Source organism: Burkholderia sp. HI2714 (assembly GCF_002223085.1).
Lineage (GTDB): Bacteria > Pseudomonadota > Gammaproteobacteria > Burkholderiales > Burkholderiaceae > Burkholderia > Burkholderia lata_D.
The window spans coordinates 1-54,563 of record NZ_NKFM01000014.1; the positions used below are offsets into that span (position 1 = coordinate 1).

The 54,563-nt window shown below is 66.4% G+C and carries 57 protein-coding genes, 1 tRNA gene, 1 pseudogene and 1 riboswitch (1 of these 60 running past the window's edge); of the genes and pseudogenes, 29 read left to right on the forward strand and 30 right to left on the reverse strand.

Features of this window, described 5'->3' with window-relative positions; all coding sequences use genetic code 11:
- Positions 1–700 precede the first annotated feature (700 nt).
- Together CFB82_RS04125 and CFB82_RS04130 are read right to left on the reverse strand one after the other, a co-directional pair.
- A complete protein-coding gene (locus tag CFB82_RS04125) occupies positions 701–1,534 on the reverse strand; it encodes a class II glutamine amidotransferase (protein WP_089483506.1) in 834 nt (277 codons plus the stop codon).
- A 215-nt stretch (positions 1,535–1,749) separates the two neighbouring features.
- Positions 1,750–2,079 (reverse strand): carboxymuconolactone decarboxylase family protein, encoded by a 330-nt coding sequence (locus CFB82_RS04130; RefSeq protein WP_011351062.1) that lies wholly within the window; start codon positions 2,077–2,079, stop codon positions 1,750–1,752.
- Positions 2,080–2,208: 129 nt separating this feature from the next.
- Here CFB82_RS04130 and CFB82_RS04135 point away from each other — a divergent pair, with 129 nt between their 5' ends.
- The 8 genes from CFB82_RS04135 (at position 2,209) to CFB82_RS04170 (ending at position 9,447) form a co-directional block, all read left to right on the forward strand.
- Positions 2,209–3,156 (forward strand): cupin domain-containing protein, encoded by a 948-nt coding sequence (locus CFB82_RS04135; RefSeq protein WP_089483507.1) that lies wholly within the window; start codon positions 2,209–2,211, stop codon positions 3,154–3,156.
- A 103-nt stretch (positions 3,157–3,259) separates the two neighbouring features.
- Positions 3,260–3,703, forward strand: a complete 444-nt coding sequence (gene yiaA, locus CFB82_RS04140; protein ID WP_089483535.1) for an inner membrane protein YiaA — start codon at positions 3,260–3,262, stop codon at positions 3,701–3,703.
- A gap of 139 nt (positions 3,704–3,842) precedes the next feature.
- A complete protein-coding gene (locus tag CFB82_RS04145) occupies positions 3,843–4,907 on the forward strand; it encodes a glycosyltransferase (RefSeq protein ID WP_089483508.1) in 1,065 nt (354 codons plus the stop codon).
- A 65-nt stretch (positions 4,908–4,972) separates the two neighbouring features.
- Positions 4,973–5,989 (forward strand): hypothetical protein, encoded by a 1,017-nt coding sequence (locus CFB82_RS04150; protein WP_256990277.1) that lies wholly within the window; start codon positions 4,973–4,975, stop codon positions 5,987–5,989.
- A complete protein-coding gene (locus CFB82_RS04155; RefSeq protein ID WP_089483510.1) occupies positions 5,986–6,735 on the forward strand; it encodes a hypothetical protein in 750 nt (249 codons plus the stop codon). The genes CFB82_RS04150 and CFB82_RS04155 overlap by 4 nt, the downstream gene beginning before the upstream one ends.
- Complete coding sequence (locus tag CFB82_RS04160; protein WP_089483511.1) at positions 6,732–7,889, forward strand: hypothetical protein; 1,158 nt, start codon at positions 6,732–6,734, stop codon at positions 7,887–7,889. Before CFB82_RS04155 ends, CFB82_RS04160 begins: the two co-directional genes overlap by 4 nt.
- Positions 7,886–8,503 (forward strand): phosphatase PAP2 family protein, encoded by a 618-nt coding sequence (locus tag CFB82_RS04165; protein ID WP_069249224.1) that lies wholly within the window; start codon positions 7,886–7,888, stop codon positions 8,501–8,503. Before CFB82_RS04160 ends, CFB82_RS04165 begins: the two co-directional genes overlap by 4 nt.
- On the forward strand, positions 8,500–9,447 hold the full coding sequence (locus CFB82_RS04170) for a fatty acid desaturase family protein (RefSeq protein WP_089483512.1): 948 nt from the start codon (positions 8,500–8,502) through the stop codon (positions 9,445–9,447). The genes CFB82_RS04165 and CFB82_RS04170 overlap by 4 nt, the downstream gene beginning before the upstream one ends.
- Before the next feature lie 698 nt (positions 9,448–10,145).
- Here the strand turns inward: CFB82_RS04170 and CFB82_RS04175 are convergent.
- From CFB82_RS04175 to CFB82_RS04200, 6 genes are all read right to left on the reverse strand, one after another.
- Positions 10,146–11,180 carry a relaxase/mobilization nuclease domain-containing protein gene (locus CFB82_RS04175; protein ID WP_089483513.1) on the reverse strand — a complete coding sequence of 345 codons (1,035 nt, stop codon included), beginning with the start codon at positions 11,178–11,180 and terminating at the stop codon, positions 10,146–10,148.
- A 1-nt stretch (position 11,181) separates the two neighbouring features.
- Complete coding sequence (locus CFB82_RS44520) at positions 11,182–11,499, reverse strand: hypothetical protein (RefSeq protein ID WP_373558734.1); 318 nt, start codon at positions 11,497–11,499, stop codon at positions 11,182–11,184.
- A gap of 519 nt (positions 11,500–12,018) precedes the next feature.
- A complete protein-coding gene (locus CFB82_RS04185; RefSeq protein WP_069247237.1) occupies positions 12,019–12,342 on the reverse strand; it encodes a type II toxin-antitoxin system PemK/MazF family toxin in 324 nt (107 codons plus the stop codon).
- Positions 12,339–12,551 carry an antitoxin MazE family protein gene (locus tag CFB82_RS04190; protein ID WP_012327974.1) on the reverse strand — a complete coding sequence of 71 codons (213 nt, stop codon included), beginning with the start codon at positions 12,549–12,551 and terminating at the stop codon, positions 12,339–12,341. The genes CFB82_RS04185 and CFB82_RS04190 overlap by 4 nt, the downstream gene beginning before the upstream one ends.
- Before the next feature lie 110 nt (positions 12,552–12,661).
- Complete coding sequence (locus CFB82_RS04195) at positions 12,662–13,141, reverse strand: hypothetical protein (RefSeq protein ID WP_089483536.1); 480 nt, start codon at positions 13,139–13,141, stop codon at positions 12,662–12,664.
- A 67-nt stretch (positions 13,142–13,208) separates the two neighbouring features.
- Positions 13,209–13,604, reverse strand: a complete 396-nt coding sequence (locus tag CFB82_RS04200) for a hypothetical protein (RefSeq protein WP_071333987.1) — start codon at positions 13,602–13,604, stop codon at positions 13,209–13,211.
- A 137-nt stretch (positions 13,605–13,741) separates the two neighbouring features.
- Between CFB82_RS04200 and CFB82_RS04205 the strand changes: the two genes are divergently transcribed.
- Entirely contained in the window at positions 13,742–14,062 is a 321-nt protein-coding gene (locus CFB82_RS04205) for a helix-turn-helix domain-containing protein (protein ID WP_071333988.1), read from the forward strand.
- Positions 14,063–14,224: 162 nt separating this feature from the next.
- Here the strand turns inward: CFB82_RS04205 and CFB82_RS04210 are convergent.
- The 9 genes from CFB82_RS04210 to CFB82_RS04250 all read right to left on the reverse strand — a co-directional run bounded on the left by CFB82_RS04210 (position 14,225) and on the right by CFB82_RS04250 (position 20,768).
- Positions 14,225–14,301, reverse strand: a tRNA-Lys gene (locus CFB82_RS04210).
- 108 nt (positions 14,302–14,409) lie between these two features.
- Positions 14,410–15,159, reverse strand: a complete 750-nt coding sequence (gene ybgF, locus CFB82_RS04215) for a tol-pal system protein YbgF (protein WP_039361280.1) — start codon at positions 15,157–15,159, stop codon at positions 14,410–14,412.
- A 19-nt stretch (positions 15,160–15,178) separates the two neighbouring features.
- A complete protein-coding gene (pal, locus tag CFB82_RS04220) occupies positions 15,179–15,691 on the reverse strand; it encodes a peptidoglycan-associated lipoprotein Pal (RefSeq protein ID WP_011351072.1) in 513 nt (170 codons plus the stop codon).
- A 17-nt stretch (positions 15,692–15,708) separates the two neighbouring features.
- Positions 15,709–17,004: a Tol-Pal system beta propeller repeat protein TolB gene (gene tolB / locus CFB82_RS04225; RefSeq protein ID WP_069247241.1), complete on the reverse strand. Its 1,296-nt coding sequence runs from the start codon at positions 17,002–17,004 to the stop codon at positions 15,709–15,711.
- A 109-nt stretch (positions 17,005–17,113) separates the two neighbouring features.
- A complete protein-coding gene (gene tolA / locus CFB82_RS04230) occupies positions 17,114–18,169 on the reverse strand; it encodes a cell envelope integrity protein TolA (protein WP_089483515.1) in 1,056 nt (351 codons plus the stop codon).
- Entirely contained in the window at positions 18,166–18,615 is a 450-nt protein-coding gene (gene tolR, locus CFB82_RS04235; RefSeq protein ID WP_011351075.1) for a protein TolR, read from the reverse strand. The genes tolA and tolR overlap by 4 nt, the downstream gene beginning before the upstream one ends.
- 10 nt (positions 18,616–18,625) lie before the next feature.
- Positions 18,626–19,303, reverse strand: a complete 678-nt coding sequence (tolQ, locus tag CFB82_RS04240; RefSeq protein ID WP_021157170.1) for a protein TolQ — start codon at positions 19,301–19,303, stop codon at positions 18,626–18,628.
- 130 nt (positions 19,304–19,433) lie between these two features.
- Positions 19,434–19,919: a tol-pal system-associated acyl-CoA thioesterase gene (gene ybgC / locus CFB82_RS04245; RefSeq protein WP_089445008.1), complete on the reverse strand. Its 486-nt coding sequence runs from the start codon at positions 19,917–19,919 to the stop codon at positions 19,434–19,436.
- A gap of 102 nt (positions 19,920–20,021) precedes the next feature.
- On the reverse strand, positions 20,022–20,768 hold the full coding sequence (locus tag CFB82_RS04250; protein ID WP_089445009.1) for an SDR family NAD(P)-dependent oxidoreductase: 747 nt from the start codon (positions 20,766–20,768) through the stop codon (positions 20,022–20,024).
- 180 nt (positions 20,769–20,948) lie between these two features.
- Positions 20,949–21,049: riboswitch (ZMP/ZTP riboswitch) on the forward strand.
- A gap of 137 nt (positions 21,050–21,186) precedes the next feature.
- On the opposite strand from CFB82_RS04250, the gene glyA reads away from it, so the two are divergent.
- From glyA to CFB82_RS04290, 7 genes are all read left to right on the forward strand, one after another.
- Positions 21,187–22,434 (forward strand): serine hydroxymethyltransferase, encoded by a 1,248-nt coding sequence (gene glyA, locus CFB82_RS04260; protein WP_048026689.1) that lies wholly within the window; start codon positions 21,187–21,189, stop codon positions 22,432–22,434.
- Positions 22,435–22,440: 6 nt separating this feature from the next.
- Positions 22,441–22,920, forward strand: a complete 480-nt coding sequence (gene nrdR / locus CFB82_RS04265) for a transcriptional regulator NrdR (protein ID WP_050011738.1) — start codon at positions 22,441–22,443, stop codon at positions 22,918–22,920.
- A gap of 152 nt (positions 22,921–23,072) precedes the next feature.
- The gene (locus CFB82_RS04270) at positions 23,073–23,636 is read left to right on the forward strand and encodes a GspH/FimT family pseudopilin (protein ID WP_089483516.1); all 564 of its coding nucleotides are present in this window, start codon (positions 23,073–23,075) and stop codon (positions 23,634–23,636) included.
- Between the two features lie 5 nt (positions 23,637–23,641).
- Positions 23,642–24,043, forward strand: coding sequence for a type IV pilus modification PilV family protein (locus CFB82_RS04275; RefSeq protein WP_089483537.1), 402 nt, complete (start codon positions 23,642–23,644; stop codon positions 24,041–24,043).
- Positions 24,033–24,872: a PilW family protein gene (locus CFB82_RS04280; protein WP_089483517.1), complete on the forward strand. Its 840-nt coding sequence runs from the start codon at positions 24,033–24,035 to the stop codon at positions 24,870–24,872. The genes CFB82_RS04275 and CFB82_RS04280 overlap by 11 nt, the downstream gene beginning before the upstream one ends.
- A 200-nt stretch (positions 24,873–25,072) precedes the next feature.
- Positions 25,073–25,534 (forward strand): pilus assembly protein, encoded by a 462-nt coding sequence (locus CFB82_RS04285; protein ID WP_089483538.1) that lies wholly within the window; start codon positions 25,073–25,075, stop codon positions 25,532–25,534.
- Entirely contained in the window at positions 25,531–25,977 is a 447-nt protein-coding gene (locus CFB82_RS04290) for a type IV pilin protein (protein WP_089483518.1), read from the forward strand. The genes CFB82_RS04285 and CFB82_RS04290 overlap by 4 nt, the downstream gene beginning before the upstream one ends.
- Before the next feature lie 57 nt (positions 25,978–26,034).
- Here CFB82_RS04290 and CFB82_RS04295 read toward each other — a convergent pair whose 3' ends face one another.
- The 3 genes from CFB82_RS04295 to CFB82_RS04305 all read right to left on the reverse strand — a co-directional run bounded on the left by CFB82_RS04295 (position 26,035) and on the right by CFB82_RS04305 (position 27,330).
- Positions 26,035–26,478, reverse strand: coding sequence for a DUF3318 domain-containing protein (locus tag CFB82_RS04295; protein WP_089483519.1), 444 nt, complete (start codon positions 26,476–26,478; stop codon positions 26,035–26,037).
- A gap of 43 nt (positions 26,479–26,521) precedes the next feature.
- Positions 26,522–26,911 carry a phage holin family protein gene (locus CFB82_RS04300; RefSeq protein WP_089483520.1) on the reverse strand — a complete coding sequence of 130 codons (390 nt, stop codon included), beginning with the start codon at positions 26,909–26,911 and terminating at the stop codon, positions 26,522–26,524.
- A gap of 116 nt (positions 26,912–27,027) precedes the next feature.
- Positions 27,028–27,330, reverse strand: a complete 303-nt coding sequence (locus tag CFB82_RS04305; RefSeq protein ID WP_006494044.1) for a DUF883 family protein — start codon at positions 27,328–27,330, stop codon at positions 27,028–27,030.
- A gap of 318 nt (positions 27,331–27,648) precedes the next feature.
- Between CFB82_RS04305 and CFB82_RS04310 the strand changes: the two genes are divergently transcribed.
- Positions 27,649–28,287, forward strand: coding sequence for a peroxiredoxin (locus CFB82_RS04310; RefSeq protein ID WP_069247250.1), 639 nt, complete (start codon positions 27,649–27,651; stop codon positions 28,285–28,287).
- A 105-nt stretch (positions 28,288–28,392) separates the two neighbouring features.
- Here the strand turns inward: CFB82_RS04310 and CFB82_RS04315 are convergent, their stop codons facing one another.
- Positions 28,393–29,580, reverse strand: coding sequence for an acyl-CoA dehydrogenase (locus tag CFB82_RS04315; protein ID WP_046545018.1), 1,188 nt, complete (start codon positions 29,578–29,580; stop codon positions 28,393–28,395).
- A 261-nt stretch (positions 29,581–29,841) separates the two neighbouring features.
- On the opposite strand from CFB82_RS04315, the gene CFB82_RS04320 reads away from it, so the two are divergent.
- Together CFB82_RS04320 and CFB82_RS04325 are read left to right on the forward strand one after the other, a co-directional pair.
- On the forward strand, positions 29,842–30,639 hold the full coding sequence (locus tag CFB82_RS04320; RefSeq protein WP_089483521.1) for an IclR family transcriptional regulator: 798 nt from the start codon (positions 29,842–29,844) through the stop codon (positions 30,637–30,639).
- Positions 30,640–30,770: 131 nt separating this feature from the next.
- Positions 30,771–31,181, forward strand: a complete 411-nt coding sequence (locus tag CFB82_RS04325; protein ID WP_089483522.1) for a GFA family protein — start codon at positions 30,771–30,773, stop codon at positions 31,179–31,181.
- 204 nt (positions 31,182–31,385) lie between these two features.
- On the opposite strand, the gene CFB82_RS04330 is transcribed toward CFB82_RS04325, so the two are convergent.
- A complete protein-coding gene (locus tag CFB82_RS04330; protein ID WP_069247254.1) occupies positions 31,386–32,189 on the reverse strand; it encodes an EAL domain-containing protein in 804 nt (267 codons plus the stop codon).
- A 364-nt stretch (positions 32,190–32,553) separates the two neighbouring features.
- On the opposite strand from CFB82_RS04330, the gene CFB82_RS04340 reads away from it, so the two are divergent.
- The 5 genes from CFB82_RS04340 to fahA are packed head-to-tail and all read left to right on the forward strand — an operon-like array spanning position 32,554 to position 38,483.
- Complete coding sequence (locus CFB82_RS04340; protein ID WP_089483523.1) at positions 32,554–34,215, forward strand: FAD-dependent oxidoreductase; 1,662 nt, start codon at positions 32,554–32,556, stop codon at positions 34,213–34,215.
- A 28-nt stretch (positions 34,216–34,243) separates the two neighbouring features.
- A complete protein-coding gene (locus tag CFB82_RS04345) occupies positions 34,244–34,474 on the forward strand; it encodes a DUF2783 domain-containing protein (protein WP_085039566.1) in 231 nt (76 codons plus the stop codon).
- A complete protein-coding gene (locus CFB82_RS04350; protein WP_089483524.1) occupies positions 34,471–35,832 on the forward strand; it encodes an MFS transporter in 1,362 nt (453 codons plus the stop codon). Before CFB82_RS04345 ends, CFB82_RS04350 begins: the two co-directional genes overlap by 4 nt.
- Positions 35,833–35,847: 15 nt before the next feature.
- On the forward strand, positions 35,848–37,182 hold the full coding sequence (hmgA, locus tag CFB82_RS04355; protein WP_089483525.1) for a homogentisate 1,2-dioxygenase: 1,335 nt from the start codon (positions 35,848–35,850) through the stop codon (positions 37,180–37,182).
- Positions 37,179–38,483, forward strand: coding sequence for a fumarylacetoacetase (gene fahA, locus CFB82_RS04360; protein ID WP_089483526.1), 1,305 nt, complete (start codon positions 37,179–37,181; stop codon positions 38,481–38,483). The genes hmgA and fahA overlap by 4 nt, the downstream gene beginning before the upstream one ends.
- Positions 38,484–38,732: 249 nt before the next feature.
- On the opposite strand, the gene CFB82_RS04365 is transcribed toward fahA, so the two are convergent.
- From CFB82_RS04365 to CFB82_RS04390, 6 genes are all read right to left on the reverse strand, one after another.
- Entirely contained in the window at positions 38,733–39,893 is a 1,161-nt protein-coding gene (locus CFB82_RS04365) for an MFS transporter (protein WP_089483527.1), read from the reverse strand.
- A 93-nt stretch (positions 39,894–39,986) separates the two neighbouring features.
- Positions 39,987–41,156, reverse strand: a complete 1,170-nt coding sequence (locus tag CFB82_RS04370) for an MFS transporter (RefSeq protein WP_089445022.1) — start codon at positions 41,154–41,156, stop codon at positions 39,987–39,989.
- Between the two features lie 234 nt (positions 41,157–41,390).
- A complete protein-coding gene (gene bluB, locus CFB82_RS04375) occupies positions 41,391–42,155 on the reverse strand; it encodes a 5,6-dimethylbenzimidazole synthase (protein ID WP_089483528.1) in 765 nt (254 codons plus the stop codon).
- A gap of 180 nt (positions 42,156–42,335) precedes the next feature.
- Entirely contained in the window at positions 42,336–43,334 is a 999-nt protein-coding gene (locus tag CFB82_RS04380) for a 2-hydroxyacid dehydrogenase (protein ID WP_089445024.1), read from the reverse strand.
- Positions 43,335–43,364: 30 nt separating this feature from the next.
- Positions 43,365–44,348 carry a LysR family transcriptional regulator gene (locus CFB82_RS04385; RefSeq protein ID WP_089483529.1) on the reverse strand — a complete coding sequence of 328 codons (984 nt, stop codon included), beginning with the start codon at positions 44,346–44,348 and terminating at the stop codon, positions 43,365–43,367.
- Between the two features lie 289 nt (positions 44,349–44,637).
- Positions 44,638–45,090, reverse strand: a complete 453-nt coding sequence (locus CFB82_RS04390; protein ID WP_089483530.1) for a hypothetical protein — start codon at positions 45,088–45,090, stop codon at positions 44,638–44,640.
- Between the two features lie 12 nt (positions 45,091–45,102).
- On the opposite strand from CFB82_RS04390, the pseudogene CFB82_RS04395 reads away from it, so the two are divergent.
- Positions 45,103–46,313: pseudogene (locus CFB82_RS04395) on the forward strand (pyridoxal-phosphate-dependent aminotransferase family protein).
- A 27-nt stretch (positions 46,314–46,340) separates the two neighbouring features.
- On the opposite strand, the gene CFB82_RS04400 reads toward CFB82_RS04395, so the two are convergent.
- On the reverse strand, positions 46,341–47,276 hold the full coding sequence (locus CFB82_RS04400; protein WP_089483531.1) for a helix-turn-helix domain-containing protein: 936 nt from the start codon (positions 47,274–47,276) through the stop codon (positions 46,341–46,343).
- Positions 47,277–47,411: 135 nt separating this feature from the next.
- Here CFB82_RS04400 and CFB82_RS04405 point away from each other — a divergent pair, with 135 nt between their 5' ends.
- The gene (locus CFB82_RS04405) at positions 47,412–48,302 is read left to right on the forward strand and encodes a DMT family transporter (RefSeq protein WP_069247268.1); all 891 of its coding nucleotides are present in this window, start codon (positions 47,412–47,414) and stop codon (positions 48,300–48,302) included.
- A gap of 122 nt (positions 48,303–48,424) precedes the next feature.
- On the opposite strand, the gene CFB82_RS04410 is transcribed toward CFB82_RS04405, so the two are convergent.
- Positions 48,425–49,639: an MFS transporter gene (locus CFB82_RS04410; RefSeq protein WP_089483532.1), complete on the reverse strand. Its 1,215-nt coding sequence runs from the start codon at positions 49,637–49,639 to the stop codon at positions 48,425–48,427.
- Positions 49,640–49,975: 336 nt separating this feature from the next.
- Between CFB82_RS04410 and xdhA the strand changes: the two genes are divergently transcribed.
- The 3 genes from xdhA to xdhC all read left to right on the forward strand — a co-directional run.
- Positions 49,976–51,526 (forward strand): xanthine dehydrogenase small subunit, encoded by a 1,551-nt coding sequence (xdhA, locus tag CFB82_RS04415; RefSeq protein WP_089483533.1) that lies wholly within the window; start codon positions 49,976–49,978, stop codon positions 51,524–51,526.
- A gap of 18 nt (positions 51,527–51,544) precedes the next feature.
- Positions 51,545–53,908: a xanthine dehydrogenase molybdopterin binding subunit gene (gene xdhB, locus CFB82_RS04420; RefSeq protein WP_069247271.1), complete on the forward strand. Its 2,364-nt coding sequence runs from the start codon at positions 51,545–51,547 to the stop codon at positions 53,906–53,908.
- Between the two features lie 84 nt (positions 53,909–53,992).
- A protein-coding gene (xdhC, locus tag CFB82_RS04425) for a xanthine dehydrogenase accessory protein XdhC (protein ID WP_089472240.1) crosses the window boundary here: on the forward strand, positions 53,993–54,563 show its 5' portion. Its footprint extends 47 nt past the window's final position; 571 of the gene's 618 nt are visible here — the first part of the coding sequence; its start codon is at positions 53,993–53,995; the stop codon falls past the right edge of the window.

Sequence of the window (54,563 nt, forward strand, 5' to 3'; positions counted from 1 at the left end):
TACAGCCCGGAGCTCAATCGCATCGAGAAACTGTGGCACAAGATGAAATATGAGTGGCTGGCCTTCAAGGCGCGTGACATCCAAACCCTTGAAGAAGACGTCGATACGGTCCTTCAAGGATTCGGATCAAATTATAGATTTACTTTCTGTTGAGAGCTTAACGATCGTCGATTCGTCGTAATAATTGGAAATAATCACGTGTCGTCGAAGGGGGGGGATATGCGTAGAATGATCGCCCCCGTTTCGTCGCTCCACTAAATTTACGGTACATCCCGATCAGACCCGGCGCCATGCGGGCAACGGGAGCGAACGATTTGCGTCGGAATCGTTGGAGGAACGGCGACGGTTGCCTTCGAAGGGGCGCAGAAATTCCTCGCAATATGTTCTCGACCGTGGGCCGATTTTCGTCCTGGTTTCGCGGTGGAGCGAAATCGCAAGAGTATTAAATTTTTATTCGGCGAAAACCACGGTAGTGCAACGGGTCCGCTTTCGATAGATGGCTCCGTCGCTCATTATCGAATTGGGGAATTATCAGGCGCGCGTTACCCGATCGTATTTGTCGGACAATAATTGGCATCCCTTGCCGATTGCTTCGGCGGGACTGAGCACCGGCGCTTAAAAGCCGGATCTCCGCAATTGCCTTATCGCGCTGAAGTATTCGGCCCCGGAATACGCTCGATTTCGCCAGGACTGCAGTGCGCTACTTGTGCCGCGGCCCGAACGGCCGCTGCTGCACATCGGCGCCCTGCGCGACGATCGCCGTGCTCTCCGGCACTTCGTCCCACGCGCCCCGCAAGTCGACGAGCGGCTCGGACACGACCATGAACGCGTCGTCGCCGGCTTCGGCGATGCGCGGGTTGTGCGGATACAACTCGTGCAGGTGCTTGAACGACGTGCTGTGGAACAGCGAGCGCGACTGCCGTTCGCTCGAATAGCGCACCGCGATGATCCGATCACCGTCGGTCGCGCAGATCGTCATGTTGAGCGGGTCGGCCACGCGATGCCGTCCGGCGGTTTCTTCCACCACGCCGACCATCCGCTCGAGCGCCGGCAGCGGCGTCTGCTCGAGGCCGTAGGTCAGCGCGAGACGGAACATCAGTTCGGAGTCGGTCGAGCCTTCGAGCGTCGGGAACAGCGCGGGATCGACCTTCATCGTCAGGTCGCGGCGCAGCTTGTGGAAGTCGCGGATCAGCCCGTTGTGCGCGAACAGCCAGCGGCCGTGGCGGAACGGGTGGCAGTTGGTTTCCTGCACGGGGGTGTCGGTGGCCGCGCGGATGTGCGCGATGAACATCCGCGAGCGGATCGCGCGTGCGGCTTCGCGCAGGTTGCGGTCGTTCCACGCGGGATGCACGGAGCGGTAGCGGAACGGAAGTTCGTCGGGGCGCCCGTACCAGCCGATGCCGAAGCCGTCGCCGTTGGTGGTCGTCGCCCCCAGCTCCGAATGCAGGCTCTGGTCGATCAGCGAATGCTTCGCGCGGAACAGTACGGTCTCGAGATGAATCGGATTACCCGTATAGGCGAGCCAGCGGCACATGGAGCGCTCCTTCACGATGGATCGTTCGCGCATGGTAGCCGACTTCGCGGCGCGTCCGTGCCTGGGCGCACGCGGCCAGTCATTCGGGCAGGTACGCCGGCCAATCGTCATACATCGATTGCCTTGCCTGCCCGGATGCGCGATGCGCAACCGGGTGGCCTGCGGCCAATCCGACCGGACGCCGCCACGCGACGGCAGCGCCGCGGCCGTCGAGCTCACTCGCCGAGCGCGTCCATCACACGCGCCGAATAGACGAGCGCCGCACCCGCGTTCAGCGCAATCGCGACGCCGAGCGCTTCCGCCACTTCCTCCTTGGTCGCGCCATGCTTGGCCGCCTCCGCGGTGTGCACGGCGATACAGCCGTCGCAGCGCGTCGTGACGGCGACCGCGAGCGCGATCAATTCGCGCGTCTTCGCGTCGAGATGGCCCGTCTTGGCGCCGGCGCCCGACAGCGCCTTGTAGCCGGCCAGCGTATCGGGCGACAGCTTGGCGATCTCGCCGATGCGCGTCGAGAGTTCCTTCCGGTATTCGTTCCAGTTCAGCATGATGCGTCCTTTCGAGTAGGGGTGAGGAGGGCGGCGGATGCCGCGATCTCGGGCGATGCAGGGCTATTCTGATCGCTCGCGCTGAGGGTTTCGATACGCTAGAGTGTCAATTTTTAGCGCGATCGTCTCATGGATGCGTTGAGTCAACTCCTGTCGCTGGGCCGCAGTCATGTCGAGCTCGACGTTCGCTGCCTGCTCGACGGGCCGTTCGCGATGCAGCATGACCCGCTGCCGTCCGGCGAGGCGGCGTTTCACCTGGTGCTGGCCGGAACCTGCCGGCTGCGTACCGCGGACGGGCGCACGCTGCAGCTCGCCGACGGCGATTTCGTGCTGCTGCCCGCGGGTGGCGCGCACGACCTGCTCGACGCAGGAGCCGGCCGGTCGCGGCCGGCTGCGGCGCTGCGCGAGCAGGGCGCCGGCGGCGGCGCGGTGCTGCCGGTCAAGTCGAATCTCGATCCGGCCGAACCGGGCGGTGCGAGCGTGGACCTGCTGTGCGGGCGGTTCGTCTATGCGCGCGGCGCGGGCGAACTGCTGATGCGCACGCTGCCGCACGTGCTGCATGTCGGGTTGCGCGACGCGTCGGGGTTCGCGCCGCTGCAACTGCTGACGAGCGTGCTGCGCACCGAGGCGTCGAACGGGCAGCCGGGCGCCGGCGCGATCGTGAACGCGCTCGGCCAGGCGCTGCTCGCGTACGCGTTGCGCGCATACGGTCGGGGTGCGCGCGTGCCGTCCGGCTGGCTGGCGCTGGCGGCCGACGCGCGGCTTGGCCCGTCGGTCCAGGCCGTGTTGCAGGCGCCGGAGAAACCGTGGACGGTCGAGTCGCTCGGCGACGCCTCCGCGATGTCGCGCGCGACGTACGCACGGCATTTCCGCGAGCGGGCCGGGATGAGCGTCGGCGCGTTCGTCGCGCAGATCCGGATGATGCACGCGTGCGCGCTGCTGCAGGACACGCAGCGCGGGCAGGCGGAAATAGGCCAGGCGGTCGGCTACCAGTCCGAAGCCGCCTTCGGCAAGGCGTTTCGCGCTGTGCTCGGCACGACGCCGGGACGCTGGCGGCGGGCGCAGCGCGGCATGTAAGACTGCAAGCGAGGCTGTCGTGGCACGCGCCAAAGCTGCTACCATGCGCGAAACGCAGTTCAACGAAAACGATTTCGAACAAAAAGAAAGAGAGGGCAAAGCAATGAACCAGACCACCATCCAGCAGCCGTCGTTCGCGTTTGTGGCCGCGTCGTGGGCCGCGCTGCTCGCCGGTTTCGCGGCATTCCTGATCGGTCTCTGGAACGCCGGCATGCAGCTCAACGAGAAGGGCTACTACTTCACCGTGCTGGTGTTCGGTCTCTATGCGGCCATCTCGCTGCAGAAGAGCGTCCGCGATCGCGCGGAAGGCATTCCCGTCACCGGCATCTACTACGGCCTCAGCTGGATCGCGCTGCTGCTGTCGATCGCGTTGCTGGTCGTCGGCCTCTTCAACGCGACGCTGCAGTTGAGCGAAAAGGGCTTCTACGCGATGTCGTTCGTGCTCGCGCTGTTCGGCTCGGTCGCCGTGCAGAAGAACACGCGCGACCTGCAGAACGCGAAGTCGCGCTATCCCGACGCCGAATCGGCGCCGTCCGTCCAGGAGTGACGGCACGCGAAGCGGGCGCCTTCCAGGCTGCCCGTTTTGCGACGATGGTCGCGGGCGACCCGCATTCGCCGATGCGCGGTGGGCTCCCCGCCCATTCGTTTCATCCATGCCGGTGCGCATGACGATGGAGATATTCCGGATGCCAGACTTCACAGAAACCACGCGGCACACCCGCGCGGCGGCCTGCGCCGTGGCGGCGCAGGCCGCGCTCGTGCTGGAGACGAACAACCTGCGCGGCGGCGCGGGGCTCGTGCAGGCCGTCGACAGCCTGAAGCGCCTCGTCTCGGCGCTGTCGAAGCAGACCGTGCCGCCCACGGCACTCGCGCAATGGATCATCACGCACGACGGCCTGCCGGCCGATGCGTGCGCGGAGATCGCCGCGCTGGCCGGCCGCCCGATCGACTTCGTCGAGATCGGCGCGAGCACCGGCTACTACGATGCGAAGAACGACGGGTTCGACCACGTCGACACGGCCCGCTGCGACATCGTCGTGTTCGGCGATGCCGATTGCCGGCCGGCCGACGACTGGCTCGAGCACCTGCTCGCACCGTTCGCGCGCGAAGCGGGCGATGCGCCCGTCGCTGTGGCAGGGCGCACCAGCTATGCGCCGAACGTGCTCGGCATCGCGCTGACGTCGATCGATTTCATGTATTTCCCGAGCCCGCTGCGTGACGGTGCGACGCGCAATTTCTACGCGAACAACGTCGCGTTCCGGCGCGACGTGTTCGCGCGATTCCGCTACGAGCCGCTCAACGGCGTCTATCGCGCGCATTGCCAGGTGATGGGGCTGCGGATGCAGGCGGCCGGCGTGGCCGTCGAGTTCGCGCCGGCTGCACACACCGAACATCGGCTGCCGGACACGCAACGCGAATCGCTGAAGCTGCGCTGGATGCGCGGCGAGGACAGCGTCGGCCTGACGCCGTATCTCGTGAACGCGTACCTGCCGCGCGGCTGGCAGTGGCTCGGCCGCAGCGGCCCGCTCGGCCCGTTCTGCGTGATGGCGATGCGGCTCGGCTACAGCCTGCGCGCGCTCAATCGCCAGCAGTTGCCGCGACTGGGCGCTGCCCGCTATCTCGCGGCCGTCGGCGTCACGATCGCGGCGTCCGCCGTCGATACGCTCGGCGCACTCGCGCGCGGTTTTGGTCTCGCCGGGCGTGCATCGGCGCGGCGCGATCTCGAAGCGCTCTCCTATCACCGTCATTGAACCGGCGCCGCGCATCATGCGCGGCCATGACACGCCGATACCCTCCATCCATCCTGACCACGACCATGTCCTCTCTCGCCACCTGTGTTGCCTGCCTCGCCCTGTTTGCCGCCAGCGCCGGCGCCCATGCCGCGCCGGTCGACCATGCGGGGCGCGGGATCTACCACTTCGCATCGCAAAGCGGCTGCCCGTTCGCGAACGCGGCCGCCGCGGACTGCAATCGCATCGCGCTCGATGCGCCGGACGTTCACGCGAGTATCGATACCGATGCGCACGCGATCGTCTTCTCGAGCGACGAGACCCGCCGCACGAAGGACGTGCTCGGCGACATGCTGCTGCAGGGCACGGGCGTCGACGGCGACGGCCGGCGCGTGCCGCTGAGCGTGCACGTGCTGCTGCGTCGCGACGGCGCGAAATGGGACCGCGACGTGTACGTCCATGCGCCCGTGCGCGGCACGTTCACCGATGTCCGGATCGATCCGTATCGCGTGCGGGTGAAGGAGGGCGACGGCGAGCGCGACGTGCTCACGCCGAACGAAACGCTGGCACTGTTCGCGCATCCGTCGCTTGCATCGCGGCTCGCGCGGCATCTCGTGAAGGTGAGCGCGACCGATCCGAAGCAGCCGTCCGCGGATGACATCACGATTGGGCTTGGCGTCGGCGGCCTGACGAAGTCGGTCGCGCGTGCGAGCTTTACGTCGAACGCGCCGCACGATGCCGACGTCGATCGCGCACTCGCAGCCGGCACGTGGACGATTCGTTTCGATGCGCTGAGCAATCACATTCCGGTGTGGGTCGCCCAGCGCGAGCTGTTCCTGTTCGGCCTGGACGGCAGCGCGCTGGTGAAGGATATGCTCGCGCGCGGCTTCAGGAAGAACGACCGGATCGAATTCGGCGCGCGTGACGGCAGCGGCTATCTGCGCGTGAACGGCCGCAAGGAAGCATTTGCGGGGGCGACCGCATCCGCGCACGCGTTCATGCAGGAAAGCTTCATCGGCCTGATCCTCGGATGGCGTCGCGATCCTGCCGGCGCTGCGGCGGCTGCAACGAAATCTGCGGCTGCACGAGGCGAGCCGGCATGAGCGCGGCAGGCGAACTGCCGGCGTCGCCGCAGGCAGCGCACGATGCACGTTTCGATTGTCTCGATGCGCCCGTGCCGCGCGGGGCGGCGCGGGTGCGCGCATACCTCGTCGATCGCCTCAAGCGGGCGGCGATCCGGCAGTTGCATCGCAGTACACATGGCGAGCGCTGGGTGCTGCGCATGTACCTGATCGGCGAGGAAGCGACCGAGTGCGCGTTGCACGAGGACTGGACCGGACAGCCACCGGACTGGCTTGCGCCGCGGATCGAGCAGCACCTCGCGGACGAGCGTCGCCACGCCGCGGCGTTCGCCGATGCGCTGCGCGAGCGCGGTGTCGCGCCGTCGACTGCACCGCATGAGCCCGACTGGTTGAGCCGGCGCAAGATCATGCGATGGCGCCGGCTCGCGCAGCGCCATGCGCCGCATTTCTCGCAAGGCGTGCTCGTGCCGGCCTATGCGACGGGCCTGTGTGCGGAACAGATGGCGATGCGTGTGCTCGCGCGTCACTGCGCGACGATCGGCGATGCACATCCGTTGTACCCGCTGCTCTCGCGCGTGCTCGCCGACGAGACGCGGCATGTCCGGCTCTGCTCGGACACGCTGCGCCGTCTGGTTGCGCCGTCCGAGGCAGCGCATCTCGCCGCGTTGCTGGACGAGATCCGCGCGATCGAAGCCGGTTTCGGCGTGACGGGTGCGCTGGCGATGGTCGCGGCCGGCTGGTTCCAGTCGCTTCGTCCGCGCGCATGATGCCGCGAATCGTCTATCTCGCGACGGCCGACGCACGCGGCCACCTGATGCGCGCGCAACTGCTCGTGCATGCGCTGCGTGCGGCCGGCGCGCAGGTCGACGTGCTGACGACGTCCGATGCGGGGCAGGCGTTCCTGGCTGCGTTCGACATCGACGCGGCCGTGCTGTCCCGTCACTACGCGGTGCAGTTCGACGAACGGCAGAACATGCTGCGCGACGCGACCGATCGCAATGTCGCGCACTACGTGTTCAGGCCGACGCGCATGTCGCGTGACATCGCGCGGCTGGGTGCGATCGTCCGCGATGCCGATCTCGTGATCAACGACTCGTTTCATCCGGCGCTGCTGTTCATGGGCGCGATGCCGGGTTGGCGACGCCGCATCGTCCACGTGTACGGCGGCAGCCTGCGCCGCGCGTTGACCGCGAATTTCGACGCACGTCTGCCGCGCGCACTGGCGCGTGCATTTGCACGGATCGTCGACTGGCAGATCGATTCGGCGCGGTGCTGCATCGAACACGATTTTGCATACGATGCCGCCGATGACGTCCGGCGATCGCGCACGCATTGCCGGCTGCCGACGCCGGTGCCGATCGTCGCCGAGCGGCCGGCTTCGGAGCCGGCTGCAGCCGCCATCTATCTGAACCCGCACTTTCGCGATATCGCGCTCGCCGATGCGTTGTCCGCCGGCATGCGCGACGCGGGGCTCGCCACCCATCGCGTGGGCGAAGGCTATGCCGGGCACGACGGCTGGACCGGCGTCGACGCCGACTGGGTGACGCGCGCCGCCCATGCTCCGCTGATCGTGTCGGCACCCGGCATGGCCGCGCTGTCGATCGCACACGTGTATCACCGCCCGATCCTGCTCGTGCAGTCCGACCAGCCCGAGCAGGCGAGCAACGCCGCGCGCGCCGCGCAACTGCAACTCGTGCATCGCGTCGTCACGTGGCGCGGCGACGCGGCCGCGTTCCGGCGGGAAGTCGGGCAGGCTGCCGCCGAACTGATGCGCCACTCCGGTACGCGGGCAGGGACGATCGCCGGCCGCGAGCATGCACGTGCGCGTGTGGACGCTTGGACGTCACGCCTCCTCGCGTTGCTGCCGCATGCGAAGGCGGCCGGTACGGAGACGCGATGCGAGGCGCCGGCACCCCGATGAATTCGCTGTCGTTTCGTGACGATCGCCGGCCCGACATCCGGCAGATGCTGGCCGCGACGTTCGGCATGGCAGCCGGCCTCGCGATCTTCTTTCTGCTGGAGCGCAGCGTCACGCCGCGCTTCGTGTTTGCCACGTCGATCGATGCGCGGATTCCGTTCATCGCGTGGTCGTGGTTTGTCTATGTCGGCTTCTTCCCGTTCGTGATTGCGCTTGCCGCGTATGCGCGGCCGCCCGCGTTCGCCGCGTTCAAGGAGGCCGTGCTGATCGCGTTCGTGCTCGGTGTCGTGTGTTTCCTGCTGTTTCCGGAGGCGGTGCCGCGGCCCGACGTCGCGGAGATCGGCAACACGTTCGTGCGTCATCGTCTTGCGCGCATGTGGCAGCTCGATCTCGCGGCCAATGGTTTTCCGAGCCTGCATGTCGCGGTGACGTGCCTTGCCTGCCGGATGCTGGCGGACCGGCGACGGCTCGTGACCGTGGCGGTCGGCCTGCTGATCTGCACGTCGACGCTGACGCTCAAGCAGCATACCGTGGCCGATGTGCTGGGTGGCGTGGCACTCGCGATGGTCAGTGCGCTGTGGGTCGAGCGGCGATCGCTGCGCGGGAGGCTCGCGTGACGGATACCCGTGTTCACCAAGCCGGGCCGAATGCCGGGCTTGCGCGGTTCGTGCCCGATCCGGCGTTGTTTCGCGTGAGCGCATCGCGCGTCGGCGCAGCGCTGGCAGGTGACTGGCTGATGATTGCCGCCGCGTTCGCGGTTGCGATCGTGTTTGCGCATCCGCTCGTGTACGCGTTGGCAGCGATCGTGATCGCGCGCAGCCAGCTTGCGCTCGCGGTCATGATGCATGAAGGTGCGCACGGTTTGCTGGCACGGAACCGGCACGTCAACGACGCGCTGGGCCAACTGTTCGCGGCCGGCCCGCTGTGGTTGTCGCTGCGGACGTATCGTGCCGGCCATCTGAAACACCATCGCGCTCCGATGGAGCCGGACGATCCCGTCGCGCTGCTGTTCGGCGTGCACGACTATCCGGTGACGCGCGGGCGGTTGATCGGCCGCCTGCTCGCGTACGCATGCGGGATCGGCTACGTGACGAGCGTCGTGAAGCTCGCCCGCGGCGCATTTGCGCATGCAATGCCGAAGGTCGGGAAGTCGCGTGCGTACGCCGCGTGGGAAGTCGCGTCGATGCTGGCCGGCAACGGTGCGCTGTTCGGCGCGCTCGCATGGGCTGGACATCCGCTGCTGTACGTCACGTTGTGGATCGTGCCGTCCGTCACGCTGCTGCCGCTCGCCGGGCAGGTGCGCGCGATCTTCGAGCATGCGGGGCTGCCGGCCTGTGCCGACCAGAGCCGCAACGCGCGCACGATCGTCCGGCGTTCGTGGCAGACGTTCCTGTTCGGCCCGCACGCGATTCATTTTCATATCGAACATCACCTGTTCGCGCGGATGCCGTTCCATCACCTGCCGGTCGTGCATCGACAGCTTGCCGAGCGGCGGTTGTTGCCCGACGGCAATCTGTATGCGGGATATGGCGCGGTGCTGCGGGACGTGAGCGTGCGCTGACGCTTCGTTCGACGCTGTATGCCTCTCTTCCAGGAGCCAAGGAGTGACAGTCGATTTCAAGTTGCGCGTGCTGCATCGGGCCGTGTTTTCCGCGAATTGCGATGCTGGCGGCCGACGCGTGCGCGCAGACTGTGCCCGTTCCGACCGCGTCCGCGGCGACCAATGCTCCGGCCGTCATCAGGGGCCATAACGGGCCATTCGGATCGCAGTCATACCGGACGACAAGCGTGTGTACGTCACCCGCCACAGCGACACATCCGTCGCGGTGATTGCCGGGCAACTCGGTTCACGCAGCGACCGGTCGGGGAGCACGTGCGCTGAATCGTCCGGCAGGGACCGCCGGCGTGCCGAACGGCGATCTGCTCGTCGAAGTCGGCGTTCGGTTGCGTGCGCCGCGCGCGGTCGTGGCGCAGGTGCCGGTTGCGGCGGCGACGTCGGTGTCAACGAACTGACCGATCGCTACGGATAGCTGCTTGGCGCTTCATCAGTGGCTTCCATCTCTGATGCCTTGCGTGTCACGGGCTTGTTCGCAATAGGGGCAGCGCATGTTGTGAGGCTAACCGGAGTTCCCATTTTGGGGCGTCCAAGTATCGGTCGCGTATCACCGAGAATTGCGTTGGATTCCAGGAGCGGGACGCGCGGCATACAGTGGGCGCACGATACGGCATCCGGATTATGCCGCTTGTGGCGGTCAGTCATTAGCGCTCAACATCTAACGATGGCAGGAGACTTCTGTCCGGTTGCAGATTCGGTACAGCAGGCGAGCGTTCTCGCTCGGTCGACTGAGCCGGCCTCGGCAGCGAGACGGGGACTTGCAGCATGCTCGTTGGGCTCAACGAGCAAATGGGCATTTGCTGTACGAACTCGACGATGCCTATCGCCATTGCCCGATCTTCAGCGGCATTGGAGTTGGCCAATGTGTGTGCAATTTCGTGCCAGACGCTCAAGGTTTCGATATGTGCTTTCCACAAGGCATGGCGCGTCCGGTCGTCGATTACGGGCGAGCGGATTGGGATCTCTTGTGGCACCCTCCAAATGGCTGCCTGCTTTGGAAGACGCCGAGTTTGGCCGCGCACCATTCTGGGAGTCGCATTCGCGTCGACGCCGTGTGCGCGGAGTTGTTGGGCGAAGGCTTCTCGCCATTGATGCAAATCTCGTTTGCGTGGATTGAGCCGCCGGCCGTCGGGACCGCGCGTATGAACGCTCATATGTACGTGGGGATGTGGCTCGTCATCGTGTTTCGCGAAGACATACGGTCGTCCGTCGCCAAATGCATCGTGTGCAAATGCCCTTGCTGCGTCCCATACAGCCTGGCGGTCGGTACCCGGAGGCATCGACAGCAACACGTTGAGCGTCTCTCGGCGTTTGCTTTCTTGCGGGATGCCCCATCCGCCCACATGCCATTGTTCGAGCAGAGCATCCAATGCTTGCTTTCCGGCAATCAGGCATTCGTCCTGGTCTTCCAGTTCGACACAACCGTCGCGCGAAATGTACCGCAAGTGACGACGGACTACGCCCATTCCCTGCGGACCGGATGCCTTATTGCTGATCTTGACCATCACTTCGGGGGCGCCTCGAAGTGTCATCATCAGCTTCTCACGCAGATGCATTGCGTCTCGGTGGAATGCCCACTCCGAAAGACGCAGTGCCCGAACATGTCGCAGGGGATCGTGAAACAGGCGATCTCCCCAGTTGAGTAGAAGTTCATCGACGTAGACTCTCGGAAAGGACATATCACCGGCTCCAGCGATCGAGGTTTCTCCGCAGCAGCTTCGCCACGGTACGTAGATGGGCGTCGATCGCGGCACGGATTTGCTCCCCATCGAGCCCGTCTATACACCCGCTTGCGTTGACGTCTCTTGCAAGCTCGCCGAGCTGCCTCCGAATTACCGCGAGCTGTTGGTTTGATTCGGCGAGAAGCGTCAATTCTCGGTTACCCAGCTGCGGTTCGTCCGTAAGGTATGCGCGGATCAGTGCAACAATCCATCGATTTGCCGTAAAGCCGTCAAGATAGGCCGCACTCCTTACGCGCGCCAGCTCGGCGTGGGTCAACGCGATCCCAATTTGTTTGCACGGGCCTTGTCGCGGCGGTAGGGGTTGATGTGGCTGCGGTCGGTTTGTAGCATTTGCAATGACCTTCGCAACGAACTGCCGCAAACCCTCGCTGGGTGTCATGCCACGCTGTGCACAATATGCGTCCCACTCCCACTTTAGCGGGCCGAGTTCAACGCTTAGTCTGGCTCGGGCTTGTTTGCTCATGTTTGGCGCATGTTGGACGCGGTGTGGTACCCGGATAGCGACGACGGCAAGCGCGTCGCTTCCCCGACCTTGCAAGGCACGCAGATGGATCGCTGCATTGGTTCGAATCTAGGAAGGGCGTGCCAGCGTGGCAACTGGGTAGGTTTGGCGTTGACAGGCGTATACACGGCGACCATAGTGTTAAGTTGCCCCCGGTAAACAAAAAGGTCGCGATCAAGGCCGGTAAGCGCCGACTGTCACTGATGCAGCGGTCGGAGAGGGGGGGCATTGTGTCTTGTATTGAAATCCCTCCCGATGTTTTTTGCGGCTCGGTTACGCTAGTCCTAGAAAAACTAGTAGCGAACGATTGACGGCAACCATCAGTTCATCTTCGAGGTGGCCGATGGGCCGACCGATTTTCTCGCGGCGCACGGTGAACATTTTGTCTACGGCAATCTGGGTCGGCATGCGCAAGCCGTTCTGCTCGGATGGGGCAACAGTGATGCGTATCAAGGGCGCATCAACTATTGAGCTCGACATCAGCAACAACGTTACACTGGGATGTTCGGCGAACAGGTCCGACTGCACCACGAGCGCCGGCCGGGCCTTGCCGAAGTCACCTTGGAGCGCAACTGTGACAATGCTCCCCCGATTCATTGTGAGTGTCCGAGATCCGTGGCCTGTTCAATGAAATCGAGCAGATCATTCTCGTCGATGCTCTGGTGGACCATGCGCGATTGCCGAGCGCATTCATCGGCGAAACCCGGTTGGCGGACGTCGGGCACCCAGATCTGAATTGGGCGCAGGCCGGCAGCACGAAGATTCTCGCGGTGGATTCGAACACGCTCGGAAGTGGTAGCTGCCATTGTGGCCTCCTGTTACATGTAACGAAGAATACAGCGTTACATGTAACGATTCAATGAGGCGCGGCCTTTCTTGGCCGGGCCGTTCAAACAGGCGACTCTCGGAGACTGGGTTAGGGAGCGAACCTATCTGTCGAACACTGAGCGTTTTGTGCTTCGATCGCGACACGCACGAGCGGGCTACCGTTGACAGGGGAACTTGGAGGTTCGATACGCAGCAGAAAGTCGAAGTACTGTTCCGTTAGCTTCCCGAGCTGTTCCTGTGCAGCGCCGAGCCTGAGCAGACACTGTGCGTCCCAGTTCATACCGACAACGAGCTCGCTCGTCACACCATTCCACTCGCTGATGAGAATCGCGGCGACGCGGGCGTTTTCCTCCGCGAACCGCTCCACACGCTGCTCGATATAGCGCACGTCGTCACGTACTAGCGTGCCGGAGATGCGCAATGCGACAGTGTGGGCAATCTTGTCGTGCTTCGCATACACCGTGGCGATACCCCCTAGATGGCGGGAGACTCGATCGAGTTGCTCGTCTTCCAAATCGTCCTGCACCGCCAGAGCTCCGGTCAGGACATAAGGCGCTACCTCTTTCATGCTGAACCTCCGTTGGTTTGACTCCATAGCGTTGCAGTTGGCGCTCGAATGTTGGTGAGCCCGTACGCTAGCTCGCAGTAGGCCGAAACTTTTCGAGAATCCGTGTCTGACGCTGTAGAAGCGCTTCCAGTCGAGTCTGCTCATCGATGAGCTTCTTAAGCAGTTCAGCGTGCAAAGCGAATCCAACAGGCACGAACGACACCTCGCCATAGCGCACTCGCCTGAAGATTGCGCCGGTCTGCGCCCATTTCTGGGAGAATTGTTCCAATGCGCCGTCGACCGATTTCGTTTCGTCGTCTGTCAGTGCGCCACGAATGCGAATTACGAGGGATCGTGTGACGGCATCGGTCGCGAAGTAGATGTCTGCGGGCTCGGCAATGGTCCGAGTGAATTGCTGCGCATGGTAGTGCCGAAAATTGTCGCGTACAGACAGCGAGCCGCACATTTCATAGGTGAGGGACATGCAATCTCCGCATCGAGGAATCCCGGCCAGCGTCGGCCCGCGCAAACGCCCCGCTACGGGGGGGGGCTAGCAATCGGATACTTCTGGATTTCAGTTTAGAGCCGTTTGATATATTGTCAAGGAGAAAAAAATATCAAATGAATGACTTTGAAGTGCGGCTAAAAAGGGAGCGATTGCGTTTGGGGTTGAATCAGACTGAACTGGCGGTGCTGGGAGGGGTCCAGAAACACGCACAATTTCAGTACGAAAAGGGCATGAGGCGCCCGAACTCCGACTACTTGAGCGCGATTGCACTTGCTGGCGTCGATGTCTGGTACGTGCTTACGGGCGAAGAAAGCGCCCGGCTTGAAAACCCAGACGAGCGGCGGATCGTCTCTGGATTTCGAGCGCTCGACGCGCGCAAACGCGAGGTGATTTTGGCACTGATAGAGGCAATTGCTGAACAGTCGTCGCAATAGTTGCTCAGCCCGCTTTGGGGGCGCATGTGCGGGATGCGATCAAGGCGGGGGATCGCGATGGGCGTTTGGCCGTGAAGTGAAAATGAGCGGCATAGGCCGCTCGGCGACAGACGCAAAAAAGCCTCCACTTGGGAGGCTTTAATTTGCACTATCAAAGATAGTTGGTAGGGTGGGAGGGACTCGAACCCTCGACTCTCTGATTAAAAGTCAGATACTCTAACCAACTGAGTTACCACCCCACGTTCTTGAAACCTGTTCGTTCGTTGCTTCAACAACTTGGGCAACGACCCGAAGAGCAAAAAATTATAGCGACGGGTTGTCAGGCTGTCAACAACCCGCCGCGATAATTATTTGATCGTCTCGAGCTTGCCCTGAGCGGTCTGCGCTGCGTTCGACCCGGCGTACTGCGACACGACCTGCTCGAACGTCTTCTTCGCGGCCGCCTTCTGGCCTTGTTCGAGCTGGTTCGTGCCGATTGCCACGAGGGCGTCGGCCGCGCGCGGATGCTGCGGGAACTTGCTGACGATCCCTTGCCACGTTGCAGTCGAGCCGCGGTAGTCGCGCAGCGCGTATTGCGCATTGCCGTACCAGTACTGCGCGGTCGGCTGGTAGGGGCTCTGCGGATACTTCGCGATGAACGCGCGGAACGAAGCCGCGGCCGCCTTGAAGTTGCCGTTGCGGAACTGCTGCTGCGCCGCATTGAGCGCATCCGTTTCACCCGGCTGCACGGTGCCTTCGACACCATCGATCGTCGCCTGCTGCGGCTCGAACTTCTTGAGCCGCGTGTCGAGATCCTGGTAGTACTCCTTCTGCTGCCGCTCGAGCGTCGTCAGCCGGTTCGTCAGGTCCTCGTTCTCGCCGCGCAGCGTCGCGACCTGCTGGTTCAGCTGGTCGAGACGGCCGGATTGATCGAGGATCGTACGCTGGGCGGCGGACAACTGGCTCGCCAGGTTGTCGGTTTTGCTGCGCAGATCGAGCACGGCGCGGCGCGCTTCGTTGTCGTCGAACACGCCGGCGTGCGCCGGCGCGGCCGACCACGCCGCGCCGGCGACGCAGAATGCTGCAGCAACGCGCAGCAGGGATACACGATGCGTCATACGGCGATTCTTCCGTTACTTACTGTTGGTAGACGAGGTCGGCGCGACGGTTCTGCGCCCACGATGCTTCGTCGTGACCCGCTGCCTGCGGCTTTTCCTTGCCGAGGCTCACGGCTTCCATTTGCGAATCGTTCACGCCGAGCAGTGCCATCGCACGACGGACGGCTTCCGCACGCTTCTGGCCCAGCGCGAGGTTGTACTCGCTTGTGCCGCGTTCGTCGGTATTGCCCTGGATCAGCACGTGGCGCTGCGGGTGGCTCTTCAGGTACTGAGCGTGCTGTTGCATCAGCGGCTGGTACTCGTCCTTCACCGAATAGCTGTCGAAGTCGAAGTAGATGCTGCGCTTCGCGAGCGGGCTGTTCGGGTCGTTCAGCGGATCGACGTTCACTTGCGCGACGTTGTCGGCGCTCGGCTGCGTGCTGACCGCACCCGCGTTGTTTGCCTTGTCGTCGAGCTTCACGCCCGACTTGCACGCTGCGAGCGCGCTGATCATCATCACGGCCAGGGCCAGACGAGCCTTATTCGACATCATGTTTACTCTCCTTGTGGTCATTGCATGAAGGGCCCCCACGACGGCTCACGAACGGAGCCGCCCTGGACGGACAGGATTTGCGGCGGCGCGCTGCCGTCGGAGGGCACTGCTGCCAGAACATTGCGACCACCCGACTGGGTAGCGTACAGAACGTACTGGCCGTTTGCCGCGAAGCTCGGCGATTCGTCGCGATTCGTATTCGTGATGGCGTTCGCCGCGCCGCTCTGCAGATCCTGAACGTACAGCTTGAAGCCCCCACCCGTGCGGGAGATGTAAGCGAGCAGCTTGCCGTCCGGGCTGATGCGCGGACTCGTGTTGTAGCTTCCGGTGAAAGTCACGCGCTGCGCGGCGCCGGCGCTTTCACCCTGTGCCGGCATCCGGTAGATCTGCGGCGCGCCGCCGCGATCGCTCGTGAAGTAGATCCAGCGGCCGTCCGGCGAGTAGAACGGCTCGGTGTCGATCGAGCTGCTCTGCGTGAGGCGGCGCAGGCCGCCGCCCGTCGAGTTGACCGTATAGATTTGCGTATTGCCCGTCAGCGACAGCGCGACGGCCAGCGTGTTGCTGTCCGGCGACCACGCCGGTGCGCTATTGTTGCCCTTCTGGTCGGAGACGATGTAGCGACGGCCGGTCGGCAGGTCGTGGATGTAGACGATCGGCTTCTTGCGCTCGAACGAGACATACGCGACCTTCGTGCCGCTCGGCGACCAGGACGGCGAGATGATCGGTTCGGTGCTCGACAGCGCGATGCGCGCGTTCTGGCCGTCCGAATCCGAGATCTGCAGCTGGTAGCGGTTACCGGTCTTGATCACGTACGACAGGCGCGTGGCGAACACGCCGCGCACGCCGAGCAGCTTCTGGTAGATGTAGTCGGCGATCTTGTGGCCGGCCGTGCGCAGCGTGGTGTCGGTGGCCGTCAGGGACAGGCCGCCGAGGCTTTGCTGCTTCACGGTGTCGTACAGGATGAAGTTGACCTTGTACTGGCCGTTTGCCTCGCGATTCACGCTGCCGGCGACGAACGCATTCGCGCCCTTGGCCTTCCATGCGCCGAGATCGACCGATGCGCTCTCCGGCACGGGCGTGCTGCCCGCGTCGATGTTGGTGAATTTGCCGCTGCGGGCGAGGTCGGCGCGGACGATCGACGTGACCTGCTGCGGCAGGTTCGCCTCATTCGCGAAATTCGCCGTGGCGATGGGGAACTGGGTCGACCCGACACCGGTGATCAGCACGTTGACCTGGGCGTTAGCGGCGCTGCCCGCCGTAATCAGACACGAGGCCACGAGTGCCCTGAAACCTAGCTTTGTCATCAAACTCATGCTTGTTGCTTCCCGTATGGCTTGGATCGCTGCGCAACGGCAGAGACAGTAAAAATACCCGATTCGTTCCCGTCCGACAGCGACGCCCGGAGTGTAAGCGCATTTCTTTTCACTCCGCCGCCTTGAAGGTAATCGTAATGTCCGACGGGGTACGACCGTTAGAATCGGGCGGCAACGGGACCGACGCGTGGATCGCATTCACCACGGCTTGATCCCACCCCGAATTCCCGCTGGAGCGGGAAACCGATGCGCTCAATACGTCACCGGACGGCGTGCACCGAATCTTGACGACGGTGGTCAGGCCTGCTCGCTCGCCGCCCCAAACGATGTTCGGTTTGACGCGGCGGCGCACCTTGTCGGCATAGCCGGGCGTCGCGGCATTGCCGCCTGAGCCCGTGCCCGTGCCGCTTTTCGCGAGGCCTTCGCCGCCGCCTTCACCGGCGCCGGACAGGCCCTGCATCTGTGCCAGGCGTGCGCTGCGCTCGCGGTCGAGCTTCGCGTTCGCTGCCGCACTGGCTTTCGCGCGCGCCGTGGCTTCGGCCTTCGCCTTGGCCTGGGCTTCCGCCTTTGCCTTCGCGGCTGCGTCGGCCTTCGCCTTCGCCGCCTGCTGCGCTTCGAGTTGCGCCTGTTTCTGCTGCTGGAGTTTCTGCTGTTCGAGCTTCTGCTGCTCGGCGAGCTGCTGTTGCTTGAGCTTGTCGGCCTGCTTCTGCTTGTCGCGTTCCGCGGCCTTCTGCGCGGCGAGTGCGGCTGCCTGCTGCGCCGCGAGCTGCGCGCGCCGGGCTTCCTCTTCCTGCTTGGCCTTCAGTTGCTGCACGCGGCGCTGCTGCTCGAGCAGCGCTTCACGCGCGGCCGCTTCCTGCTGCCGCTTCTTCTGCTGCAGCGCGATGTCGGCCTGCTCGTCGCGCACCGGGGGCGCGGGCGGCGCGACCTTCACGGGCGGCGCGGGCGTGACAACGGGCCGCGGCGCGGGGACATCGGGCACTTCGGTCCACAGCTCGGCTTCGGCGCCGGCCGGCGTGCTGTTCTGCCACTGCACGCCGTGATACAGAAACAGCGCGAGCAGCACGTGCATCAGCGCGGCGAGCGCGAATGCGCGCCAGGTGCCGCGCTCGCGGGGAGGCTGAGGCGGGTAGGCGGAGCTGCGCGTGGATTGCTGCCGGTTCATTGCGATTTGACGAGGAGGCCGACGCGCTTGACGCCGCGCGCCTTCAGATCGGACATCACGGTCATGACGGCATCGTACTGCACGGTCTTGTCGGCCGCGATCACGACCGGCTGGTCGGGATGGTCAGCCTGCCGGGCCACGATGAAGCTGTCGAGCTCGGCCTTCGTCATCGTGTCTTCCTGGGTCGCGCCCGAGTCGCCCTTGTACTTGACGCTCATCGTGCGATCGGCCTTGATGTTGACGACGACGGGCGGCGTCTGCTCCTGCGGCGCGGCGTTGCCGACGGTCGGCAGGTTGATGATCGACGGGGCGACGAGCGGTGCGGTGACCATGAAGATCACGAGCAGCACCAGCATCACGTCGATGTACGGCACGACGTTGATGTCGGCCATTGCGCGGCGCGAGCGGCCGCCGCGCATGCTGGATCGGATGGGGCTTCCTGCCATGGCGCGCTCCTTACTGGGCCTGACGCTGCAGGATGTTCGAGAACTCTTCGATGAAGGTCTCGAAGCGGATCGCGAGGCGATCGATGTCGTGCGCGTAGCGGTTGTATGCGACCACCGCCGGAATCGCGGCGAACAGGCCGATCGCGGTGGCGACGAGCGCCTCGGCGATGCCCGGCGCGACGTTCGCCAGCGTGGCCTGCTGCACGTTCGCGAGACCGCGGAACGAGTTCATGATCCCCCAGACCGTGCCGAACAGACCGATGTACGGGCTGACCGAGCCGACCGACGCGAGGAACGCGAGGTTCGCTTCGAGCACGTCCATTTCACGCTGGAACGACGCGCGCATCGCGCGGCGCGCACCGTCGAGCACGAGGCCCGGATCGCTGATGCGCTTTTCCTTCGCCTTCAGGAATTCGCGCATGCCCGATTCGAAGATCCGCTCGAGTGCGCCGATCGTGTGGCGGTTGTTGGCTGCGCTCTGGTACAGCGCCTGCAGGTCGCCGCCCGACCAGAAATCCTTCTCGAAGCGTTCGGTCTGCGCGCGTGCGCGGCGGATCGCAAACCACTTGCGGAAGATGAAGGTCCACGACATCAGCGACAGCAGCAGCAGCAGCCCCATCACGGCCTGGGCCAGCACGCTCGCGTTGAGGACGAGGGAAATGATCGACAGGTCTTGAGAAGTGTTCATAGAGGTTTGAGTAACGTCCCTTCGGGGCGCCCGGTATGCGTGTGGCGCGGCGCGCCGGCCATGCCTGGCGCCGAACCTTGCTTAGTATCGAATCAGAAACGCAAGTTCATAGGCTTCGTCTAAACGGCGCTCATGCGAGCTTCGTTGACAGTGCAGTCTGCCCGTCGTTGATGACGGGCCCGCGCTGCAGGGCGTCGAGCACGGCCGGCGGGATGGCCGCGGGCCGGATGCCGGTACGGTCGACGCAGCCGAGACGGATGTGTCCGGCCACGAGCAGCGTGTTGCCGCACCAGGCTTCCTGCGCGAATTCCACCGATGCGCGGCCGATGCGTCCGGGCCGGCTCGTGATCGCCAGCGTGTCGTCGAGTCGCGCCGGGGCGCGGTAGTCGAGCGACGTGCTGCGGACGACGAAGATCGCGTCGGTATCGTCGGCGAGCTGGCGCTGGTCGATGCCGCATGCGCGCAGCCACTCGGTGCGGGCACGTTCGAAGAACTTCAGGTAGTTGGCATAGAAGACGATGCCGCCTGCGTCGGTATCCTCGTAGTACACGCGCACCGGCCAGATGAAGCCGGAGGGCGCTTCCGGGGAGCGGGTAGGCTGGGTCATGGCGCGCATTCTACCGGAAGGCAAGAGCCTGATTCGTAACCGATTCGTAACGGAATGTAGTATGCCGTAGCACACCGCGGGCCGGCCCGGAAGGGCCGGGCCCGCGTGGCTTCAGCCGCGGTGGACGGTCGGGCCGCCGGGGGCTTGGGCGATCGGCATCAGCTCGATCGTGTTGACGTTGACATGCGCCGGGCGCGTCGCGATCCAGTAGATCGTGTCGGCGATGTCCTCGGGCATCAGCGGCTGGACGTTGTTGTAGACGTTCGCCGCTTTGGCGTCGTCGCCGCGATAGCGGACGTTCGAGAATTCGGTGCCGCCGCACAGGCCCGGCTCGATGTCGGTGACGCGCAGCGGCGTGCCCAGCAGGTCCGCGCGCAGGTTCAGACTGAATTGTCTGACGAAAGCCTTGGTCGCGCCGTAGACGTTCCCGCCCGCATAAGGGTACGAACCTGCGACCGAGCCGAGATTGAAGATGTGGCCGCGGCCGCGATCGATCATGCCGGGCAGCAGTGCGTGGGTGACCGTGACGAGCCCCGTGCAGTTCGTGTCGATCATCGTGTGCCATTCGTCGAGGCTGGCCTTTTGGGCCGGTTCGACGCCGAGTGCAAGGCCGGCGTTGTTGACGAGCACGTCGAGCGCGGCGAATTCGGCGGGGAGGGCGGCCGGCACGGCTTCGACGGCCGCACGATCGCGTACGTCGAGCTCGAGCGGCAGAAGGGAATCGCCGAGCTCGGCGGCGAGTGCATCGAGACGATCCTTGCGGCGCGCGGTCGCGACGACGCGGTGGCCTCCCTTGACAAAGGCACGGGCGATGGCGGCGCCGAAGCCGGCGGACGCGCCTGTGACGAACACGATCATTGCTGCTCCTGGTCGATGACAAAATAGCGAGTGATATCCCGCAAGCCTACTGAGATTGCCGCACCGCGGCAAGGCGGCAAAGCGTTCCCGCACGGGCGCGTAGAGTCTGGCCCCAATTGCTTCCGGCGCACTGCCGTGCGGTTGCCTATTCATGACGCATCCAATACACTAACGCGCTCATCACCCCTGCGTGACTGGCGATAGAACCCTTCGGGTTCAAGGTGGAGCATCCCACCGTGAAGCGCGGGGCGCCGTTTTTGCCGTTCGCCTGGGCAGCCGTTGTGCGCCGTCGCGTGCATCGCCGGTGGCTGTCCTGCCTCGCGTCATCCGGATTCTTCCGCCACGTCGAGCTGGTCCCGCCAGCAGCGCACCGTACTCGGCCGCTCCGGTCAACCTGTACACACTTAACGGAAACCGTATGTTTGACAGAGCCCAAAGCACCATTGCGAACGTCGATCCCGAAATCTTTGCCGCGATCGAGCAGGAAAACCGCCGCCAGGAAGATCACATCGAGCTGATCGCGTCGGAAAATTACACGAGCCCGGCAGTGATGGCCGCGCAGGGTTCGCAGCTCACGAACAAGTACGCCGAAGGCTATCCGGGCAAGCGCTACTACGGCGGCTGCGAATACGTGGATGTGGTCGAGCAGCTGGCGATCGACCGCGTGAAGCAGCTGTTCGGCGCGGAAGCCGCGAACGTGCAGCCGAACTCGGGTTCGCAGGCGAACCAGGGCGTGTTCTTCGCGATGCTCAAGCCGGGCGACACGATCATGGGCATGAGCCTCGCGCATGGCGGCCACCTGACGCACGGCTCGCCCGTGAACATGTCGGGCAAGTGGTTCAACGTGGTGAGCTACGGCCTGAACGAAAACGAAGACATCGACTACGAAGCCGCCGAGAAGCTGGCGCAGGAACACAAGCCGAAGCTGATCGTCGCGGGCGCATCGGCGTTCTCGCTGAAGATCGATTTCGAACGTCTGGCGAAGATCGCGAAGTCGGTCGGCGCGTACCTGATGGTCGACATGGCCCACTACGCAGGCCTGATCGCGGCAGGCGTGTACCCGAACCCGGTGCCGCACGCGGACTTCGTGACGACGACGACGCACAAGAGCCTGCGCGGCCCGCGCGGCGGCGTGATCCTGATGAAGGCCGAGTATGAGAAGCCGATCAACTCGGCGATCTTCCCGGGCATCCAGGGCGGCCCGCTGATGCACGTGATCGCGGGCAAGGCGGTGGCGTTCAAGGAAGCGCTGTCGCCGGAGTTCAAGGCGTACCAGGAGAAGGTGGTCGAGAACGCACGCGTGCTGGCAGAAACGCTGGTGAAGCGTGGCCTGCGGATCGTGTCGGGCCGCACGGAAAGCCACGTGATGCTGGTGGACCTGCGTGCGAAGCACATCACGGGCAAGGCAGCGGAAGCGGCACTGGGCGCGGCGCACATCACGGTGAACAAGAACGCGATCCCGAACGATCCGGAAAAGCCGTTCGTGACGAGCGGCGTGCGCCTGGGTTCTCCGGCGATGACGACGCGCGGCTTCGGTCCGGCGGAAGCGGAGCAGGTGGGCAACCTGATCGCGGACGTGCTGGACAATCCGGAAGATGCAGCGACGATCGAGCGCGTGCGCGCGCAGGTCGCCGAGCTGACCAAGCGTTTCCCGGTCTATCGCTGATCGACGATGCGCTGCCCGTTCTGCCGGCATGACGACACGCAGGTCGTGGATTCCCGCGTGTCCGAAGATGGCGCCGCGATCCGGCGGCGCCGTCGCTGCTCGGCTTGCGACAAGCGCTTCACGACGTACGAGCGGGTCGAGCTGTCCCTGCCGTTCGTCGTGAAGAAGGACGGCAGCCGCACGGAATTCGACCGTCGCAAGATCGTCGCCAGCATGCAACTCGCGCTGCGCAAGCGGCCCGTTGCTGCCGACGCGATCGACGCGGCGGTCGCCCGCATCGAATATCAACTGCTCGCGACAGGCGAGCGCGAAGTGCGTAGCGAGAAGCTCGGCGAACTCGTGATGAACGAGTTGCGCGGCCTCGATACGATCGCTTATGTCCGCTTCGCATCGGTGTATCGCCAGTTCGAGGACGTTTCCGAATTTGCCGACGTGATCGAAGAGTTCCGTCGCGCCTCTCCCGCCAAGACTCCGCGTAAGCGCTGACGCGCTGCGTTCGTTCATCGTCTTCTCCGTTGGTCAGTTCGCGCCGATTGTGTCGGTCGCGATCGCATGCCGCCAGTCGGCCATTCGGCAAATGGTGCGTGTCCACACGTATCGCTACAGTCGTCGCATCACCTTGGCGAAGGACGACTGCGATGGGACTGCACGCTCAACCCCTGAAAAATGTATTGCGACGCGCGGGCGGGTTCACGCTCGTCGAGCTAATGGTCGCCATCTCGCTGGCGGCCGGGCTCGCGCTTTATGCTGCGCCCGCGTTCGACCAGTGGCGCATGCGCGAACGTGTGGATGCACGCTCGCGCGCGTTGCTCGGTGCGCTGTCGTTTGCACGTACCGAGGCGACGCGTCTCGGCGTGCGCGTCACGCTGTGCCGGGCGGGTAGCGCCGGCACCTGTCTGCGTGCAGGTGAGCGGTGCGATCCGGCTGAATGGTCGTGTGACTGGATCGTCAGCGGGCAGGTCGACGGGCAGTCACGCGTGCTGCGGCGCTATCCGCGCGATGCCGAAGTGGCCGTCGCGGGTGCCGCGCACGATCTCGCGTTCGCACCGCCGGTCGGTCAGGCAATCGGTGGCATCCGGCGCTTCGAACTGCGTCCGCGACGCGACGTGCCGGGGGGTAACGACGCGCATGCATCGCGTTGCGTACGAATCGCGGCAGGCGGCCGGGCGCGGGTTGTCGCCGGCCGTTGCGACGCAGCGTGAGCGTCATGCGCAACGCCATGCGCGGCACGTCGCTGATCGAAGCGATGCTGGCCATCGCGCTGCTCGCGACCGTGATGCTGGCTGTAGCGGGCAGCCAGCTTGCGATGGCGCGTGCGCAGCGCGCGACGATCTGGCGTGAACGCGCGCTGTGGCTCGCCGATGCGCGTATCGAGCGCTTGCACGTCGCTGCGGAGGCCGACGATGGCCTCGCGGCGCGGGTCGCAGCGTCGCTGCCCGGCGGCACGATGACGCGCGGTGATGGGCCGGATGGCGTCCGCTACACGTTTGTCGGCTGGCGCGGCGGTAATGCGGCCACCGGGCCGCGATGCGAAGTGGCGGGGGGCTCGGCGCAGCCGCCGTCGTGCGTCCGGATTCCGTATCGGGAGGCTGAAGCCGATGAACGCTGATCGCCGCATGCGCGCGCATACGTTGCTTGAGGTGTTGATTGCGATGACCGTCGGTCTGCTCGTGCTCGCGGCGGCCGGTGCGTTGTACCACGCGCAGCGCGTCGCACAGCAGCGCGCGGATGACGGGTTCCGGATGCGTGATGCTGCCGGCACCGCGCTGATGCTGATCGGCCAGCAAATCCAGATGGCAGGATTTCGGCCGCTCGATAGGGATGGGGAGGGCGTGTCGTCGTTGCCGCCAGTGTTCGGCTGTTCGATGGCGCGCGTGCGGGGAGAGGGCGCGCAGTTACGGTGTGAGCCTGTGCGCGGTGCATCGGACGCGTTGTTGATCCGCTACGTCGGCGATGCCGTGTCGACGTGGTCCACCGTTGGCGGCCAGGTGTCGGATTGCCTTGGGCAGGGCGTCGGTGTGTCCGGCGAACCTACGCCGGTGGAGAACCGCTTCGACGTGCACACCAGTCCGTCGACGGGCGAGCCTGAATTGTATTGCGAAGGAAGCGGCCGTCCGGGCACGCCGCAGCCGGTCGTGTCGGGAATCGATCAGTTGCGGGTGCGCTATCTTCGCCGCGGCAGCACGCAGTTCGTCGATGCCGATGCATTGCGCGGCGACGACTGGCGCGATGTCCTAGCGGTGCATGTCTGCGTGCGGGCGCGTGGCGAACCGACGGGCGAGCCGATACGGCACGTCGACTGCGACGGCCGCACTATCGTTGCGCAAGACGGCCGCGTGCGTCTGACGCTCGATCGCATCGTCGCGTTGCGCAATGCCGCGCGCACATTCGACGATACGTCACGTAATGTCACGGATGAACCCGAGGTGCCGCGATGAACGGAGCGGGGCAGACGCGGGAGAGGTCGCGGTGCGTCGCGACACGCAACATGCATGAGCGAATCGAAGCGCGCTGTGGCGGTCCGCGGCAGGCTGCAGGTGCGAAAGTCCAAACAGCGAGCCAGCAAGCGCCGCATATACGCTTGCGATCAGCCAGCCGCGATTGGCGTCGCGACGCGGGCCTCGCCTTGCCTGCGGTGATTGCGGTTGGCGCAGCGGTGGCGGCGCTGACCGGCACGTGGTTCGAAGCCGCACTGACGGAATCGCGCCGTACGCGCGCATTATCCGATCGGCTGGTCGCATTCCACGCGGCCGATGCCGCGCTGGCAGCGTGCACCGCGCGATTGCGCCGGGGCTCGGCGCCGTACGTGAGCGAAGGCGAGTCGCACGCGGAGCCCGACGCGTGGCGGCGCATGCCGGTGCTGGCGGTTGCCGAAGCGTTCGCGCCGTTCGCCGGATGGCCGATGGCCGTTCAACCGCCACGATGCCTGATCGAAGCGTGGCGCGGGGCGGGGCCGGCCGGCGGCCGCGCTTACGTCGTCACCGCGCGTGGCGTCGGTGCGCACGCATCGAGCGCAGTCTGGCTGCAGCATCAGGTCGCGATCCGTGATGGACACATCGTCGCCCTGCACTGGCGTCGCGTCGCGACGGTGCTTCGATGAACGGTCGCGCGTCCGTGTACCGCTCGGCGGGATTCACGCTGATCGAGCTGATGATCGTGCTCGCGATCGTCTCGGTGCTGGCCGGATGGGGCATCCCGTCGTATCGCGAGCATGTCGTGCGCGTTCATCGCGCGTCGGCGGTCGCCGCGTTGTACCGGGCGGCCCAATATCTCGAAACACTGGACGGTGTGCCGCCTTCGGCATTGCCGATGGCGCTCACACAAGCGCCGCCGGATGGGCGCGCGGTCTACCGACTGGCGCTCAGGCGGCCGGACCGCGACGATTCGCCGGTGAGTTACGACCTGGAGGCCATTCCGCTCGACACGGGCCCGATGCACGACGATGCGTGCGGCGCATTCACGCTGCGTTCGGACGGGACGAAAGGTAATGTGCGGGGTGACGGCGCTGACGGACAGATCGCCGCGTGCTGGGGGGTACGTTGAACTCGGAGGAAACGCGCGCCACGGCGCTTGGCCGTGCGCGCAGGATGCCGACGACGGTCAGTCGTCGTGCGTGTCGAGACCACGCTCGTCGCGGGACTGCTTCCAGATTCGGTAGACCTCCCATGCCGCGAAACCGACGGTACCCCACTTCAGCGCGGGGCCCGCGCTCGCGCGCAGCAGCGAGCGAACGGGTTTGGCGAGCACGAGCGATGCGAGCGAGCTCAGCATCGGATACTGGTTGACGAGCTGGCCGAGGCTTGCGTTCAGGTTCTTGGCGGACTGGCTGAACTTGTTGCTGGACAGGCCCGGGATGAACACCTTGAGCCAGCTGAAGCGCGTGACCGCGTGGCGCATTTCGCCGGCGGCTTCCGCGAGTTCGAGTCGCTCGACTTCGGATCGCAGGATCAGCAGTTCCTTGCGGAGCGCGCGATGCTGCGACGCGCTCCAGTTCGATCGCGACGAATGGGAGCGGGGTGAATTGCCCGTGACGTTCTGGCTCATGGCGCGTCGGCGAAGTAGGTGGGAGGGGTGAGCGCGACTGCGTTCACGGCTTGCCGCGGAACAGTTCGCGGTCTTTCTCGAGTTCGGCGAGCGTTGCCTCGAATACGGTCGGCGCATCGCGCAGGCCCGAGCGGGCTTTCAGTGCGCATGCGATCCCGCCCACCGCATACAGCGCGGTGATCGCCGCGAGCGCCTGCCAGCGGTACGTATCCCAGAACGCGATCGCGATGAGCACGGTCATGCTGATGAGCGCCATCGTCGCGAGCATCATCGCGGCGAGCCCGAGGAACAGCACGCCCATCAGGCGCTCCTTCTCCTCGGCAAGCTCGATGCCCACCAGTTCGAGGCGCGTTTGCAGAAGGCCGATCGCGGAGCCGACGAAGCGGCGCAGCGGTCCGTGGCCGGACGGCGGCGAGGTGGTGTCTGTCGTCATGGGTGAGGTGCGTGCGCGTGCAGCTAGGACAAAGCCGGCCGGCGGAAACCGCCGGCTGGCTTCGACGCCCGCAGGCCGCGCGACGCGGCCAACGGGACGAAACGGCGCAGAGCGCGTTACTTGCGGTTGATCAGCAGGCCGATCAGCACACCCACGCCGGCGGCGACGCCGATCGACGTCCACGGATGCTCGTGTACGTAATCGTCGGTCGCGCGCGCGGCCTTCTTGCCTTTCTCGACCACCACGACCTGGACGTCGGCAGCCTTTTCCTTGGCCTGCTTGAGGCGCGACATGGCTTTCTCGCGCAGCTCGGCCGCACGGTCGCCCGTGCTGCTCGCAGCTTGCTTGAGCAGGTCTTCGGCGTCCGAGAGAACGGTTTTGATATCCGACATCAGTTTCTCCTTGTTGATTTCCGACATTGCAACTCCCTTCTTGCTGTCATGCTGCAGGTTCACATCGTAGCGAAACGCCTGCCTGCTGGCGAGCCAGGAAGACACACGACGGCAGCGCAAGACCGCATGGTAAACGATTTGTAATCGTCAACAGAGCGGCAAACGGGGTGAAAAGTTTCCCCCGCGGCCGCCTGTCCGGCACCGACACCGGGCAAAAATGACAAAAAAGTATGAATATCAAACGGAATAATCGTTCGCATGCCCCATTGCTTCCCGTAAGCTGACAGACTTTCCCGCGCCGACCCGGGCGCGGTTTCAACCAGCATCGTTCGAGGAGGGAACATCATGAGTCTGCGTCTTGGCGACATCGCACCGGATTTCGAGCAGGAATCGAGCCTGGGCCCGATCAAGTTTCACGAGTGGCTGGGCAACAGCTGGGGCGTCCTGTTCTCCCATCCGGCCGACTACACGCCGGTGTGCACGACCGAACTCGGGCTGACCTCGAAGCTGAAGGGAGAATTCGAGAAACGCAATGTAAAAGTGATCGCGCTGTCGGTCGACGGTGTCGAATCGCACAAGGGCTGGATCAACGACATCAACGACACGCAGTCGACGGTCGTCGGCTTCCCGATCATCGCCGATGCTGACCGCAAGGTTTCGCAACTGTATGACATGATCCACCCGAACGCGAACGAAACGCTGACGGTGCGTTCGCTGTTCGTGATCGACCCGAACAAGAAGGTGCGGCTCACCATCACGTATCCGGCCAGCACGGGGCGCAACTTCGACGAAGTCCTGCGCGTGATCGACTCGCTGCAACTGACCGACAACTACAAGGTCGCGACGCCCGGCAACTGGAAGGATGGCGACGATGTCGTGATCGTCCCGTCGCTGCAGGATCCGGAAGAGCTGAAGAAACGCTTCCCGAAGGGCTTCAACGCGGTTCGTCCGTATCTGCGCCTCACGCCGCAGCCGAACAAGTAAGCATCGGCTGCAAATGAGCGCGATACCGGGCCGGCGGCCCGGTGCGCGGTGTGTTTTGCGCGAGCACGGCGCGGCATGGCTGCCGCGCTCGCCGCATCCGGACGATCAGAAGAATGCCTGGATGCCCGTCTGCGCGCGGCCGAGGATCAGCGCGTGGATGTCGTGCGTGCCTTCGTACGTGTTGACCACTTCGAGGTTCACGAGGTGGCGCGCGACGCCGAATTCGTCGGAGATACCGTTGCCGCCGAGCATGTCGCGCGCGAGTCGTGCGATGTCGAGTGCCTTGCCGCACGAGTTGCGCTTCATGATCGACGTGATCTCGACGGCCGCCGTGCCTTCGTCCTTCATCCGGCCGAGGCGCAGCACGCCTTGCAGGCCGAGCGTGATTTCGGTCTGCATGTCGGCGAGCTTCTTCTGGATCAGCTGGTTCGCGGCGAGCGGCCGGCCGAACTGCTGGCGGTCGAGCACGTACTGGCGCGCGGTGTGCCAGCAGGACTCGGCGGCGCCCAGCGCGCCCCATGCGATCCCGTAGCGCGCCGAGTTCAGGCACGTGAACGGGCCGCGCAGGCCGCTCACGTTCGGCATCAGGTTTTCTTCCGGCACGAACACCTCGTCGAGGACGATCTCGCCGGTGATCGATGCGCGCAGCCCGACCTTGCCGTGGATCGCGGGCGCCGACAGGCCTTTCCAGCCTTTCTCGAGGATGAAGCCGCGGATCGCGTCCTTGCCGTTCTCTTCCAGCTTCGCCCACACGACGAACACGTCGGCGATCGGCGAGTTCGTGATCCACATCTTCGCACCGGACAGCGAGTAGCCGCCGGGCACCTTTTTCGCGCGGGTGACCATGCTGCCCGGATCGGAGCCGTGGTTCGGCTCGGTCAGCCCGAAGCAGCCGATCCATTCGCCGGTGGCGAGTTTCGGCAGGTATTTCTGCTTCTGCGCGTCGGAGCCGAATTCGTGGATCGGCACCATCACGAGCGACGACTGCACGGACATCATCGACCGGTAGCCCGAATCGACGCGCTCGACTTCGCGGGCGATCAGGCCGTAGCTCACGTAGTTGAGGCCGGGGCCGCCGTATTCCTCGGGAATCGTCGGGCCGAGCAGGCCGACTTCGCCCATCTCGCGGAAGATTTCGGCGTCGGTGCGTTCGTGGCGGAACGCTTCGGTGACGCGCGGTGCGAGCTTGTCCTGCGCGTACGCCTGCGCGGCATCACGCACCATCCGCTCTTCTTCGGTCAGTTGCTGGTCGAGCAGCAGCGGATCGTCCCAATGAAAAGTTGCAGCACTCATCGTCTCATCTCCTGTCGACCCGAGTTAGCGCTTCAGCACTTACTCGGGTCCCATGCTTCGCGGTCGACCCGAGTTGGCGCTTCAGCGCTTGCTCGGGTCCCATGCTTTGCGGTCGACCCGAGTTAGCCCTTCAGCGCTTCCCCGGGCCCCATGCTTTGCGGTCGTCCCTGATTCAGCCGGGTTTGTTGCCTGAGAGTTTGCTTGACGGAAGTTCCGCTGTGCGGAACAATGTTTTGCAAATCGAACCCAGTGTAGCACCAGATGACACTTTCAACCATCGACGAAACCACGATCGACGAACGCAAGTTCGTCGTCGCGCTCGCGCGCGGGCTCGACCTGCTGCGCGCATTCCGGCCCGGGGAGACGATGCTGGGCAACCGCGACTTCGCGGAGCGCACCGGGCTGCCGAAGGCGACGGTGAACCGGCTCGCCTACACGCTGACCGTGCTCGGCTACCTGCGTTACGACGAGACGCTCGGAAAGTATGCGCTCGACGCCGGCGTGCTGTCGCTCGGCTACGCGCTGCTGTCGGGCGCGGGGACGATCGACCTCGCGCGGCCGCACATGCAGGCGCTTGCGCGCGACATCGGCGCGGCCGTGTCGCTCGGCTGCCGCGACGGGCTCGACATGATCTATCTGGAGACGATCCGCAGCGAGACCGCGCTGACGCTCGGGCTTGCGCCCGGTTCGCGGCTGTCGATGCTGACGAGCTCGATGGGGCGCGCGTACCTGGCCGTGCAGCCGGAAGACGCGCGACGCGCGCTTTATGCGGAGTTGCATCGTGCGGCCGGCGGCGCGGCCGACGCCGACGCCGATGCGCTCGTCGCCGCCGCGCAGCAGGCGGTGGCCGAGTTCTCGACGGGGGGCTGTTGCTATTCGTTCAGGGCGTGGCACATGGACGTCAACGCGGCGGCCGTCCCGTTTCGCGAGCCGCGCGAGGGACGCTGGCTGATCCTGAGCTGCAGCGGCCCCGCGTCGTCGATGGACGAGGACGTGTTCCGCACGCAGGTCGGGCCGAAGCTGAAGGCGCTCGCGCAGCGGCTCGGGCAGACGGCCTGAGCCGCTGCGCGAGCGGTAGGGGGCCGTCGCCGGTCCGGTCGGCAGCGTACGCGCGCGACACCGCCGCTGGTTGTGTCACGGACGAACCGCGCGCATGATCGATCGCCAGCTCACCGACGACGAGGCTTGCCATGTCTCACGCAGAACCGATGGAAGGCGGATGCGCATGTGGCGCGATCCGGTACCGGATCACCCATGTCCCGGCCGACGCCGGTTTTTGCCACTGCCGGCTCTGTCAGCGCACGACCGGCGCGGCGGTCGTCGCGTCGGCATCGGTGCCGATTGACGCGTTCGAATACCTGCAAGGTGAGCCGACGGTGTATGCGTCGAGCGCGTGGGGCGAGCGGCGCTTCTGCGGCCGTTGCGGCGCGCAGCTCGAATACCGGCTCAGTGATGCACCCAGGACGGTCGAGATCAATTACGCGACGCTCGACGCGCCGTCGCGGCTACGTCCGGCCTGGCATGTCTGGTATGGGGATCGCTTCCCCGGCATCGAGATCGACGACGATCTGCCCAAGTACGACGATGGCGGAAGAGCGTAAGCGGTAGGTAACCGCCCACATCGACTGCGCCGGAAATGAGGCGCGCACGCTCCCGCGAAGCCGGTCTTTTGACGAGGCGGGCAACTGGCTGCCGGACATCGGGCGACGGGGAAAGCCCGGCGACCCGATCTCCCGTCACGTCACCTGCATTCCACTTTCGGCGCGCGACGCCCCGCGTGTGCGACCCCCCTCATCCACCCAGGCTCAGGCCGTCACGACCTTCGCAAACACGGGCCCCTGCATGAACCGGACGTCGTACTGGCGCAGCAGCTCGCACTGCGTTTCGTCGACGACACCGTCGAAGATCAGCGGAATCCGCACGCGCTGCGCATACGCGACGAGCGCCTTGACCATCCCGTCGCGCAACGCGATGCCCGCATCCATCTTGATGTAGTCCGGGCGCGCCATGTCCGATTCGACCGCGAGGATGCGGCCCGGATCCGGCAGCTTGTCGGCGACCTTGAAGCCGTGATGCTGGTAGCTGCGCGTCAGGTAGCCGAGGAAGGTCTTGTGCGCGACCGCGACCGCCGGCAGTTCGATCACGATCCGCTCGGCCGGCAGCCCGAAGCGCTGCAGCACCGACGAGAAATGCTTGCCGTGGTCGTACTTCACGCTCTTCAGCAGCCGTTCATGCACGCGCAGGAACAGCAGCCCGTGGCGCTGTGCGCCGAAAAAATTGATCGCGTGCAGCGCGCGCGACAGGCGGTCGATCGCGACGAGCGTCTGGTCGTCGACGGCCGAGTCGACCGGATCGTGCGGCGCGCCCGTGACGACCGTGACGGCCTGGAAGCCGAGCTCGTCGCCGTAGCGCTCGATCGCGTCCGCGAACGACGTCGATTGCGGTGCGCCCGGCATCGTCACGTCGTAGATCGGTTCGTAGGCGCTGCCGAGCGTGCGCTCGGGCAGGTTCGCGCTTGCGGTGCCGCCATCGGCGAGCGCGAGGTGATCCCGCAGATACGGCAGTTGCCCGGCACGGGCGACCAGCTCGGGAATGGTGGGCGGAATCATCGGCTTAAGAAGGAAAAACGGCGGCCGAACGGGCCGCCTCGTAGCTTGATATTAGCAGCGCCGGCCAAGCTCGGCTCGGCGTTTCGTTCATATGGTTATCCCGCCTTCGACGCTTCGCCTAGGGTTTACGTTGATTTCACTATTCGTAATTGGTTTTACTATTCGTAAATCCAGGATTTGTCGCCGATCAAGAAATGCGGCAGGCGGGCGCCGCGACACGGCGCCGTTCACGAATCAACAGGAAGCAAGGAGCGAGACGTGGCGGTTGACAGGAATGGCACGCGGGAGAGCGGCGCGGCGCGCCGGCAGGCGACGGGCGGAATGACGGGCGTGCCGGCCCGCGTCCGGCAGGGTTGAGGAGCGGATGGCGACCATGAGCATCGATTACCAGACGCTGAAGTTCGAATACCGCCCGCGTGCGCAGGACACGACCGTTCACCCGGTGATCGTCGTCGGCGCGGGCCCGGTGGGCCTCGCGGCCGCGATCGACCTCGCGCAGCAGGGCGTGAGCGTCGTGCTGCTCGACGACGACGACACGCTGTCGACCGGCTCGCGTGCGATCTGCTTCGCGAAGCGCACGCTCGAGATCTTCGACCGGCTCGGCTGCGGCGAGCGCTTCGTCGACAAGGGGGTGAGCTGGCACGTCGGCAAGGTATTCCTGCAGGACGAGCAGCTGTACGCGTTCGACCTGCTGCCCGAGGAAGGGCATGCGCGCCCCGCGTTCATCAACCTGCAGCAGTACTACGTCGAAGGCTACCTGGCCGACCGCGCGTTCGAGCTGCCGAACATCGATATCCGCTGGAAGCACAAGGTCACGGGTATCGATCAGTCGGCCGAACACGCGGTGCTGACGATCGAAACGCCGGAAGGCGTCACGACGCTGCGCGCGCAGTACGTGATCGCAGCCGACGGTTCGCGCAGCCCGATGCGCACGATGATGGGCCTCGAAAGCCACGGCCGCACGTTTAAGGACCGCTTCCTGATCGCCGACGTGAAGATGAAGGCGGAGTTTCCGACCGAGCGCTGGTTCTGGTTCGACCCGCCGTTCCACCCGAATCAGTCGGTGCTGCTGCATCGCCAGCCCGACAACGTATGGCGCATCGACTTCCAGCTCGGCTGGGATGCGGACCCCGTCGCCGAGAAGCAGCCGGAGCGCGTGATCCCGCGCGTGCGGGCGCTGCTCGGGCCGGACGTCGAGTTCGAGCTCGAATGGGTGAGCGTCTATACGTTCCGCTGCCAGCGGATGGCGTCGTTCCGGCACGGCCGCGTGCTGTTCGCGGGCGATTCCGCGCACGGCGTGTCGCCGTTCGGCGCGCGCGGCGCGAATAGCGGCGTGCAGGACGCCGACAACCTCGCGTGGAAGCTGAAGCTCGTGCTCGACGGCCGCTCGGCCGACAGCCTGCTCGATACGTATGCGAGCGAGCGTGAATTCGCAGCCGACGAGAACATCCGCAACTCGACGCGCTCGACCGACTTCATCACGCCGAAGAGCCCGGTGTCGCGCGTGTTTCGCGACGCGACGCTGAAGCTTGCGCGCGACTGCGAGTTCGCGCGCAAGCTCGTGAACAGCGGCCGCCTGTCGGTGCCGGCGGTGCTCGCCGATTCGCCGCTGAACACACCGGACCGTAACGGCGACGCGTTCGCGGGCGCGATGCGGCCGGGCGCGGCGGCGGCCGATGCGCCGGTGCGCGTGCAGGGCGCATCGGGATGGCTGCTGCAGCATCTGCGCGGCGGCTTCACCGGCGTGCTGTTCGGGTTGCCGGGCGATGCGGCCGCACTCGCGCAGGCGCTCGACGGCCTCGCGCTGCCGGTGCGGCCCGTGCTCGTCGTACCGGCCGGGCACGCGCAGCCGGTCGCGGGTGTCGTCGTCGTGGAGGACGTCGACGGCTTCGCCGCGCAACGCTACGACGCGAAGCCCGGCACGTTCTACCTGCTGCGCCCCGACCAGCACGTATGCGCGCGCACGCGCACGCTCGACCGTCAGGCGCTGGCCGACGCACTGGCGCGCGCGACCTGCGCACGCTGAAAACGATAAAGACACCGGAGACTCCGTCATGCCCTCACTCGACACCCGCCCGCGCCTGGCTGACCCGGACGCGTTCTACGAAGCGCTGATCGACATGCATCGCGACCTGTCCGACGCCGACAGCCAGCTCGTCAACGCGAAGCTGATCCTGCTGCTCGCGAACCAGATCGGCGACGCCGACGTGCTGCGCGAAGCGATGGCGCTCGCGCGCCAGGGCGTGACGCCGCCCGTGCATCCGGCCGCCGAGGTGACGCAATGAGCGCGGCGGCGGCCGACGCGCGCGTGCTCGAAGTCGAGCGCGTGATCGACGAGACCCATCGCCCGGGTTTCCACTGGATGCTGCTCGTGTTGTGCGGGCTGTGCCTCGTGATCGACGGCTTCGATGCGCAGGCGATGGGCTACGTCGCACCGAGCGTGATCGCCGAATGGGGCGTGCCGAAGCAGGCGCTTGGGCCCGTGTTCAGCGCGAGCCTGTTCGGGATGCTGCTCGGCGCGCTCGGGCTGTCGGTGCTGGCCGACCGGATCGGGCGGCGCCCGGTGCTGATCGGCTCGACGCTGTTCTTCGCGGTGACGATGCTTGCGACGCCGTTCGCGGGTTCGATCCCGGTGCTGATGGCGCTGCGCTTCGTCACGGGCCTCGGCCTCGGCTGCATCATGCCGAACGCGATGGCACTGGTCGGCGAGTTCAGCCCGGCCGCGCATCGCGTGAAGCGGATGATGATCGTGTCGTGCGGTTTCACGCTCGGCGCGGCGATCGGCGGCTTCATCAGCGCCGCGCTGATTCCGGCGCTCGGCTGGCGGTCGGTGTTCTTCGTCGGCGGCGCGGTGCCGCTCGTGCTGACGATCGCGATGGTCGCGCGGCTGCCCGAGTCGCTGCAGTTCCTGGTGCTGAAAGGGCGCGTCGCGCAGGCACGCGAGTGGCTCGCACAATTCGCGCCGCAGGCCGGCATCGATGCGAACACGCGGCTCGTGGTGCGCGAGCGCGCCGCGACCGGCGCGCCGGTCGCCGAGCTGTTCAGTCACGGCCGCCTGCCGGTCACGCTGCTGCTGTGGGCGATCAGCTTCATGAACCTGATCGATCTGTACTTCCTGTCGAACTGGCTGCCGACCGTGATGCGCGACGCCGGCTATTCGCCGGGCACGGCCGTGATCGTCGGCACGGTGCTGCAGACGGGCGGCGTGATCGGCACGCTGTCGCTCGGCTGGTTCATCGAACGTTACGGCTTCGTGCGCGTGCTGTTCGCATGCTTCGCGTGTGCGGCCGTGTCGGTGGGGCTGATCGGCTCGGTCGCGCATGCGCTGCCGTGGCTACTGGTGGTCGTGTTCGCGGGCGGGTTCTGCGTGGTCGGCGGGCAGCCGGCCGTGAACGCGCTCGCGGGCCAGTATTACCCGACGTCGCTGCGCTCGACGGGCATCGGCTGGAGCCTCGGCATCGGCCGGATCGGCTCGGTGCTCGGGCCGCTCGTCGGCGGACAACTGATTGCGCTCAACTGGTCGAACGGTGCGCTGTTCCATGCTGCCGCGGTGCCCGTGCTGTGCTCGGCGCTGTTCGTCCTCGGGTTGGCGGGCGTAACGCGGCGCAGCGGCGCGCCGGCGCCGAACGCCGCCCTGAATTGATGGAGAAAGGAAACGATGACGCTTGACCTGTCGAAACCGGCGAACGCCGGCTACCAGAGCGGTTTCGCGAACGAATTCGCGACCGAGGCACTGCCCGGCGCGTTGCCGCACGGCCGCAACTCGCCGCAGCGCGCGCCTTACGGGCTGTACGCCGAGCAGCTGTCGGGCACCGCGTTCACCGCGCCGCGTGGCCACAACCGCCGCTCGTGGCTGTACCGTATCCGCCCGGCGGCCGTGCACCGGCCGTTCGAGCCATACGCAGGCCCGCAGCGGCTCGTGTCGGAATTCGGCGATTCGGCCGACGTGCCGCCGACGCCGCCGAACCAGCTGCGCTGGGATCCACTGCCGATGCCGGTCGAGCCGACCGATTTCGTCGACGGGCTCGTGACGATGGCCGGTAACGGCTCGGCCGCCGCGATGAACGGCTGCGCGATCCACCTGTACGCGGCGAACCGCTCGATGCAGGACCGCTCCTTCTACAGCGCGGACGGCGAACTGCTGATCGTGCCGCAACAGGGGCGCCTGTTCATCGCGACGGAATTCGGCCGGGTCGACGTCGAGCCGTTCGAGATCGCGGTGATCCCGCGTGGCGTGCGTTTTGCCGTCACGCTGCCGGACGGCGACGCGCGCGGCTACATCTGCGAAAACTTCGGCGCGCAACTGCGCCTGCCGGACCTCGGCCCGATCGGCTCGAACGGTCTCGCGAACCCGCGCGACTTCCTGACGCCGCAAGCCGCGTACGAAGACCGCGAAGGCGCGTTCGAACTGATCGCGAAGCTGAACGGCCGCCTGTGGCGCGCGGACATCGGCCATTCGCCGCTCGACGTCGTCGCGTGGCATGGCAACTACGCGCCGTACAAGTACGACCTGCGCCTGTTCAACACGATCGGCTCGATCAGCTACGACCATCCCGATCCGTCGATCTTCCTGGTCCTGCAGTCGCAGAGCGACACGCCGGGCGTCGACACGATCGACTTCGTGATCTTCCCGCCGCGCTGGCTCGCGGCCGAGGATACGTTCCGCCCGCCGTGGTTCCACCGCAACGTCGCGAGCGAATTCATGGGGCTCGTGCACGGCGCGTACGACGCGAAGGCCGAAGGCTTCGTGCCGGGCGGCGCGAGCCTGCACAACTGCATGTCGGGCCACGGGCCCGACGCGGACACGTTCGAGAAGGCGTCCGCGAGCGACACGACGAAGCCGCACAAGGTCGACGCGACGATGGCGTTCATGTTCGAAACCCGCACGCTGATCCGGCCGACGCGCTACGCGCTCGACACCGCGCAGCTGCAGGCGGACTACTTCGAATGCTGGCAAGGCATCAAGAAACATTTCAATCCGGAGCAACGATGAGCGATACCCAAGACTGGCGCGCGACGCTCGACCCGGCCCGCAAGAGCTGGGTCGAGACGGCGAACGACGCCGCGTGCGATTTCCCGATCCAGAACCTGCCGTTCGGGATCTTCAGCGATGCGAAGCAAGCGTCGCGCCGTGCGGGCGTGGCGCTCGGCGACCAGATCGTCGATCTTGCAGCGCTCGCGCGTGCGGGCCTCGTGACGCTGCCGGCCGGCGCCGATACGTTCGCCGCGCCGACGCTCAACACGTTCATCGCGCTCGGCCGCGACGCGTGGCGCAGCGTGCGCGTGCAGCTGTCCGACTTGTTTTCGCGCGACAACGCGCGGCTGCGCGACGATACGGCGCTGCGCGCACAGGTGCTCGTGGCGCAGCGTGACGCGACGCTGCATCTGCCGGTCGAGATTCCCGGCTACACCGATTTCTATTCGTCGAAGGAGCACGCGACCAACGTCGGCTCGATGTTCCGTGATCCGAAGAATGCGCTGCTGCCGAACTGGTCGGAGATGCCGATCGGCTACAACGGCCGCGCGTCGTCGGTGGTCGTGAGCGGCACGCCGGTGCGGCGCCCGAGCGGGCAACTGAAGCTGCCCGACCAGGAGCGTCCGGTGTTCGGCGCATGCCGCAAGCTCGACATCGAACTGGAGACGGGTTTCATCGTCGGGAAGGGCAACGCGCTTGGCGAGCCGATCGCGTGCGAGGACGCGGAAGCGCACATCTTCGGGATGGTGCTGCTGAACGACTGGAGCGCGCGCGACATCCAGCAATGGGAATACGTGCCGCTCGGGCCGTTCAATTCGAAGGGCTTCGCGACGACGATCTCGCCGTGGATCGTCACGCTCGACGCGCTCGAACCGTTCCGCGTCGCGCAGCCGGAGCAGTCGCCGCAGCCGCTCGCGTATCTGCAGCATGCGGGCAAGCATGCGTTCGACATCGCGCTGGAAGTAAGGCTGCGCGCGGAAGGGGCCGCCGAGGCCACGTCGATCTGCCGCACGAACTTCAAGCACATGTACTGGACGATGGCGCAGCAGCTCGCGCATCACACGGTTGCCGGCTGCAACACCCGCGTGGGCGACCTGATGGGTTCGGGCACGATCAGCGGGCCGACGAAGGATTCGTTCGGCAGCCTGCTCGAACTGACGTGGAACGGCAAGGAGCCGGTCGCGCTGAACGGTGGCGGCAGCCGCACGTTCATCGAGGACGGCGACGAGCTGACGCTCGCCGGCTGGTGCCAGGGCGACGGCTATCGCGTCGGCTTCGGCACGTGTGCGGGCAAGATTTTGCCGGCGCGCAGCGCGTGACGGATCGCAGCGCGAAACGTTACGCGTAGGTCACGTGTAGATCGCGCGTAGTCCGGAAGGACAGGGCGGCCCGCATTGCGCGGGCCGCTTTCGTTTACCGCGGGAGGGACGCGAGCGGGCCGATGCGTATCGGTGCATGATGCTGCGCGCCAACGCCAACGCCAACGCCAACGCCAACGCCAACGCCAACGCCAACGCCAACGCCAACGCCAACGCCAACGCCAACGCCAACGCCAACGCCAATCTGCATCAGACCGCGCGCTGCAGCGCGACGCGGCGCTCCCACAGCGCGGCCGCGACGAACGCCGCGACACAGACGACCAGCACGCCGACCAGCGCGTTGCTGCCCAGTTGTTCCATCAACGCGCCGGCGACCAGCGGGCCGCCGAAGCTCGCGGCGCTCCACGATGCCGACACGAGCGAGCTTGCGGTGACGAGCGCCGCACCGCGGAAGCGTTCACCGCACGCGACGAGCGACAGCGTGTAGATGCTGCCGGCCGCCGCGCCGAGCACGAACAGCAACGGCCAGCAGAGCCACGGATTGGCGATCACGAGCGGCAGCAGCGGCAGGCCGGCGAGCACGATCCAGCCTGCGCCGAGGTGCACGCGTTCGCGGCCGAGCTTGTCCGCGAGCCAGCCGATCGGGAACTGCATCGCAGTATCGCCGAACAGCATGATCGACGCGAGCAGCACGGCGGTGGCGCTCGCGACGCCGTGATCCATCGCGTAGAGCGGCAGCAGCGACAGCGCGAGCGTATCGAACAGCGCGAAGAAGCCGGTGCCGATGATCAGCGCGGGCATGCGCGGCAGCACGTCGAGCCAGCGGCCGTGCGCTTCGTGATGTGCGTCGTCGCCGGCGAGCGGTGCGCGCCGGATCGTCGCGAGCGTCGGCAGCGCGAGCAGGAACAGCGCGCCGCACAGCGCGAAGCGGATGTTCGTCGCGCCCGCGATTTGGCTCACGAGCACGGGGCCCGCCATCTGGAACAGCGTGAAATTGGTCGCGTAGATCGCGACGACGCGGCCGCGCGTCGAATCGTCGGCGAGCTGGTTGACCCATGCCTCGCCGATCGTGAACAGCAGCATCAGCGCCGCGCCGCACAGCACGCGCAGCACGCCCCACAGGATCAGGTTCGACGTGAACTGCATCAGCGCGGTGGCGGCCGCGAGCAGCACGACCGACACGACGATCGCGCGGCGCGAGCCGATGTGTCGCGCGAGCGTGGTGACGAACGGGACGATCGCGAGGCCGCCGAGGGCCTGAGCGGCCGTCAGCATGCCGACGACGTTGGTGCCGTGTCCGGCTTCGGTCAGCGCGAGTGCGGTGAGCGGCAGCGTGGCGCCGGTGCCGAGACCGACGACCGCGACGCTCAGAATGAGTGCGAGGAAATCGCGATTAAGAATGGCTTTCATCGGCGGGGATGCTACACCGCGGACCTTGAAAGGTCCATGAAGGCCATCGGATCCGCGTGGAGTTGTGTCCGCAACGATTGCAGGAGGGTTGCGTCACACGTACTCGGTCGGCACGGTCACCGGTCGACGTTCGAGCGACGCCGACCACAGCGTGAGCGCGAGTGCTGCAACAGCCATCGCGACGCCGACCCACGGCAGGTTCACGAGCGACACGCCGGAGCCGATCGCCATCCCGCCGAGCCAAGCGCCCGTCGCGTTGCCGAGGTTGAACGCGCCCTGGTTCAGCGTCGACGCGAGGTTCGGCGCGTCGCTGGCGCGGTCGACGATCAGGATCTGCAGCGGCGGCACGATCGCGAACGCGAGGATGCCCCACACGAAGATCGTCGCGAGCGCGGCGAACGGCAGGTGCATCGTGCCCGCGAACAGCGCGAGGATCACGCCGATCAGCGCGAGCGTCGCGATCAGCGACGGCATCCGCCGCCAGTCGGCGAGCTTGCCGCCGAGCGTGCCGCCGACCGTCAGCCCGAGGCCGAACAACAGCAGCACGTAAGTGACCTGGCGCGGCGAGAAGCCCGTCACGTCCTCGAGGATCGGCGTGATGTACGTGAACACGCTGAACAGGCTTGCCGAGGCGAGCACGCTGATGCCGAGCACCATCAGCACCTGCGGATGTTTCAGCACGCTGAATTCGCGCGTGATGCTGGTGTCGGGCATCGCGAGATTCTTCGGCAGGCAGACGGCGAGCGCGGCGGCCGCGGCGATGCCGATGCCGGTGACAGCCCAGAACGTCGCGCGCCAGCCGTATGCCTGGCCGAGCGCGGTGCCGAGCGGCACGCCGAGCACGTTCGCGAGCGTGAGGCCGGTGAACATCAGTGCGATCGCCTGCGCGCGACGGTTCGGCGCGACGAGGTTGCTCGCGACCACCGAGCCGATCCCGAAGAATGCGCCGTGGCAGAACGCGGTGACGACGCGCGCGGCCATCAGCACCGCATAGCCCGGTGCGATCGCGCAGAACAGGTTGCCCGCGATGAACAGCCCGATCAGGCCCATCAGCGCGCGCTTGCGCGGCATCTTCGCGGTGACGATCGCGAGGATCGGCGCACCGATCGTCACGCCGAGCGCATAGCCCGACACGAGCATGCCGGCGGCCGGGATCGATACACCGAGATCGCGCGCGACATTGGGCAGCAGCCCCATGATCACGAACTCGGTGGTACCGATTCCAAAAGCGGCGACGGCGAGGGCGAAAAGAGGTAAGGGCATCGCGGTGGGCTCGGGAAAAGCCGCCGCTCGGGCTGGCGCAGGATGCGCGGGACGGGCGGACGGTAAGGCGAACGACAGCCGCGATTCTACTTCAGTGAAAACCCCTATGCTTGGGGCCAAAACGGTTGTTGCCGGCGTGCGACGGGATGGCCCGCGTGGCGCTCACAGTGTGGGATTGAGCGGGTTTTACGGCGGTGAAATTGCGGGGGGCGGAACGATGACGGCGGGGGCTCGTCAGGCGATGCGTTCGGGGGACCCGCCGACGCTCGTGGTCGAAGCGCTCGCCGAGTTGGCCCCAGTTTCCGTTGCCGCGTCCGCCACGTCGGCGGGCGACGAAGGCGAGCCGGCGGCGTCGATCGCGGCCGGATCGTCCCAGCCGTTTTCGAACAGGCACGCTTCGATCGGCATCCGCGCCGCCCAACGCTCCTGCTCGAGCATCGGCTTTGCGTAGAACGCGTCGACGTGCCCGACGCACAGCACGGCGATCGGCTTCGCGCCGTCGGGCATCCGCAGCAGCGTGCGCAGCGCATCGACGTCGAACAGCGACACCCAGCCCATCCCGAGCCCTTCGGCGCGGGCCGCGAGCCACATGTTCTGGATCGCGCAAGCCGCGGACGCGAGATCCATCTCCGGCAGCGTGCGACGGCCGAACACGTGGCGCTCGCGGCCGTCGGCGAGCGCGACGACCAGCAGCTCGCCGCATTCGCGCACGCCCTCGACTTTCAGCCGCATGAATTCGTCCTGGCGCTCACCGAGCGCGTCGGCGGTCGCACGGCGCTCGGCCTCGACCAGCGCGTGGATCGCGGTGCGCAGCGCCGGATCGGTGATGCGGATGAAGCGCCACGGCTGCATGAAGCCGACGCTCGGCGCGTGATGCGCCGCGCGCAGCAGGCGCGCGAGCACGGCAGGATCGACGGGCGCCTGCGTGAAGTGACGCATGTCGCGCCGTTCGAAAATGGCGCGGTAGACGGCGGCGATGTCGGAGTCGTCGAAACGCATGGACGGGAGGGGGCGGGATAACGTCGGCGCAACGATAGCAGACGGCGCGCGAGCCGCGTTACATCATTTGAAACAAAGCGCGAAATTGTTGATGCAAAAGGTCGTGTTTTCAGCGCTGATCAAAAGCAAACGATTGCGGTGTCGCTTGCAACCGTGAAACGAGCCGGTTTCGTCGATTTCTCAGCGATTCGCCGTCACGACGTTCTGCGGCGTGCCCGCATGCCACGCCTCGATGTTCAACAGTGTGGTGTGCGCGATCTCGGCGAGCGCCTCGCGCGTGAAGAATGCCTGGTGCGACGTGACGATCACGTTCGGGAACGTCAGCAGGCGGGCGAGCACGTCGTCCTGCAGCGGCAGGTCGGAGTGATCCTCGAAGAAGAGCCCGCTTTCCTCTTCGTACACGTCGAGCCCGAGATGGCCGAGCTGGCCGCTCTTGAGCGCGTCGACCAGCGCCTGCGCATCGACGAGGCCGCCGCGCCCGGTGTTGATCAGCATCGCCCCGTGCTTCATCCGCGCGAGCGTCCGTTCGTTGATCAGATGGTGCGTCGACGGCAGCAGCGGGCAATGCAGGCTGACGATGTCGGCGTCGTGCAGCAACGCGTCGAGCGCGACATAGCGCGCGCCGAACGCGATCAGCTCGTCGTTGTACGGCGGCACCGAGTGCGCGAGCACATGCATCCCGAAGCCCATCATGATCTTCGCGAACACGCTGCCGATGATGCCGGTGCCGATCACGCCGACGGTCTTGCCGTGCAGGTCGAAGCCGAGCAGGCCGTTCAGCGAGAAGTCGCCTTCGCGGGTGCGCGCGACGGCGCGCGGCAGGCGGCGGTTGAGGGCGAGGATCAGTGCGACCGCGTGCTCGGCCACCGCGTGCGGTGAATAGGCGGGCACGCGCACGACCGTGATGCCGAGCCGCTCGGCGGCGGCCAGGTCGACGTGGTTGAAGCCCGCCGAGCGCAGCGCGATCAGCCGCGTGCCACCGTCCGCCAGCCGTTCGAGGACGGCCGCGTCGACGGTGTCGTTGACGAACGGGCAGACGACGTCATAGCCATGCGCGAGGATCGCGGTTTCCGCGTCGAGGTGCGACGGCTGGAAGTGCAGCCGATAGCCGAACTGCCGGTTGGCGGCAGCAAACGAATCGTCGTCGTACTGCCGGCTGCTGAACAGGATCACGCGCACGCTGCACCTCCGAAGGCTGACGCGCGCAGTTTACTGCAGCCCCGTGACGATGTCGGAGCGGTCGGGGCCGCGCGACGGCCGCAGGAAGCCGTAATCGGTGCGTTCACGGGCCGGCTGCGCGCTGAAGTGATCGAGCGCGTGCTCGACGAAGCTGCGCGTGCGCGCCGGCACGTACTGGCGATTCGGGTAGACGAGCGACAGCTGCGTGTCGGGATCGTCGATCCGGTAGCCGGCCATCAGCCGTACGAGCGTGCCGCTGGCGAGTGCGCTGGCGACGCACGGCTCGGGCAGCACCGCGATGCCCGCGCCGGCCACGGCGGCCGCGTGGACCAGCGCGAGCTGGTTGACCGTGCAGGCCGGGCGCACCGTGACGGAATGCGCGACGCCGTCGTGGCCGACCAGTTGCCACGCGGGCGCATGCTGGTGCGGCGCGAGCGTGACCCAGTCGTGGCCCGGCAGGTCGTCGGGCAGGCGCGGCTCGCCGCGTCGCTCGAGATAGGCCGGCGCCGCGACCGCGACGAACGGGTTGGGCGCAAGGGCGTGGCCGATCAGCGTCGGATTTCCGTCGAGCCGGTTGCCCGTGACGATGCCGACGTCGTACCCGGAATCGAGCACGTCGAGCGGCCCCTCGGCGACGGTCAGCTGCACGCGCAACTCCGGGTAGCGGTGCCGGAAGCTGCTGACGAGCGGCGTCAGCGCAAGCGGCGACAGCAGGCCCGACGCGACGACGCGCAGCGTGCCGGCCGGCTCGCGCACGGCATGCGCGACGGACGATTCGAGGTGGTCGAATTCCTCGAGCAGCGCCCGGCACCCGTCGAGGTAGCGCACGCCGGCCTCGGTGAGCGACAGATTCCGCGTGGTGCGGTGGATCAGCCGGGTGTTCAGGTGGCCCTCGAGCATCGCGATCGAACGCGTGACGAGTGCATTGGACACACCGAGATGGTGCGCCGCGCGCCGGAAGCTCTGTTGCTCGGCGACGCAGACGAATACACGCATGGTCTGAATCTGGTTCATGGCTTGCGTATTTCTGGCCCGGTTGATTGATTATGGTTTGGTTTTACGCCGCGCGCCTCGAAAGTGCATCGCGCGGCCCTCGGTTTTTGCATCGTATCGAAAAATCGTTTTCTTCGATTCCGCAGACGATTGTTCAATACAGAGCGATATCCGTCAACCTGAGAAAATGGGCGGGTTGCGGAAAATCGAAATCGGGAGTAACGCGTTAAACGGAGTGCTGTCTCGCATGCCGGCCGTTCAAAGGTGGCACGGTATTCGAATAAGCATGTTTTGTGCGAATATTTTGTATTTAAATCAACGAGTTGTGAGATGTTTGCGTGGGTTTGTTCAGGTATTGCCAGGAAGCGTTCCCCAATTTGTGCCGCAGTAATGGATGTTTTTCTGCCGTGCCGGGGTTTAGCGTATCGGATTCCGTGCGGCGATTTTCATCACGGATCTGGTCTATTTCAATCGATACGGAAGTCGCGCTGAAGCGGCGATGTCGACGAAGCGCGGTGTTATTGACGGAGAAAATCGTGCGCTTGACGCACGAGTGGAACCGTTTCACAACCTGGCCGGCAATCCATTTCCAATCCGGATGACCGGCGTGCGACCCGCGCACGGCTGGCTGGCCCGGTCGCCGGACCGGGCCACCGTCGCGCTGTCCGGCCGCGCGTGCCTCTTGCGCGAGGCGGCGGAACGCGGAATGATCGATCAGTTCGCCATGCAGCGCGGCGGGCGTCCGTGCACTTCCTTTCCTCACCTTTTACCAGCCATGTCCATCGATTACTCGCCGATTCCCTGTCCCGTCGTCGTGCCGCTCGACGCGATCCTGCCCGAAGAACCGCTGCTGATGATGGGGGCCGGCCCGGTCCCGATCCCGGCCGCCGTCGCGAAGGCGAACACGATCGTGATCAACCACCTCGGCGCGACGATGGCGAAGATCATCGAGCAGGTGAAGGAGATGGCGCGCTACGTGTTCCAGACCCGCACGAAGTGGGTGCTCGGCGTCGCGGGCCCCGGTTCGGCCGCGATGGAGATGGCGATCTCGAACCTCGCGTGGCGCGGCACGCGCGTGCTGTCGATCCGCAACGGCTTCTTCAGCGCGCGGATGGCCGAGATGGCCACGCGCGTCGGCGCCGACGTCGCGACCCTCGAAGTGGCCGACCGCGCGGTCGCCGGCCTCGACGAGATCGCGGACGCAATCGCGCGCGAGCGGCCCGAGATCGTCACGATCGTGCAGGGCGAGACGTCGAACACCGTTTGGAACCGCGACTTGCGCGACATCGCGGCGCTCGCGAAGGCGGCCGGCGCGCTGGTCGTGGTCGACGCGGTGTGCACGCTGTCGACGATGCCGCTCGAGATGGACGCGTGGGGCATCGACGCGGTGATCACCGGCGGCCAGAAAGGGCTGTCGTCGATCCCGGCGTGTCGCTGATCGCGTTCTCCGACGCCGCATGGGACCGCATGAAGCAGCGCCCCGAACCGAACGCGCACTGGTGCCTCGACATGGCGCTCGCCGAGAACTTCTGGCACAACGCCGGCTATCACTACACGGCGCCCGTGTCCGGCGTGCTCGCGCTGCACGAAGCGCTGCGGCTCGTCTGCGCGGAGACGCTCGAAAGCCGCTTCGCGCGCCACCTGCGCTGCTCGCTCGCGCTGCAGGCGGGCGTCGAATCGATGGGGCTCAAGCTCTATGCGCCGAAGGACTGCCGGCTCAATTCAGTGGTCGGGATCGAGACGCCGGAAGGGCTCACGCCGGGGATGGTCTGCGGCCATATCTCGAAGCAGTACCAGGTCGAGATTTCGGGCTCGTTCGGCTTGCCGATCGTACGGATCGGGCAGATGGGCGAGCAGTGCCGCGAACACAACCTGTTCCGCACGCTGCATGCGTTCGGCCGCACGATGGTCGACCTGAAGGTGCCGGTCGACCTGCCGGCCGGCGTCGCGGCACTCGAACAGGAACTCTCGCGGCGCGGCGCGTAAGCGGGGAAACGACGAAAGGGGCCGCGCTCAGCGGCCCTGCATCGCGCGCCGGTACGTATTCGGCGTCGTGCCGTGCGCGTCGCGGAAGCGATGGCTGAAGTGGCCGGCGTTCGCATAGCCGCAGTCGGCCGCGATCTGCGCGAGCGGCAGCGCCGTCGTGCGCAGCAGCTCGCGTGCTCGCGCCAGCCGTTGCTCGGCCACCCACGCGTGCGGCGCGCGGCCGAACGACAGCCGGAACATCCGCGAGAAGTGGTATTCGGACAGCGCGGCGACGTCGGCGAGTTCGCCGAGCGTCAGCGGTTGCGTCAGGTACGTGTCGATGTAGTCGCGCACGCGGCGGCGCACGGCCGGCGCGAGCCCGCCGCGGAACGACGTGTCGGTGCGGGTCGTGCTCTGCCCGCGCAGCAGCAGGCTCAGCACCTCGTGCGCGGTCTCGTTCACGCGCAGCCGTTCGTCAGCATCGTCCCAGCCGTCCAGCGCGAGCGAGCGCAGCAGCGCGGCGACGCGCGCATCCTCGAAGTAAGTGCGGTCGGCGAGCTTCAGCTCGCGCGGCTCGCGGTCGAGTTCGCGGATCGCGCGCTGCGTGAAGTGCTCGGGCAGGAAATACAGGTGGATGAAGTGCATCTCGCCGCGCACCCACCAGCGCGATTCATGGTCACCCGGCAACGCGCACAGCAGGCTCGGTGCGCCGTAGCGCGGCACGCGCTGGCGCTCGGTCCGGTAGCCGCCGTCGAGGTAGCACGACAGCGTGTGGTGGCCCGGCTGCTCGTAGACCGTCTCGCTTTCGTCGGTGATCCGCGTCCATTCGGCGATCGCCAGATGGTCGCCGAGCCACGCGAAGCGCTCGAGCGTCGCGTTCGCGTCCGCGAGCGTGCGGCAGACCGACTGCAGGCCGAACGGCAGATCGCCGCCAGCCAGGGCGGTGGGGTGGTCGACGGGCGGCGCGGAAAGGGAGGGGCTCATGATGGGCCGAGTATAAGCGGGCGCGCGGCGCCGCGTGCGGCGGCCCGAAAAAGACCGCAATTCCGGACAATCGGCGCGCGCCCGGCGGCGGCATAGTCGGGATCCGTTTCACCTGCTTTTTGGATCGTTGCCGCCATGAACCTGTCGCTTTATTTCGTCACCGTATTGATCTGGGGCACCACCTGGATCGCGATCAAATGGCAGCTCGGCGCCGTGCCGCCGCCCGTGTCGATCGCATGGCGCTTCTGGCTCGCGGCCGCCGTGCTGTTCGCGCTGCTGCGCGTGATGCGCCGACCGGTGCGCCCGCCGCGTGAAGCGTGGCGCTTTCTCCTCGCGCAGGGCTTTGCACTGTTCTGCCTGAACTTCCTGTGCTTTTACTATGCGGAGCAGGTCGTGCCGAGCGGCCTCGTCGCGGTGATCTTCTCGACCGCGCCGTTGCTGAACTCGATCAACGGCCGGCTGTTCATGGGCCGTCCACTGCGGCCGTCGGCGATCGCCGGCGCGCTGCTAGGGCTGGCCGGCATCGCGTGCCTGTTCTGGCAGCAGATGGCCGGCCATCTCGACGACCACGCGACGTGGACGGGGCTCGCGATCGCGTTCGCGGGCACGATGTGTTTCTCGATCGGCAACCTGCTGTCGAGCCGGATGCAGTCGATGGGGCTGCACCCGCTCGCGACCAACGGCTGGGCGATGCTGATCGGCGCGGCGATCCTGACCGTCGGCAGCGTGGCGGCCGGGATGCCGTTCACGCTCGACACGAGCCCGCGTTATCTCGGCGCGCTCGTCTACCTGGCCGTGCCCGGCTCGGTGATCGGCTTTACCGCCTATCTGACCCTCGTGGGCCGGATCGGGCCGGAGCGCGCCGCGTACTGCACGGTGCTGTTCCCGATCGTCGCGCTGGCCGTGTCGACGGTGTTCGAGGGCTACCAGTGGTCGCCGCTCGCGGTGGTGGGGCTGCTGCTGGTGGTGGCCGGCAACCTGGTCGCGTTCGACCTGACGAGGCGGTTGTTTCTCCGGGCTGCCTGACCGGCTTGCCCGCCGCACCGGCCCCGGCCGGATACAAAAACGCCCGCGCGATGCGGGCGTTTTCTATTGGGCGCCCGGCGGCGTGATGTCCGCGACCGGCCCCCTTGTCACGAACAGCGCGATCAGGCCGCCGCGCCGCTTCCCTCGACCCGCGCCTGCCGCTGGTACAGCACCATCGACAGCGCGACGCCCGCGGCAGCCGCCACCGCCGCGAACAGGAACACCTGCGGATAGCCGAACGCGCCCGCGACATAGCCGGCGAGCGGGCCCGTGATGCCGAGCGACAGGTCGAGGAACACCGAGTACGCGGACAGCGCCGCGCCGCGGCTCGCGGGCGGCACGAGTGCGACGGCCTCGACGCCGAGCGCCGGGAAGATCAGCGCGAAGCCGAAACCGGTCAGCGCGGCGCCGAGGAGTGCGATGTGCGGCACCGGCGCGAGCCACAGCAGCAACAGGCCCGAACATTCGAATGCGAACGACACGATCGCGACGCGGAAGCCGCCGTAGGTCTTGATCGTGTTCGCGAACAGCAGGCGCGCGCCGATGAACAGCGTGCCGAATACGGTCAGCGACAGGGCGGCGTTCGGCCAGTGGCGCGCCGCATAGTACAGCGTGACGAAGGTCGCGATCGAGCCGAAGCCGGCCGAGCCGAGCGCGAGGCCGAGGCCGTGCGGCAGTACGCGCGTAAACACGCTTGCGTACGACATCCGTTCGCCGTGCACGAGCGGCACCGAAGCGATCAGGCGTGCGAGGTAGAAGCCGATTGCGGCCAGCGCGATCACGAGCACGCCGATCAGCGCCGGATTCAGCGTATTCGCGATCGCGACGCCGACCGGCGCGCCGAGCGCGAGCGCGCCGTAGGTCGCGATGCCGTTCCACGAGATCACCTTCGCGTTGTGCGTGACGCCGACCCGGCCGATGCCCCACAGGATCGCGCCAGTGCCGCACAGGCTCTCGCCGACGCCGAGGACGAGCCGGCTCGCGACCAGCAGCACGAGGCTCGCGACCGGCCAGTGCGCGAGCAGCAGCGCGACGAGCAGCAGCACGCCCGACACGCCGCAACCGACCAGCCCGCGGAGCACTGTCTGCTTCGGGCCGAGCGTATCGGCCAGGCGCCCGGCGAGCGGCCGCGACGCGAGCGTCGCGAAATACTGGACGCTGATCGCGCCGCCCGCGACGATCGCGGAAAAGCCGAGGTCGCCGTGGACGAAGCCCGGCAGCACCGCGAGCGGCAGGCCGATGGTCAGGTAGCAGATGAACGTGAAGCAGACGACGGACACGATTTGCAGCGTGACCGCGAACCCGCTGCGCGGCGGTGTGGCGGAATCGGTTGACATGGGGTCGGAACGAATGAACGAGACGGCAGAGGACGGCGAAAAAGGGAATCGGGATTTTCCCATGGAACCGGTTTTCACGCAGGTACCATTTAGTTAATCGCGACCTGTTTTCGACGATCACGGACGGTCGCGGGGGCGCTGGGAAGAGGCTCGGAGCGCCGTGTGGAAAGGGCGTCGGGCGGGCCCGGCGCTCATATCGCGGCAGTTATATGGGCCCCATGCGTGATGGGCTATGGGTTGCGAAATTTGATGGTGATAGCGTGCAAACTGTCAGAAAAACGTCGGTCGAGCGCAAAGCGCGGGCCGCCTTGCCCCCATTTGAAGAACCATCGAGACATGAGTGAGCCGATCCGCTTCTACCATCGTCACGCGATCCGCGAAGTCAGCGGCGCGGACGTTACCCGCACCGTGCTGCAATACCTGCGCGAGGACGCGCATTGCACCGGCACCAAGGAAGGCTGCGCGGAAGGCGACTGCGGCGCGTGCACGGTCGTTGTCGGCGAGCTGACCGACGCCGGCGCGGTCGAGTTCAAGGCCGTCAACGCGTGCATCCAGTTCCTGCCGACGCTGGACGGCAAGGCGCTGCTGACGGTCGAGGACCTGCGCCAGCCGGACGGCGCGCTGCATCCGGTGCAGCAGGCGATGGTCGACTGCCATGGTTCGCAATGCGGGTTCTGCACGCCCGGCTTCGTGATGTCGATGTGGGCGCTGTACGAGAAGCATGGCCACGAAGGCTGCGGCCGTGCCGGCACGTGCGCGAAGGCGAAGGACGTGCCGACGCGTACCGAGATCGCCGATGCGCTGACCGGCAACCTGTGCCGCTGCACCGGCTATCGCCCGATCGTCGATGCGGCCGTGCAGATGTTCGATGCGCCGGCCCCGTCGGCGCCGGTCGACACCGCCGCGCTGGCCCGCACGCTCGCGTCGCTCGAGCGCGACGATACGTTCGACTACACGACGATCAACGGCGCACGCTTCGCGGCGCCGCGCACGCTCGACGCGCTGGCCGCGCTGAAGGTCGAGCGTCCCGACGCGCGCATTCTCGCGGGCAGCACCGACATCGGCCTGTGGGTCACCAAGCAGATGCGCCGGCTCGACGACCTGATCTACGTCGGCCAGATCGCCGAACTGCAGAACATCGTGCACGGCGACGACTGGATCGAAATCGGGGCTGGCGTGACGGTCGAGAAAGGGTATGCGGCGCTGGCCGGCCAGTATCCGGAACTGACCGAGATGTGGAAGCGCTTCGCGTCGCTGCCGATCCGCAACGCGGGCACGCTCGGCGGCAACGTCGCGAACGGCTCGCCGATCGGCGATTCGATGCCGGGCCTGATCGCGCTCGGCGCGCGCGTGGTCCTGCGCGGCGGCGACACGGTGCGCGAGCTGCCGCTCGAGGCGCTGTACACGGGCTATCAGCAGAAGGACATGGCGCCGCACGAATTCGTCGTCGGCCTGAAGGTGCCGACCCGCACCGGCGCGCGCGAGAAGCTGCAGTTCCGCACGTACAAGCTGTCGAAGCGGTTCGACTCCGACATCTCGGCCGTGTGCGCGGCATTCGCGTTCATCGCGGACGGCGACACGATCCGCGAGCCGCGCATCGCGTTCGGCGGGATGGCCGCGACGCCGAAGCGCGCGACCCAGACGGAAGCCGTGCTCGACGGCGCGCAGTGGCACGAAGCCACCGCGCAGGCGGCGATGCAGGCGCTCGAGCGTGACTACCAGCCGCTGTCCGACATGCGCGCGACGAGCACGTACCGTCTCGATACCGCGAAGAACCTGATGTATCGCTTCTGGCTGGAGACGCGCCCGCACGACCCGCTGCCGCCGCAAGCCCTGAATGTGCGTGAAGTGGCCGCCGAACTCGGCACCGACGCGGCGCGCGTCTGAAGACGGAGAACACCGAACATGAACCAGCAAGCAGAACCGTTCCTGAGCACCCTCGACCCGCAAGCCGACGCCGCGCAGGTCCACGTCTCGCGCGCGCACGAATCCGCGCACCTGCACGTCAGCGGGCGTGCCACCTACACCGACGACATCCCGATCGTCGCGGGCACGCTGCACGCGGCGCTCGGCCTGTCGGCGAAGCCGCACGCGAAGATCGTGTCGATGAACTTCGACGCGGTGCGCGCGACGCCGGGCGTGGTCGCCGTGTTCACGGCCGACGACATCCCGGGCGTCAACGATTGCGGCCCGATCATCCACGACGACCCGGTGCTCGCGAAGGGCATCGTGCAGTTCGTCGGCCAGCCGATGTTCATCGTCGTCGCGACGTCGCATGAAACCGCGCGGCTCGCCGCGCGCCGCGCGCAGGTCGACTACGAGGAGCTGCCGGCGATCCTCACCGCGCAGGAAGCGCGCGCGGCCGAAACCTACGTGATCCCGCCGCTGAAGCTCGCGCGCGGCGACGCGGCCGCGCGGCTCGCCGTCGCGCCGCACCGCGAGTCGGGCGAAATGCTGCTCGGCGGCCAGGAGCAGTTCTACCTCGAAGGGCAGATCGCGTACGCCGTGCCGAAGGACGACGACGGGATGCACGTGTACTGCTCGACGCAGCATCCGAGCGAGATGCAGCACCTCGTCGCGCACGTGCTTGGCGTCGCGTCGCACAACGTGCTGGTCGAATGCCGCCGGATGGGCGGCGGGTTCGGCGGCAAGGAATCGCAGTCGGGCCTGTTCGCGTGCTGCGCGGCGCTCGCGGCGTGGAAGCTGCTGTGCCCGGTGAAGCTGCGTCCGGACCGTGACGACGACATGATGATCACCGGCAAGCGGCACGATTTCCATTACCGCTTCGACGTCGGCTACGACGACGACGGCCGCATCGACGGCGTCGCGCTCGACATGACGTCGCGCTGCGGCTTCTCGGCCGACCTGTCGGGCCCGGTGATGACGCGCGCGGTGTGCCACTTCGACAACGCGTACTGGCTGGGCGACGTGAACATCGCCGGTTACTGCGGCAAGACCAACACGCAGTCGAACACCGCGTTCCGCGGGTTCGGCGGCCCGCAGGGCGCGTTTGCGATCGAGTACATCCTCGACGACGTCGCACGTTCGCTCGATCGCGATCCGCTCGACGTCCGCTATGCGAACCTGTACGGCAAGACCGAACGCAACGTCACGCCGTACGGGCAGACGGTCGAGGACAACGTGCTGCAGGAACTGCTCGGCGAGCTCGAAGCGACGAGCGACTACCGTGCGCGGCGTGCCGGCGTGCGCGAATTCAACGCACGCAACACGGTGCTGAAGAAGGGCATCGCGATCACGCCGGTGAAGTTCGGCATTGCGTTCAACGTCACGCACTTCAACCAGGCCGGCGCGCTGGTGCACATCTACACCGACGGCTCGGTGCTCGTGAACCACGGCGGCACGGAGATGGGGCAGGGGCTCAACACGAAGGTCGCGCAGGTCGTCGCGCACGAGCTCGGCATCCGCTTCGGCCGGATCCGCGTGACGGCGACCGACACCAGCAAGGTCGCGAACACGTCCGCGACGGCCGCGTCGACGGGCTCGGACCTGAACGGCAAGGCCGCGCAGGATGCGGCGCGCCAGTTGCGCGAGCGGCTCGCGGTGTTCGCGGCGAAGCAGTTCGGCGACGGCAAGGTCGATGCGGCCGACGTGACGTTCGGCAACGACGTCGTGTGGATCGGCGGCAACGGCGTGCCGTTCGGCGAAGTGATCGCGAAGGCGTACCTCGCGCGCGTGCAGCTGTGGTCCGACGGTTTCTACGCGACGCCGAAGCTGTACTGGGATCAGTCGAAGCTGCAGGGCCGGCCGTTCTACTACTACTCGTATGGCGCGGCCGTGTCGGAAGTCGTGATCGATACGCTGACGGGCGAGATGCGCACGCTGCGCGTCGATGCGCTGCACGACGTCGGCGCGTCGCTGAACCCGGCGCTCGACATCGGCCAGGTCGAAGGCGCGTTCATCCAGGGGATGGGCTGGCTCACGACCGAGGAGCTGTGGTGGAACAAGGGCGGCAAGCTGATGACGCATGCGCCGTCGACGTACAAGATCCCGACGGTGAACGACACGCCGCCGGAATTCAACGTTCGGCTGTTCAAGAACCGCAACGTCGAGGACAGCATCCACCGCTCGAAGGCCGTCGGCGAGCCGCCGCTGCTGCTACCGTTCTCGGTGTTCTTCGCGGTGCGCGATGCAGTGGCCGCGGTCGGCGACTACAAGGTGAACCCGCCGCTCGACGCGCCGGCGACCGGCGAGTCGATCCTGCGTGCGGTCAGCGCGGTGCGTGCGGCACGCGCCGGTCAGGCAGGCTGAGATGAAACGCCTCCCACGCTCACCTCGTTCACGGTCCCCCGTGGGGGCGGTCAGCCTCCTTGGGGAAGCCCGGCGGAGACCGACATGAACGGCCCCGCACGCTCGCTCCGCACCGCGTCGACCCCGGCATTCGCGCCGGGCACCGGCCAGCGCAACCGGGCGACCGGCACGCCGGCGCCGATGCACATCGTGCTGTTCGGCGCGGGGCACGTCGGTCACGCGCTCGTCACGCTGCTCGGCGCGCTGCCGTGCGTCGTGCAGTGGGTCGACACGCGCGACGAGCTGTTCCCGGACGAATGTCCGCCGAACGTGCAGCCGGAGCCGACCGACACGCCGGAGGCCGTGGTCGACGCGGCGCCGCCCGGCGCGTACTTCCTCGTGATGACGCACAACCACGCGCTCGACTTCTCGCTCGCCGCGCAGATCATGCGGCGGCGCGACTACGCGTATTTCGGGATGATCGGCTCGCGCACCAAGCGCGTGAAGTTCGAGCGCCGGCTTGCCGCGCGCGGCGTTGATCCGGCGCGGCTCGTGGAGATGGTGTGCCCGATCGGCGTCGCGGGCATCGTCGACAAGGCGCCGGGCGCGATCGCGGTGGCCGTGTGCGCGGAGCTGCTGCAGGCGCGCTCGGGCATGCCGGTGGCCGACGCGAAGG

What these genes read in the sequence shown, in the direction of transcription:
- CFB82_RS04125 (WP_089483506.1), bottom strand. Translation starts at nt 1,534, where the DNA reads ATGTGCCGCTGGCTCGCCTATACGGGTAATCCGATTCATCTCGAGACC.
- CFB82_RS04130 (WP_011351062.1), bottom strand. Translation starts at nt 2,079, where the DNA reads ATGCTGAACTGGAACGAATACCGGAAGGAACTCTCGACGCGCATCGGC.
- CFB82_RS04135 (WP_089483507.1), top strand. Translation starts at nt 2,209, where the DNA reads ATGGATGCGTTGAGTCAACTCCTGTCGCTGGGCCGCAGTCATGTCGAG.
- yiaA (WP_089483535.1), top strand. Translation starts at nt 3,260, where the DNA reads ATGAACCAGACCACCATCCAGCAGCCGTCGTTCGCGTTTGTGGCCGCG.
- CFB82_RS04145 (WP_089483508.1), top strand. Translation starts at nt 3,843, where the DNA reads ATGCCAGACTTCACAGAAACCACGCGGCACACCCGCGCGGCGGCCTGC.
- CFB82_RS04150 (WP_256990277.1), top strand. Translation starts at nt 4,973, where the DNA reads ATGTCCTCTCTCGCCACCTGTGTTGCCTGCCTCGCCCTGTTTGCCGCC.
- CFB82_RS04155 (WP_089483510.1), top strand. Translation starts at nt 5,986, where the DNA reads ATGAGCGCGGCAGGCGAACTGCCGGCGTCGCCGCAGGCAGCGCACGAT.
- CFB82_RS04160 (WP_089483511.1), top strand. Translation starts at nt 6,732, where the DNA reads ATGATGCCGCGAATCGTCTATCTCGCGACGGCCGACGCACGCGGCCAC.
- CFB82_RS04165 (WP_069249224.1), top strand. Translation starts at nt 7,886, where the DNA reads ATGAATTCGCTGTCGTTTCGTGACGATCGCCGGCCCGACATCCGGCAG.
- CFB82_RS04175 (WP_089483513.1), bottom strand. Translation starts at nt 11,180, where the DNA reads ATGTCCTTTCCGAGAGTCTACGTCGATGAACTTCTACTCAACTGGGGA.
- CFB82_RS04185 (WP_069247237.1), bottom strand. Translation starts at nt 12,342, where the DNA reads ATGAATCGGGGGAGCATTGTCACAGTTGCGCTCCAAGGTGACTTCGGC.
- CFB82_RS04190 (WP_012327974.1), bottom strand. Translation starts at nt 12,551, where the DNA reads ATGGCAGCTACCACTTCCGAGCGTGTTCGAATCCACCGCGAGAATCTT.
- CFB82_RS04195 (WP_089483536.1), bottom strand. Translation starts at nt 13,141, where the DNA reads ATGAAAGAGGTAGCGCCTTATGTCCTGACCGGAGCTCTGGCGGTGCAG.
- CFB82_RS04200 (WP_071333987.1), bottom strand. Translation starts at nt 13,604, where the DNA reads ATGTCCCTCACCTATGAAATGTGCGGCTCGCTGTCTGTACGCGACAAT.
- CFB82_RS04205 (WP_071333988.1), top strand. Translation starts at nt 13,742, where the DNA reads ATGAATGACTTTGAAGTGCGGCTAAAAAGGGAGCGATTGCGTTTGGGG.
- ybgF (WP_039361280.1), bottom strand. Translation starts at nt 15,159, where the DNA reads ATGACGCATCGTGTATCCCTGCTGCGCGTTGCTGCAGCATTCTGCGTC.
- pal (WP_011351072.1), bottom strand. Translation starts at nt 15,691, where the DNA reads ATGATGTCGAATAAGGCTCGTCTGGCCCTGGCCGTGATGATGATCAGC.
- tolB (WP_069247241.1), bottom strand. Translation starts at nt 17,004, where the DNA reads ATGAGTTTGATGACAAAGCTAGGTTTCAGGGCACTCGTGGCCTCGTGT.
- tolA (WP_089483515.1), bottom strand. Translation starts at nt 18,169, where the DNA reads ATGAACCGGCAGCAATCCACGCGCAGCTCCGCCTACCCGCCTCAGCCT.
- tolR (WP_011351075.1), bottom strand. Translation starts at nt 18,615, where the DNA reads ATGGCAGGAAGCCCCATCCGATCCAGCATGCGCGGCGGCCGCTCGCGC.
- tolQ (WP_021157170.1), bottom strand. Translation starts at nt 19,303, where the DNA reads ATGAACACTTCTCAAGACCTGTCGATCATTTCCCTCGTCCTCAACGCG.
- ybgC (WP_089445008.1), bottom strand. Translation starts at nt 19,919, where the DNA reads ATGCGCGCCATGACCCAGCCTACCCGCTCCCCGGAAGCGCCCTCCGGC.
- CFB82_RS04250 (WP_089445009.1), bottom strand. Translation starts at nt 20,768, where the DNA reads ATGATCGTGTTCGTCACAGGCGCGTCCGCCGGCTTCGGCGCCGCCATC.
- glyA (WP_048026689.1), top strand. Translation starts at nt 21,187, where the DNA reads ATGTTTGACAGAGCCCAAAGCACCATTGCGAACGTCGATCCCGAAATC.
- nrdR (WP_050011738.1), top strand. Translation starts at nt 22,441, where the DNA reads ATGCGCTGCCCGTTCTGCCGGCATGACGACACGCAGGTCGTGGATTCC.
- CFB82_RS04270 (WP_089483516.1), top strand. Translation starts at nt 23,073, where the DNA reads ATGGGACTGCACGCTCAACCCCTGAAAAATGTATTGCGACGCGCGGGC.
- CFB82_RS04275 (WP_089483537.1), top strand. Translation starts at nt 23,642, where the DNA reads ATGCGCAACGCCATGCGCGGCACGTCGCTGATCGAAGCGATGCTGGCC.
- CFB82_RS04280 (WP_089483517.1), top strand. Translation starts at nt 24,033, where the DNA reads ATGAACGCTGATCGCCGCATGCGCGCGCATACGTTGCTTGAGGTGTTG.
- CFB82_RS04290 (WP_089483518.1), top strand. Translation starts at nt 25,531, where the DNA reads ATGAACGGTCGCGCGTCCGTGTACCGCTCGGCGGGATTCACGCTGATC.
- CFB82_RS04295 (WP_089483519.1), bottom strand. Translation starts at nt 26,478, where the DNA reads ATGAGCCAGAACGTCACGGGCAATTCACCCCGCTCCCATTCGTCGCGA.
- CFB82_RS04300 (WP_089483520.1), bottom strand. Translation starts at nt 26,911, where the DNA reads ATGACGACAGACACCACCTCGCCGCCGTCCGGCCACGGACCGCTGCGC.
- CFB82_RS04305 (WP_006494044.1), bottom strand. Translation starts at nt 27,330, where the DNA reads ATGTCGGAAATCAACAAGGAGAAACTGATGTCGGATATCAAAACCGTT.
- CFB82_RS04310 (WP_069247250.1), top strand. Translation starts at nt 27,649, where the DNA reads ATGAGTCTGCGTCTTGGCGACATCGCACCGGATTTCGAGCAGGAATCG.
- CFB82_RS04315 (WP_046545018.1), bottom strand. Translation starts at nt 29,580, where the DNA reads ATGAGTGCTGCAACTTTTCATTGGGACGATCCGCTGCTGCTCGACCAG.
- CFB82_RS04320 (WP_089483521.1), top strand. Translation starts at nt 29,842, where the DNA reads ATGACACTTTCAACCATCGACGAAACCACGATCGACGAACGCAAGTTC.
- CFB82_RS04325 (WP_089483522.1), top strand. Translation starts at nt 30,771, where the DNA reads ATGTCTCACGCAGAACCGATGGAAGGCGGATGCGCATGTGGCGCGATC.
- CFB82_RS04330 (WP_069247254.1), bottom strand. Translation starts at nt 32,189, where the DNA reads ATGATTCCGCCCACCATTCCCGAGCTGGTCGCCCGTGCCGGGCAACTG.
- CFB82_RS04340 (WP_089483523.1), top strand. Translation starts at nt 32,554, where the DNA reads ATGGCGACCATGAGCATCGATTACCAGACGCTGAAGTTCGAATACCGC.
- CFB82_RS04345 (WP_085039566.1), top strand. Translation starts at nt 34,244, where the DNA reads ATGCCCTCACTCGACACCCGCCCGCGCCTGGCTGACCCGGACGCGTTC.
- CFB82_RS04350 (WP_089483524.1), top strand. Translation starts at nt 34,471, where the DNA reads ATGAGCGCGGCGGCGGCCGACGCGCGCGTGCTCGAAGTCGAGCGCGTG.
- hmgA (WP_089483525.1), top strand. Translation starts at nt 35,848, where the DNA reads ATGACGCTTGACCTGTCGAAACCGGCGAACGCCGGCTACCAGAGCGGT.
- fahA (WP_089483526.1), top strand. Translation starts at nt 37,179, where the DNA reads ATGAGCGATACCCAAGACTGGCGCGCGACGCTCGACCCGGCCCGCAAG.
- CFB82_RS04365 (WP_089483527.1), bottom strand. Translation starts at nt 39,893, where the DNA reads ATGAAAGCCATTCTTAATCGCGATTTCCTCGCACTCATTCTGAGCGTC.
- CFB82_RS04370 (WP_089445022.1), bottom strand. Translation starts at nt 41,156, where the DNA reads ATGCCCTTACCTCTTTTCGCCCTCGCCGTCGCCGCTTTTGGAATCGGT.
- bluB (WP_089483528.1), bottom strand. Translation starts at nt 42,155, where the DNA reads ATGCGTTTCGACGACTCCGACATCGCCGCCGTCTACCGCGCCATTTTC.
- CFB82_RS04385 (WP_089483529.1), bottom strand. Translation starts at nt 44,348, where the DNA reads ATGAACCAGATTCAGACCATGCGTGTATTCGTCTGCGTCGCCGAGCAA.
- CFB82_RS04400 (WP_089483531.1), bottom strand. Translation starts at nt 47,276, where the DNA reads ATGAGCCCCTCCCTTTCCGCGCCGCCCGTCGACCACCCCACCGCCCTG.
- CFB82_RS04405 (WP_069247268.1), top strand. Translation starts at nt 47,412, where the DNA reads ATGAACCTGTCGCTTTATTTCGTCACCGTATTGATCTGGGGCACCACC.
- CFB82_RS04410 (WP_089483532.1), bottom strand. Translation starts at nt 49,639, where the DNA reads ATGTCAACCGATTCCGCCACACCGCCGCGCAGCGGGTTCGCGGTCACG.
- xdhA (WP_089483533.1), top strand. Translation starts at nt 49,976, where the DNA reads ATGAGTGAGCCGATCCGCTTCTACCATCGTCACGCGATCCGCGAAGTC.
- xdhB (WP_069247271.1), top strand. Translation starts at nt 51,545, where the DNA reads ATGAACCAGCAAGCAGAACCGTTCCTGAGCACCCTCGACCCGCAAGCC.